50 protein-coding genes, 6 tRNA genes and 1 pseudogene (1 of these 57 running past the window's edge) are annotated in these 50199 nt (G+C 44.0%); 18 read left to right on the top strand and 39 right to left on the bottom strand.

Going from position 1 to position 50199, the window contains the following annotated elements; translation table 11 throughout:
- The 19 genes from C3420_RS02495 to C3420_RS02405 form a co-directional block, all read right to left on the bottom strand.
- A partial coding sequence (locus C3420_RS02495) for a GTP-binding protein (RefSeq protein WP_228146067.1) occupies window positions 1–220 on the bottom strand: 220 nt, incomplete at its 3' end.
- Window positions 221–371: 151 nt separating this feature from the next.
- Window positions 372–446, bottom strand: a tRNA-Thr gene (locus tag C3420_RS02490).
- Between the two features lie 17 nt (window positions 447–463).
- Window positions 464–539: transfer RNA gene (locus C3420_RS02485), tRNA-Gly, on the bottom strand.
- A 38-nt stretch (window positions 540–577) separates the two neighbouring features.
- Window positions 578–661, bottom strand: a tRNA-Tyr gene (locus C3420_RS02480).
- A gap of 56 nt (window positions 662–717) precedes the next feature.
- Window positions 718–793, bottom strand: a tRNA-Thr gene (locus tag C3420_RS02475).
- A gap of 98 nt (window positions 794–891) precedes the next feature.
- On the bottom strand, window positions 892–2385 hold the full coding sequence (gene trpE, locus C3420_RS02470) for an anthranilate synthase component I (RefSeq protein WP_004813574.1): 1494 nt from the start codon (window positions 2383–2385) through the stop codon (window positions 892–894).
- Window positions 2386–2493: 108 nt separating this feature from the next.
- The gene (locus C3420_RS02465) at window positions 2494–3162 is read right to left on the bottom strand and encodes a phosphoglycolate phosphatase (RefSeq protein ID WP_103800161.1); all 669 of its coding nucleotides are present in this window, start codon (window positions 3160–3162) and stop codon (window positions 2494–2496) included.
- Between the two features lie 82 nt (window positions 3163–3244).
- The gene (locus C3420_RS02460) at window positions 3245–3898 is read right to left on the bottom strand and encodes an FHA domain-containing protein (RefSeq protein WP_048882242.1); all 654 of its coding nucleotides are present in this window, start codon (window positions 3896–3898) and stop codon (window positions 3245–3247) included.
- 64 nt (window positions 3899–3962) lie between these two features.
- Window positions 3963–6215, bottom strand: coding sequence for a type II secretion system secretin GspD (gene gspD, locus C3420_RS02455; protein ID WP_103800162.1), 2253 nt, complete (start codon window positions 6213–6215; stop codon window positions 3963–3965).
- 38 nt (window positions 6216–6253) lie between these two features.
- The gene (locus C3420_RS02450; RefSeq protein ID WP_103800163.1) at window positions 6254–7120 is read right to left on the bottom strand and encodes a type II secretion system protein N; all 867 of its coding nucleotides are present in this window, start codon (window positions 7118–7120) and stop codon (window positions 6254–6256) included.
- On the bottom strand, window positions 7120–7863 hold the full coding sequence (gspN, locus tag C3420_RS02445; protein WP_004890585.1) for a type II secretion system protein N: 744 nt from the start codon (window positions 7861–7863) through the stop codon (window positions 7120–7122). The genes C3420_RS02450 and gspN overlap by 1 nt, the downstream gene beginning before the upstream one ends.
- A 184-nt stretch (window positions 7864–8047) precedes the next feature.
- The gene (locus C3420_RS02440) at window positions 8048–8374 is read right to left on the bottom strand and encodes an H-NS family nucleoid-associated regulatory protein (protein WP_026056799.1); all 327 of its coding nucleotides are present in this window, start codon (window positions 8372–8374) and stop codon (window positions 8048–8050) included.
- 142 nt (window positions 8375–8516) lie between these two features.
- Window positions 8517–8945 carry an acyl-CoA thioesterase gene (locus C3420_RS02435; protein ID WP_071320837.1) on the bottom strand — a complete coding sequence of 143 codons (429 nt, stop codon included), beginning with the start codon at window positions 8943–8945 and terminating at the stop codon, window positions 8517–8519.
- Window positions 8946–8955: 10 nt separating this feature from the next.
- Window positions 8956–10149, bottom strand: coding sequence for a heme biosynthesis HemY N-terminal domain-containing protein (locus C3420_RS02430; RefSeq protein WP_103800164.1), 1194 nt, complete (start codon window positions 10147–10149; stop codon window positions 8956–8958).
- 6 nt (window positions 10150–10155) lie between these two features.
- Window positions 10156–10983 carry a hypothetical protein gene (locus C3420_RS02425; RefSeq protein ID WP_103800165.1) on the bottom strand — a complete coding sequence of 276 codons (828 nt, stop codon included), beginning with the start codon at window positions 10981–10983 and terminating at the stop codon, window positions 10156–10158.
- A complete protein-coding gene (locus C3420_RS02420) occupies window positions 10980–11759 on the bottom strand; it encodes a uroporphyrinogen-III synthase (RefSeq protein ID WP_103800166.1) in 780 nt (259 codons plus the stop codon). Before C3420_RS02420 ends, C3420_RS02425 begins: the two co-directional genes overlap by 4 nt.
- Window positions 11760–11764: 5 nt before the next feature.
- Window positions 11765–12685, bottom strand: coding sequence for a hydroxymethylbilane synthase (gene hemC / locus C3420_RS02415; RefSeq protein WP_103800167.1), 921 nt, complete (start codon window positions 12683–12685; stop codon window positions 11765–11767).
- Window positions 12686–12791: 106 nt separating this feature from the next.
- Window positions 12792–13532, bottom strand: a complete 741-nt coding sequence (locus C3420_RS02410) for a LytR/AlgR family response regulator transcription factor (RefSeq protein ID WP_004890599.1) — start codon at window positions 13530–13532, stop codon at window positions 12792–12794.
- Window positions 13533–13588: 56 nt separating this feature from the next.
- Complete coding sequence (locus C3420_RS02405; RefSeq protein ID WP_103800168.1) at window positions 13589–14743, bottom strand: sensor histidine kinase; 1155 nt, start codon at window positions 14741–14743, stop codon at window positions 13589–13591.
- Here C3420_RS02405 and argH point away from each other — a divergent pair.
- Window positions 14734–16164 carry an argininosuccinate lyase gene (argH, locus tag C3420_RS02400; protein WP_171294433.1) on the top strand — a complete coding sequence of 477 codons (1431 nt, stop codon included), beginning with the start codon at window positions 14734–14736 and terminating at the stop codon, window positions 16162–16164. The genes C3420_RS02405 and argH overlap by 10 nt on opposite strands.
- Window positions 16165–16193: 29 nt before the next feature.
- Entirely contained in the window at window positions 16194–16466 is a 273-nt protein-coding gene (locus C3420_RS02395) for an oxidative damage protection protein (protein WP_004813605.1), read from the top strand.
- A gap of 914 nt (window positions 16467–17380) precedes the next feature.
- Here the strand turns inward: C3420_RS02395 and pgsA are convergent.
- From pgsA to uvrC, 3 genes are all read right to left on the bottom strand, one after another.
- A complete protein-coding gene (gene pgsA / locus C3420_RS02385; RefSeq protein WP_008302472.1) occupies window positions 17381–17968 on the bottom strand; it encodes a CDP-diacylglycerol--glycerol-3-phosphate 3-phosphatidyltransferase in 588 nt (195 codons plus the stop codon).
- Between the two features lie 107 nt (window positions 17969–18075).
- A complete protein-coding gene (locus C3420_RS02380; protein WP_004813608.1) occupies window positions 18076–18870 on the bottom strand; it encodes an acyl-CoA thioesterase in 795 nt (264 codons plus the stop codon).
- Window positions 18871–18986: 116 nt separating this feature from the next.
- Window positions 18987–20786 (bottom strand): excinuclease ABC subunit UvrC, encoded by a 1800-nt coding sequence (gene uvrC / locus C3420_RS02375; protein WP_004890610.1) that lies wholly within the window; start codon window positions 20784–20786, stop codon window positions 18987–18989.
- 225 nt (window positions 20787–21011) lie between these two features.
- Here uvrC and C3420_RS02370 point away from each other — a divergent pair, with 225 nt between their 5' ends.
- Window positions 21012–22061 (top strand): AAA family ATPase, encoded by a 1050-nt coding sequence (locus C3420_RS02370; protein ID WP_103800169.1) that lies wholly within the window; start codon window positions 21012–21014, stop codon window positions 22059–22061.
- Window positions 22062–22082: 21 nt separating this feature from the next.
- Here the strand turns inward: C3420_RS02370 and C3420_RS02365 are convergent, their stop codons facing one another.
- Both C3420_RS02365 and C3420_RS02360 read right to left on the bottom strand, forming a co-directional pair.
- Window positions 22083–22499 carry a PH domain-containing protein gene (locus tag C3420_RS02365; protein WP_004813613.1) on the bottom strand — a complete coding sequence of 139 codons (417 nt, stop codon included), beginning with the start codon at window positions 22497–22499 and terminating at the stop codon, window positions 22083–22085.
- A 132-nt stretch (window positions 22500–22631) separates the two neighbouring features.
- Window positions 22632–23693 (bottom strand): diguanylate cyclase domain-containing protein, encoded by a 1062-nt coding sequence (locus C3420_RS02360; RefSeq protein WP_103800170.1) that lies wholly within the window; start codon window positions 23691–23693, stop codon window positions 22632–22634.
- A 514-nt stretch (window positions 23694–24207) separates the two neighbouring features.
- Between C3420_RS02360 and fadB the strand changes: the two genes are divergently transcribed.
- The 5 genes from fadB to C3420_RS02335 all read left to right on the top strand — a co-directional run bounded on the left by fadB (window position 24208) and on the right by C3420_RS02335 (window position 30159).
- Window positions 24208–26361, top strand: coding sequence for a fatty acid oxidation complex subunit alpha FadB (fadB, locus tag C3420_RS02355; RefSeq protein ID WP_103800171.1), 2154 nt, complete (start codon window positions 24208–24210; stop codon window positions 26359–26361).
- Window positions 26362–26373: 12 nt separating this feature from the next.
- On the top strand, window positions 26374–27546 hold the full coding sequence (gene fadA / locus C3420_RS02350; RefSeq protein WP_004813618.1) for an acetyl-CoA C-acyltransferase FadA: 1173 nt from the start codon (window positions 26374–26376) through the stop codon (window positions 27544–27546).
- 152 nt (window positions 27547–27698) lie between these two features.
- A complete protein-coding gene (locus C3420_RS02345) occupies window positions 27699–28400 on the top strand; it encodes a hypothetical protein (protein ID WP_048882229.1) in 702 nt (233 codons plus the stop codon).
- A 39-nt stretch (window positions 28401–28439) separates the two neighbouring features.
- The gene (locus C3420_RS02340; RefSeq protein ID WP_171294432.1) at window positions 28440–29549 is read left to right on the top strand and encodes an ImmA/IrrE family metallo-endopeptidase; all 1110 of its coding nucleotides are present in this window, start codon (window positions 28440–28442) and stop codon (window positions 29547–29549) included.
- 154 nt (window positions 29550–29703) lie between these two features.
- Entirely contained in the window at window positions 29704–30159 is a 456-nt protein-coding gene (locus C3420_RS02335) for a hypothetical protein (RefSeq protein ID WP_103800173.1), read from the top strand.
- A 114-nt stretch (window positions 30160–30273) separates the two neighbouring features.
- Here C3420_RS02335 and tehB read toward each other — a convergent pair whose 3' ends face one another.
- The 7 genes from tehB to C3420_RS02300 form a co-directional block, all read right to left on the bottom strand.
- Window positions 30274–31146 (bottom strand): SAM-dependent methyltransferase TehB, encoded by an 873-nt coding sequence (gene tehB, locus C3420_RS02330; protein ID WP_103800174.1) that lies wholly within the window; start codon window positions 31144–31146, stop codon window positions 30274–30276.
- A 120-nt stretch (window positions 31147–31266) separates the two neighbouring features.
- Entirely contained in the window at window positions 31267–32016 is a 750-nt protein-coding gene (locus C3420_RS02325; protein WP_103800175.1) for a hypothetical protein, read from the bottom strand.
- A gap of 174 nt (window positions 32017–32190) precedes the next feature.
- The gene (locus tag C3420_RS02320) at window positions 32191–32694 is read right to left on the bottom strand and encodes a hypothetical protein (protein WP_004813633.1); all 504 of its coding nucleotides are present in this window, start codon (window positions 32692–32694) and stop codon (window positions 32191–32193) included.
- A gap of 248 nt (window positions 32695–32942) precedes the next feature.
- The gene (locus tag C3420_RS02315; RefSeq protein ID WP_103800176.1) at window positions 32943–33449 is read right to left on the bottom strand and encodes a hypothetical protein; all 507 of its coding nucleotides are present in this window, start codon (window positions 33447–33449) and stop codon (window positions 32943–32945) included.
- Between the two features lie 289 nt (window positions 33450–33738).
- Window positions 33739–33814, bottom strand: a tRNA-Phe gene (locus tag C3420_RS02310).
- 135 nt (window positions 33815–33949) lie between these two features.
- Window positions 33950–34025 (bottom strand) — tRNA-Phe (locus C3420_RS02305).
- A 193-nt stretch (window positions 34026–34218) separates the two neighbouring features.
- Entirely contained in the window at window positions 34219–34596 is a 378-nt protein-coding gene (locus tag C3420_RS02300; RefSeq protein WP_103800177.1) for a GNAT family N-acetyltransferase, read from the bottom strand.
- A 96-nt stretch (window positions 34597–34692) separates the two neighbouring features.
- On the opposite strand from C3420_RS02300, the gene hisB reads away from it, so the two are divergent.
- The 7 genes from hisB (at window position 34693) to C3420_RS02265 (ending at window position 40466) form a co-directional block, all read left to right on the top strand.
- Complete coding sequence (hisB, locus tag C3420_RS02295) at window positions 34693–35286, top strand: imidazoleglycerol-phosphate dehydratase HisB (RefSeq protein ID WP_004813636.1); 594 nt, start codon at window positions 34693–34695, stop codon at window positions 35284–35286.
- Window positions 35286–35903, top strand: a complete 618-nt coding sequence (hisH, locus tag C3420_RS02290) for an imidazole glycerol phosphate synthase subunit HisH (protein ID WP_103800178.1) — start codon at window positions 35286–35288, stop codon at window positions 35901–35903. The genes hisB and hisH overlap by 1 nt, the downstream gene beginning before the upstream one ends.
- Before the next feature lie 133 nt (window positions 35904–36036).
- Window positions 36037–36546, top strand: coding sequence for a DUF805 domain-containing protein (locus tag C3420_RS02285; RefSeq protein ID WP_103800179.1), 510 nt, complete (start codon window positions 36037–36039; stop codon window positions 36544–36546).
- 151 nt (window positions 36547–36697) lie between these two features.
- A complete protein-coding gene (locus C3420_RS02280; RefSeq protein WP_103800180.1) occupies window positions 36698–37324 on the top strand; it encodes a 3'-5' exonuclease in 627 nt (208 codons plus the stop codon).
- Window positions 37325–37777: 453 nt separating this feature from the next.
- Window positions 37778–38548, top strand: a complete 771-nt coding sequence (locus tag C3420_RS02275) for a hypothetical protein (protein ID WP_103800181.1) — start codon at window positions 37778–37780, stop codon at window positions 38546–38548.
- Between the two features lie 196 nt (window positions 38549–38744).
- A complete protein-coding gene (hisA, locus tag C3420_RS02270) occupies window positions 38745–39467 on the top strand; it encodes a 1-(5-phosphoribosyl)-5-[(5-phosphoribosylamino)methylideneamino]imidazole-4-carboxamide isomerase (RefSeq protein ID WP_004890660.1) in 723 nt (240 codons plus the stop codon).
- A 72-nt stretch (window positions 39468–39539) separates the two neighbouring features.
- The gene (locus C3420_RS02265; protein WP_103800182.1) at window positions 39540–40466 is read left to right on the top strand and encodes a DMT family transporter; all 927 of its coding nucleotides are present in this window, start codon (window positions 39540–39542) and stop codon (window positions 40464–40466) included.
- A gap of 79 nt (window positions 40467–40545) precedes the next feature.
- Here C3420_RS02265 and C3420_RS02260 read toward each other — a convergent pair.
- The 4 genes and pseudogenes from C3420_RS02260 to C3420_RS02245 form a co-directional block, all read right to left on the bottom strand.
- Window positions 40546–40893, bottom strand: a pseudogene (locus C3420_RS02260) (FAD-dependent oxidoreductase); the annotation flags it as partial.
- Between the two features lie 93 nt (window positions 40894–40986).
- Window positions 40987–41379 (bottom strand): DUF4870 family protein, encoded by a 393-nt coding sequence (locus C3420_RS02255; RefSeq protein WP_005220665.1) that lies wholly within the window; start codon window positions 41377–41379, stop codon window positions 40987–40989.
- A 25-nt stretch (window positions 41380–41404) separates the two neighbouring features.
- On the bottom strand, window positions 41405–42031 hold the full coding sequence (locus C3420_RS02250) for a DUF1294 domain-containing protein (protein ID WP_103800184.1): 627 nt from the start codon (window positions 42029–42031) through the stop codon (window positions 41405–41407).
- A gap of 17 nt (window positions 42032–42048) precedes the next feature.
- The gene (locus C3420_RS02245) at window positions 42049–42996 is read right to left on the bottom strand and encodes a homoserine kinase (protein WP_103800185.1); all 948 of its coding nucleotides are present in this window, start codon (window positions 42994–42996) and stop codon (window positions 42049–42051) included.
- A 113-nt stretch (window positions 42997–43109) separates the two neighbouring features.
- Here C3420_RS02245 and hisF point away from each other — a divergent pair, with 113 nt between their 5' ends.
- Window positions 43110–43868: an imidazole glycerol phosphate synthase subunit HisF gene (gene hisF, locus C3420_RS02240; RefSeq protein WP_004813648.1), complete on the top strand. Its 759-nt coding sequence runs from the start codon at window positions 43110–43112 to the stop codon at window positions 43866–43868.
- Window positions 43869–44210: 342 nt separating this feature from the next.
- Here hisF and C3420_RS02235 read toward each other — a convergent pair whose 3' ends face one another.
- Window positions 44211–44816, bottom strand: coding sequence for a sterol desaturase family protein (locus tag C3420_RS02235; RefSeq protein ID WP_103800186.1), 606 nt, complete (start codon window positions 44814–44816; stop codon window positions 44211–44213).
- Window positions 44817–44918: 102 nt separating this feature from the next.
- Here C3420_RS02235 and C3420_RS02230 point away from each other — a divergent pair, with 102 nt between their 5' ends.
- Window positions 44919–45986: an AraC family transcriptional regulator gene (locus tag C3420_RS02230; RefSeq protein WP_103800187.1), complete on the top strand. Its 1068-nt coding sequence runs from the start codon at window positions 44919–44921 to the stop codon at window positions 45984–45986.
- Between the two features lie 131 nt (window positions 45987–46117).
- Here C3420_RS02230 and C3420_RS02225 read toward each other — a convergent pair whose 3' ends face one another.
- A complete protein-coding gene (locus C3420_RS02225; protein WP_004813651.1) occupies window positions 46118–46363 on the bottom strand; it encodes a hypothetical protein in 246 nt (81 codons plus the stop codon).
- An 80-nt stretch (window positions 46364–46443) separates the two neighbouring features.
- Window positions 46444–47562: a DNA/RNA non-specific endonuclease gene (locus C3420_RS02220; RefSeq protein WP_103800188.1), complete on the bottom strand. Its 1119-nt coding sequence runs from the start codon at window positions 47560–47562 to the stop codon at window positions 46444–46446.
- A 267-nt stretch (window positions 47563–47829) separates the two neighbouring features.
- On the opposite strand from C3420_RS02220, the gene C3420_RS02215 reads away from it, so the two are divergent.
- The gene (locus C3420_RS02215) at window positions 47830–48291 is read left to right on the top strand and encodes a hypothetical protein (protein ID WP_103800189.1); all 462 of its coding nucleotides are present in this window, start codon (window positions 47830–47832) and stop codon (window positions 48289–48291) included.
- A 65-nt stretch (window positions 48292–48356) separates the two neighbouring features.
- Here the strand turns inward: C3420_RS02215 and C3420_RS02210 are convergent, their stop codons facing one another.
- Window positions 48357–50199, bottom strand: partial view of a potassium transporter Kup gene (locus tag C3420_RS02210; protein ID WP_048882208.1) — the 3' portion only. 38 nt of this gene lie beyond the right edge of the window; the window shows 1843 of its 1881 coding nt (coding positions 39–1881); the start codon falls outside the window, past its right edge; the stop codon is at window positions 48357–48359.

Raw genomic sequence — 50199 nt, 5'->3', positions numbered from 1 at the left:
TTGGAGAATCGTATTCTACGTGAGAAGTGTTAATGGTAATACCACGTGCTTTTTCTTCTGGTGCAGAGTCAATTGCAGCGTAGTCTTTCGCTTCACCACCGAATTTCTTCGCACATACAGTTGCAATTGCAGCTGTTAAAGTTGTTTTACCATGGTCAACGTGACCAATTGTGCCCACGTTAACGTGTGGCTTATTACGTTCAAACTTAGCCTTAGCCATGTTCATCTTCCTCGTTTACGTCGAACACAATTCTGAGTAAAACTCAGCTCCGACATATCGCCTAAAAAAATCAAACGCCCAATACTTGAAAAGCAGACTAAATAGCCTGCTTTTGGAATCTTTTGCAACAATGTTGCGATAAACTGTAATCTGGAGCTCTTATCGAGATTTGAACTCGAGACCTCTCCCTTACCAAGGGAGTGCTCTACCACTGAGCTATAAGAGCAAATATTAGTACTTCAATGGAGCGGGAGACGAGGGTCGAACTCGCGACATGTAGCTTGGAAGGCTACCGCTCTACCAACTGAGCTACTCCCGCACGATGTTGGTACAAACCACTTATTGAAGTCTTAAAATTGGTGGTGAGGGAAGGATTCGAACCTTCGAAACTTTCGTAGCGGAGTTACAGTCCGCCCCCTTTGACCGCTCGGGAACCTCACCATTTTTTACACTTACATCAGTGCTGTTCTTTACTCTACACTAGAAACTCTCTAAGATGGTGCCGGCACACGGATTCGAACTGTGGACCTACTGATTACAAGTCAGTTGCTCTACCAACTGAGCTATGCCGGCGTTTCTTAGTGTTTCGTACGTTTCGTATCGGAACGGTGTGCAGTTTAGCAAAACTCAGAAACCATGCAAGTGTTTTTTTCAAAAAAAACGTCAAAAACTCATAAAATCAAACCATTTGATGATAATTCAACCGCTTTGATCACTGCGCGAGCTTTTATTTGGGTTTCATTCCACTCAGATTCAGGATTTGAGTCAGCAACCAGCCCTGCTCCGGCCTGAACATAGACCTTATTTTCACGAATGACACAGGTACGAATCGCAATCGACATGTCCATTTCGCCGTGCCAGCCTAAATAACCAACAGCACCACCGAAAATTCCACGTTTTACCGGCTCAACTTCGTCAATAATTTCCATGGCACGAATTTTTGGTGCACCAGAAAGCGTGCCTGCCGGGAATGTTGCTTTAAAAACATCCAATGCATCTACATCATCACGCACTTCACCTTGTACATTCGAGACAATGTGCATGACATGCGAATAACGTTCGATCACCATTTGATCAGTCACTTGCACTTTACCGATTTTTGACACCCGACCAACATCATTTCGGCCCAGATCAATCAGCATTAAATGCTCGGCAATCTCTTTTTCATCAGAAAGCAGATCTTTTTCTAATGCCAGATCTTCTTCTTTGGTCTTGCCACGCGGACGAGTCCCTGCCAGGGGACGCACAGTAGCAATCCCATTTTCCAAACGAGATAAAATCTCAGGTGAAGAACCTACAATATGGAATGGTGTCTTGTTTTCTAAGGTCTGCCCTTGCACCAAGAACAGGTAGGGTGATGGGTTAAGGTGGCGTAACGCACGATAGACCTGTAGAGGCTCTCCATCAAAATCAGAGACCATACGGTGACCGGGTACTACCTGCATCACATCACCAGCACGGATGTACTCTTTCACTTTTTCAATAGAAGCAAGGAAGTTGTCATGCCCGGTTAATGACTCAAAATGCGGTGGAGTATGTTTTTCTGCTTTCAGACTGATTGGTGTTGCCAGAATATTTTCCAATTCATTTAATTTTTCATGTGCTTTTTCATATGCATTAGCATCATTCGTATCGGCATGCACAATCAAAAACAAGGTATCTTTGAGGTTATCAAATACGATCACTGTTTTAGACAGCATCATCCAGATATCTGGCAAACCTACTGGATCGGCTTCAGGGACATTATTCAGCTTTGGCTCGATATAACGTACCGAGTCATAGCCAAAGTAACCGACCAGACCACCAGTAAAACTTGGTAAAGCAGGTAAGTCTGCTTGAGTCGGCACTTTAAACTGCGCCTGAAAGTCGCGAATGTATTGGAAGGGGTCTGAACAGTGCTGCTTTGCAATCGAGCCATCGGCATGTTGTACCGTCAGTTCACCTGCGTTACAGGAGAACACGGTAGATTCACCCAAACCGATGATTGAATAACGCGCCCAGTTCTCCCCCCCCTCAACCGATTCAAACAGATAAGCCTGTTGATGCTGTTTAAGGCGAGCAAAAATAGAAAGGGGCGTATCAGTATCGGCCAAGCGCTGACGGTAAACGGGAATCAGGTTATAGCCTTGCGCAGCAAGTTGCTGGAATTGTGCTTGAGTGGTCATTCGGTTTTTCTCTTTAAATTAGGGTTACTCAGTGTGTAAATAGAATTGGACTGAGCGACGCCATCGAAAAACCTTAGAACTATTCATTTTAATTCCCTAATACCCTAATTAAGCCAGCAGTTCACGTAGATCATCCACAATCTCCTGAGGATGGCTGTCTGCTATATTCTCACCATGATTATAGCCATAGCTGACTACAATACAATCTATACCGGCACGGCGTGCAGCTTCGACATCGTTCACCGAGTCGCCAATCATCAGCACCTGCTCTTTGCTGACAGCATAATGCTCGACACAATGCAGCAATTGACGCGGATCCGGCTTACGTTCGGTAAAACGGTCACCACCAATAGTGTCATCAAAATACTTCGCCATATCCAAAATATCTAAAATACTGCGTGCAGGCTGTTCGGGCTTATTGGTCACACAAATGAGCTTTTTACCTTGTGCTTTACCCCATTGTAGAAATTCAATAATGCCCGGAAATGGTACGGTATCGACACATGGATCAGCATTGTAGACTTCCAGGAAAGTATTTAGTAATTCCTGATGCTGTGCTGGATCCAAACTTCCAGTCAGGTGCAGTAGTACGCTTTCACAAAACTTCGAAGTACCCTTTCCAATCCAGACTCGTACCTGTTCTTCAGTCACAAAAGGCAATTGCAGCACATTTAAGCTCATATTCATGGCACGATACAGGTCAGAAGCAGAATCCACCAAGGTGCCATCCAGATCAAATAAAATCAGCTCACGTTTATCCAGTTGTGCTACAGACATTTCCACCCTCTTTATGTTTATTCATCACGCAGCCACAAAAAAGGCATGCGATTGCATGCCTTAATTGTAACCAATACTTGGCTTATTTAAAGAATAGCCAGGCCATAATTGCTAAAATCACAATAACAATTAAAGAAATCAAACCGACTGAAGCATTTTTTTGCTGTTCCTTCGCTTCTTCTACACGAGAAACCGGTTGCTCAACAGGAATTGGTGTTGGTTCAGGTTTAACCGCAGATAAATCTATACCTTCAGGAATTGGCGCCGGTTTTGGAATACCTACATTGGTTGGCATACCATCACGAGTCAACTGGACTTCAGCATCACGCTCTTTTAGCTCTGGCATACCCTGCTCATTCATCTGATGAGCAGCAGTCTTCTCAGCAGCCTCTTCAATAATACGTTCAGCTGTCTGTTCTAGTTCAGGTTCGACGATGACTTCTTGTGCTGGCTCAAGCACAGAGAATTTTAGGCTGGCAAACTGTACAATATCACCCTGTTTCAGCAATGCTTCTGAATCAATGCGCATATCATTGACAAAAGTACCATTTGAAGAACCCAGGTCTTGTACCCACAGTGCATTTTCCTTCAGCAAGAAGGCAGCATGCTTACGCGAGATTTCTGCAGCCTGCAACACAATATCTGCTGCCTGATGACGACCCACCAGCATGTCACGGTCAATGCTAATTTCCTGTCCTGTCAGATCGCCAGTAATGGCTTGAATTTTCCAAGTCATAACATCCACTTCTCTTTTATTCTGTTACGTTGATCATAACATGCTGTTTGCAACCACCGCACCTCTAGCTTTTCGGACGCAACGTCGTGGTTGTCACTGTATTTCGGGTTTTTTCTACATTTTGTACTGGTTGCACAGATTGCTGTTGCACTACAGGTTCAATTGCAACTGGCGTAGTGACTACTGCCACCGGCTGTGAGGCTACAGGTGCAGTTGGTACAGTTTGGTAATTCGACCCTAGGGGTGTTTTAGAAACAGGGAGACGTTGTTGATATACATCATCCAGGTTTTCTGGCAGTTTGGCAAAATTACCATCCGAATCTAGCGCCAATTGCAAGCTATACAGCTGACTATAGCGCTGCTGGGAAATCTTATGCACTTCATTTTTATCCCCCACAATCGTTGGGTGAATAAAAATCAGCAGGTTACGCTTCTGATTGGATTTACCTTCCGAGCGGAATAAACGCCCCAAACCAGGGATTGCACCCAAACCCGGTACCGCCTGACGACCGTAGCTGGTGTTATCTGAAATCAGACCACCGAGCACAATGGTTTGACCATGTTCGGCCAGAATTGAAGTTTTGATCGCACGTTTACTGGTGACCAGATCTGATGCCTGCCCCTTATCACGTGCAACTGCAGAAACTTCCTGCTCGACTTCCAGACGTACGGTTCCATTTTCACCAATATGCGGAATGACTTTTAGTGTCACACCCACATCTTTACGCTCAATGGTGGTGTAGGGGTTGGCAACACCTGCCGCACCCGTAGAAACTGAACCTGTTACAAATGGAACGTTTTCACCCACTACGATATAGGCTTCTTCATTGTCCATGGTCACAATCGATGGCGTAGACAATAGATTCGACTTCGTGGTTTCTTTGAGTGCCTGAATCAGTGCACCATAGAGCTTTCGGGAACCATCACTGCCTTCACGATAATCACCTATCACGAGTGAGGTCCCTGTACCAATTGCCCTGCCTGCCCCTGCCGCACCACCGGTCAGATAGCCGGCAGCAATATTTTTCAGGCTGGCACCAAAGTTATCAAAGTTAATCAGACCAATACCGCTACTTAGATCACCAAGTGCCCACTGCACACCCAGCTGGTCAGCATCCGTACCTTCCACTTCCAGAATCGCAGCTTCAATTAACACCTGCTGACGACGCGTATCCAGCTGATTAATCGCCGACTCGATTTCGCGCATCAGTTGTGGATCAGCCTTCACTACCAATGAATTCTGGGTCGCATCAGCAATAATACTGACACCATTGGCATTAAAACTGGTAATTCCTTGCTGGTTATTTCCTAATCCTGAATTTAACTGAATCCCGGAAGTGGAAGCTTCCTGAGACATATTGGATGCAGAGCTGTTATTGCCCAATGTATTCAGCGAAGTTCCTGCGGAGCTGTTCTCTGAAGAAGAGCTCGAACGCCCCTGAGCCTGCCCAGAAACCAGTCCTTGTAAAATTTCAGCCAGGTTTTTGGCACTGGCATATTTCAGGCGAAAGACTTTTAGCCCCCCTAAACGATCCGCTGCAGGCACATCCAGCGTTTCAATAATCTGGCGAATACGCTTACGGGTTGCAGTATCGCCTTTGATGATAATCCGATTGGTCCGCTGATCTGCCATGACCCGCACACGTGAGCCTTTGAGATCCTTGGCAGCACCTGTAGCTGTCATGGACTCAATCAGGCCAATCATCTCCTCAGCCTGACTCGACTGTAAGGTAATCGCTTCCAGATCATTCTGACCGGTACCATCCAGATTACGCACAATGGTTTCCAGCTGGTAAATATTGCTAGCGCGATCGGAAACAATCAGAGCATTGGTTCCTGGCACAGCCGCTAAATGGGCGAACTGTGGCATTAGTGGGCGTAGTGCTGGAATCAGGTCATTCGGATTGGTATTTTCCAGCCAGATTACCCGGGTCACAATCTGGTCACCAGTCGCACGGTTACGGGCATCATACGGAATACCGGAGTTCTTGACGTTATTGTCTGGCACCAGTTTGATGGTATTCCCGGACGGGATCGCCACGACACCATTAACATTCAAGACCCCAAGAAACAGATCATAGACTTCAGCCCGGTTTAATGCCCGGTTTGAAATGACTGTGACATTGCCGCGCACCCTTGGATCAACGGCAAAATTTTTCCCCGTAATATCGGCTACTTCATTAATAAAAGCAGCCAGGTCTGCATCACGCAGATTGATTTTCCAGGTCTGCGCATAAGTTGCGGTACTGACCATAGCCACCAGAGGTGCGGCAACACAAAGCGCCCATGCTGATCGATTATTATTAAATAAAGCCATAAACCTAAATGCTTCCCAACCCTATATGTGATGACACATCACTTTAAATCCTGTTGAATGGTCATCACCTGATCACCACGTTTAATTTCAAGTTTTACCTGGCCCTGCTGTCGTGCCTGTTCCAGTAACTGCACTTCAGATTGTCCTGCAGTGACGGTTTGACCATTCAGGGATACAATCCGGTCGCCGGGTCTGAGACCGAGACGGTTACGCAGCACTGCCGGAGTTCGCGAAGTGACTTCATAACCCCCTTCACCTGCAGAAACTCCCATATTTTCCAGATACTGTTCGCGGTTTTCATTCATCTGCTGAATCGCGTGACCAATCTCATTCTGCGGTGAAGCAGGCTCATTTGTTGGCTGATTCGCTGATCCACCCCAATTTGAGGATGACGATGAACGCCCACTTTTCTGCTCATTACTCTGCCAAGGCTGATTTAAGCCATTTTCCAAGCCCTTAAAGAAAACTTCCTTACTCGCACCATTTTGCTGACGAATAATCACCCGATCCCAGTACACTTCAGCCAGCTCATAGCCGCTATTACCCAAGCTCTCGCCAACACGATAGCGATCGACCTGATCATTCAGCTTCAATACTGCTGAAGACAAATAGCTTGGACTGGCAACCATCACCCCTTGTAACAGAATATTGGAGACTTCCGCACTTGCCGCACTTTGTCCAGTTTCCTGAAATAAGGCGAAAGAGCTGATATTCGGAATCCGTGACTGCTGTGAGCCCAACTCTACACGTTCTACTTGCAGGGCTTGAGGCGGTGCAACGACCAGCCAGAATAGGGCTGCCAGTTTCCAGCACAGATACAGAATCAGTAAAACTAAAAGTGCGGGTGCTGCTTTATTAAACGACTGTAGATCCAGCTGTTTAAATTTATCTATATTGATGGCCATCAGTTTAGGCCTCCCATCAACGGCTGACGGGTGCTGATGACATAAGTGTCCAGTCCAGCTTTACCTTCATAGGAAGGAACATTCAGTAACATACGCTGTGTCAGTTGCACATTCAGCATCAGATCGGGATCAAGTTCAATATTCAGCATTTTCTGATCACGACTATCGCGAACATCCAGCAATAATTTACCTGACTCATCTGCCAGCTTCCCGGCAAGAACAGGAACACTCATCCGCTCTTGACGCTGTGCAAAGGTATAGATCAATTCTCCCCCGGTCCAATTCAACTGACCACTCACATCACTAAAGCCATTTTGTTTCTTATATTTAAAATCGAGCTGCTTAAATTGAATTGCATTGGTTGGCCATTGCCAGTCTGCCAGATTTTTCAAGGTTTCTGGTGCGACCTGTCCTTCCAGATTCCTGGCGACTAGCGTTTTGGTCAGACCGTAAGCCATTACACCGGCAAGTTTAGTATTGCCGCTATGTACTTCCACATTTGCCCCGAGACGCAATAATAACAAATCCAATGGACGGACCTGCCAGTTGAGGCTGCCACGCAATTGACCTTTTTTCCAGTCAGCACTCCCCTGCCAAATATTGCCACTGACGTTATGCAGTACCTGATTATTTTTATAAAATTTTGAAATCAGCCAGGCAGCCGGCACCTGCAAAACCACAAAAATAAAAAAGGCGACTATGGCAAGAATTAACCATTTGAAAGTTTTCGGTTTACTGCTCATCCCACCCCAACCAATCCATCAATTTCAGTTCCTGGTTATGATTCTTTTCTTAATATAAGTACATTATGCATACTTTTTTCACCACGCCAATTGATGGGCATAAAAAAACCAAGCAATGATGCTTGGTTAAAGATATATAGATCATTTCCATGACTGACCTATGACAACATTCACAGTCAAATCTTTAGATCAGAAAATCTTCCAGCTTGGCACCTTGTTCCAGTTCTGCAACCAGCCAGCGTGGCTGTTTACCACGACCTGTCCAAGTTTCTTCCGGATTTGCTTTACTGCGGTAACGTGGTTCTACAGTCTTGCGAGATGATTTCTTGCGCTTAGAGGCACCGAACTCGAGCAACTGCTCAATGCTCATACCTACTTTTTCTGCAATGCTTAATACCTGATTATAAGCATCTTCGATTTCCTGGTCTTTTTTAGACGCAATTAATGCTTCAGCTTCAGCTTGTAAACGCTTCAACTCTTCAACTGATAAATTCGTAATGTCTGGCATCACTCTCTCCATAAAAATAATATTATTCGTTTTATAAATAACTTTTTCATAATATTTAGATTAAATAAAATATTCAATAAAAAAATTTGAACGGATAACAACAAATAATAAAATTAATTACAAAATTAAATAATTTTCTCGTATTTTAAACTGTATGTTCAACCGTATTTTCTAGATTTCTTATTATTTCCTGTACATCTTCAGGAATTGGCATTTTTTGCATGCTATTTTTATTTATACAAACCAGAACCGCTTCAGAAATTGCCACTACACTTTGCTGCTGCTCACTCCATAATAAATAACTCATACGAAATGAGGTAGTGCCTATATCTTCAATACGCACACCGATTTTAAGTTGATCCGGATAAACCACAGGCTTTAAATAGCGACATTGATTCGTAGCCACAACAGTTAATAATGGACCAACTAGTATATTTAATCGATCCAGATAAGCCAGTCGGGCACTTTCAATATAACGATAATACACCGCATTATTAACATGACCAAAGGCATCCATATCACCCCAAGCCACGCGTTGCTCAAAAATCACTGGATACTGCGCAAGTGATTCCATATATTATCCCCTATATTCTTGTATCAATAAAATTGGCATTTGATTCAAACACCTGATTCAGTTGTTGTTGTAACTCATCCTGCCCCTGCAAGGCAGATTTAATGCGCAGATAACTCATACGCACATCATCTGGATAGAGTGCAAGCAGTTGCTGGGCTTCCTCTACTCGACCCGCAGCTTGCAGTACATGCCATTTGGCAAATGTTAAGACCGGCACTGCTGTATATTTTTCTTCCCATAATGAAATTTGCTGGTTAATAACTTCATAATCAGGATTTTGTCGAAGTAATTGTTGCTGAAACCATAAATAAAATACGTCCTGATTAAATTGCTGTTCCAATAAATGCACTGCTAGCGCTTCATGCTCGGCACTCATTTCAGGCATTTTAAATAACAACTTCAGCCACAATAGTTTGACGGTATAGTCACGTGTAAATATTTCTTCGCTTAAGTCGATATAGCGCTGTTGCAAGTATTTTAAATCTTCCTGATCCGCCTGTTCAAAAGCCAGTAATAATTGTTCTAGCCAAAGTGTTTTAGTATTTTGCTCTAAATGACCATATTGAGTTGATCTTAAATACAACCAAGGAAAATTTAAGGCAAATTGCCCCCATAATTTGGTTAATCTCTGCTCATAAGCTGATTTAACTTTAAACAGCCAAGGGGATAATTCATGCTGATTTAAGAATTCAAGATGGGTTAATGCCTGCTGACCATCCTGTTGCGATAAGTACACTTCAATACGCTGTAATTCAGCCAGTTCAAATGCCATTGGATTGGACTGATTTAAAGATTTCAAAGCCTCATCAAAATCCTGCTGCCCCCAAGACAAACGTGCATGAATAATATCTTTTAATAATCCAGACTGGGCAAAAGACTGCTGAATAAAATCACGTTGATCCTGTGAGGCATTGAGCAGCCACACCACTGCCAGTTGTTCATAAGGATGTAAATGATGAAAACTGAAAACGCGCTGTTTTTTGCGCTGCTCGCGATTCAGATAACGCGTAACCGCATACCACAGCATATGCATGACAAAGCTGATCGTAACCAGTAGCGCTGCCAGTATCCATAGACTGGTCTGTACCTGCCAGTTACGCCAGTACAGATAGACATACCCTGGTCCGTGACCGTAACTGAGTAGACTTAAAGCCGCAATACCGAGCAGACTGACAAATAAATAGGCAAGCAGAATCTGTTTCATAAGCGATCAGCTCATTAAGGTACGGGCATTCAGAGGAGGAACCGGTGTCAGCGGTATGGTGCGGATCTGTTCCAGCTGTTTAACCCATTGCTGGCTTTTGGCATCCGGTAATTGTTTGAGGACTTCAGCCACGGCACCAAGCGATTGTTGGAAAGGAATTTGTTGACTTTGCTGTAGCACGTTTTCTGCCATCAATAGACGTAATTGCGCCTCTTTCAACACTAGTCCTCGCTGCATTAACACCGTACTTGGCTGCTGCACAGCTTCAATTTGAATCAGATTGCGCCAGAAGGAACCAGACTCTGCCGGTGTGGCACTGTGCTGGACTTTTAACTCCTTAGCAATTTCAGCATCCATTTGATTAAGTAAATCCCGGATTTTATTCTGCTGTACCAGACGACTATTGATGAACTGTTGCAACATTACCTGATCTTTACTGAGTACACGCTCCAAACCGTCTAATAAAGCCGGTGCAAGCGTATAATTCGGCAAATCCAGTTGCAGCTGACTGAGTTTTTCCAATGCTGTGCTGTATTGCTGCTGCTGCAAAGCGAACTCAATCAGGCTGAGTTGCTGACGAACCAGTTCGGCATCATGCGATTCAGGTGCAGTAGCTATCTGTGAGTTGGATACAGCTGTTGCATCCTGGCGCTGTTCAGTTACCTGGCGTTTAAGTGCAACCACCTTGTCATTCAAACTGGCATTTTGCTGCTGCAATAGAGTAAAGCTGGAGCTGAGTTCTGTATGGGCCTGGCGCAAACTGAACAGGTCATAACTGATTTTGACCATCCAGGCGAATGCCACAATGAACAGCACGATTAAAATTTTCTTCATGAGTTCCCCAGTACTCGCTTCATCTCCCGTACGATCACATCGCTGCTCAGGTTCTCGAGTTGTATATACTCAAATGCTGCAGCATGATGTTGACGGTATTCCCCTAAAATAGCGGCCAAACGTGGGCCTAAAACTAAATAAATTCCCTTGCTGATCAGGGAGATGTCCTGCTGCATTAGCTGCACCCAGTTTAACCAGCTGGCTTCACTACTCATCAGAACCACATAATGACGATTGCCCTGCAATCGAGGCAAAAGCGCAGCTATGGTCTGTTGTGACTGAACCGGACACTGACGTTGATACAGTACAAAATTTAGTACCTCAACACCCTGCTGACGCAAATGCTCCATCATAAATAATCGACCGCCCTCACCTCGCCAAAAGGCTACAACAGCATCTTTTTCAAGACTCTCCAAAATCGGTAATTGTAGCATTCCTTCAGAGGTTTCAATCTCAGGCACATGACTTTGAATGCCATATTGTAGCAATGTCTGTTCAGTGCTGCGCCCTACAGCAATCCACTGTATATGGGCCAATGTAGCCAGTTCAATGCCTGCCTGCGCCAGATATTGCATGCCAATTTGCACCGCAGTCGGACTCACCACCACAATGACTTGAGCACGATTCAACTGCTGATACAAGCTATCCAATTCTGCTGAATAAGGCTGTGCAACCAATTCCAGCAAAGGTAGCTCTACCACAGGAATTTGTGCTGCCTGTAACTGCTGTGTGAGTCGGACAGCACGATCCTGAGGGCGAGTATTGATAAACAGCATGAATCTTATGAATATAGTGCTTTAAGCAAATCACCCGCACCTTGGGCCAGTAAATTCTGTGCCAGAATCACACCGAGCTGCTCTGCCTGATTTACATCACCCTGTAATTCTGCTTTTAATAAGGTGGCACCATCCACGCTACCCACACGGCCTTCAATAGCAATTTTACCATCCTGTAAAGTTGCATAACCTGCAATCGGCACCTGACAACCGCCTTCCAGATAGGCATTAAATGCGCGTTCAGCACGAACACAGGCATCAGTCTCCGCATGTAAGAGTGGCAGGATCAGGTCAAGTACAGCCTGATCACGATCACGACATTCAAGACCAAGCGCACCCTGTCCCACAGCTGGTAAACTGACCGCAGGCTTAAGCGTATGACGAATACGATCTGCCAATCCCAGACGTTTTAAACCGGCACTGGCAAGAATAATAGCATCGTAATTGCCTGCATCGAGTTTCGACAGCCGTGTGCCGACATTACCTCGCAGATCAATGATCTCAAGGTCCGGACGTGCCTTTAAAATCTGGCTCTTACGACGCAGACTGGATGTGCCTACTTTAGCACCCTGTGGCAGCTCGTCAAAGCTGGTATAGCTATTAGAGACAAAAGCATCCAATGGATCTTCACGTTCGCAGATCACCGCAAGACTTAAACCTTCAGGCAGTGCCATGGGTACATCTTTCATGGAATGCACGGCCAAGTCTGCACGACCATCCAGTAATGCAGCCTCAAGTTCTTTAACAAACAGGCCCTTGCCACCAATTTTTGCCAATGGGGTATCAAGAATTTTATCACCCTGTGTCACAAACGTGACCAACTCGACCTGAAGGTCGGCATGCAGCTCCTGCAGACGTGCACGGATATGCTCCGCTTGCCATAGTGCAAGAGGACTTTGTCGAGTTGCAATTTTTAGGGTCTTCATAAATTTCAAATACAGTGAATGAGAACAATAGTCTAAACTTAACCTGATCACTTTAAAATGCAAGTGAATTTATGCAAGTTTCAACTGCAACCCGATCCCATACGCTTCAGAGCTTATGAATGCGTTCACGTAAAAATGGTAAATGGCGCCGACTTACTGCAAGTCTTTCATCCAGCTCACGGCAACGCACCTGATACTGCCCCGAACTGACCACTTCCAGCCCATCCAGATAGTTTACAGACACCAGCGCATTGCGGTGAATCCTGATAAAATTCTGGCCAAATTCCTGTTCCAAGTCCTTTAATGTTTCATCGATCAGGACACTGCCATTTTTATGCCGTACCGTGACATATTTCTGATCAGCCAGGAAATAGTAAATATTTTCCACAGGGACAAGCTCCACCCCGCGATAAGTCTTTGCCGCAATCTGATGGCGGCTGATATTGAGTTCTTCCATATTTTCTTTTTGTTTTAGTTGGCTCATCTGAGCTTGGGTAAGTTTGGTTAAATGCTCGAATACCTGTGCTAACTCCTGTTGCATCACTGGTTTGAGCAAGTAGCCTTCTGCATTCGACTTGAATGCATCAAGCGCATGGTGGTCATAGGCCGTACAAAAAACAATTGCCGGCATTGGGTCAAGCTGGCGCAGATGTTGTGCGCAACGCAGACCGTCCATTTCGGGCATTTGAATATCTAATAGAATGACATCGGGCTCGTGCTGATGGGCCAGATCAAGGGCTTGCTGACCATGGGTTGCGGTTGCAACCACAGTATGGCCGAGCTGGCTGACCAGGCGTGCCAAACGCTCTATGGCAAGAGGCTCATCATCACAGATCAGGATGTCCATTTATCCTCCTTCAGTTAACGGCATGTCATTGTTGTTAAGTTAACTGTATTTTATTGTTATTTATATTGATATTGCACAACCGTCGTAAAAATTCCCTTGCCGGCATAGGTTCTAAAGGTTACTGTCGGGCCATAATAGGCCTTCAAACGCTGTCGAACATTTTCAATTGCAATACCATTTCCCCGCTTTAATGCTGCATGATCCTGTGAATATGGGTTTGTTATAATAATATTAATTTGATTTTGCAGGATTTCAATCAATACGCTTATCGTACTCTTTGTTAGAATTTTTTCAACTCCATGGAAAATACTATTTTCTAATAGGGGTTGTAAAGTCAGTAATGGAATTTGGACGTATGAGTATAAGTCTTTGTTTTCTAATTTCCATTCAACCTGCAAACGATCACCGAGTCGGATTTGCTCAATCTCCAGATAACGTTGGCACAAATCGATTTCTTCTTGCAAGCTGACCAGCTTTAATTCCTGAAAGCTGGCACGAAACAGTCGGGACAGATTAAGCAGCATATGTTCCGCTTTATCAGGATCAATGCTGATCAGGCTGATAGCACTATTTAAACTATTAAATAAAAAATGTGGTTGAATCCGGGCCTGCATGGCCTGAATCCGTGAATTTAACTCGCTATGGCGTTGACGTGTCCATTGCTCCCTTAAGTAAAGATAACGAAAACAGAAAGTTCCGAGCAAAATTCCAAAACTCAGGTGCATTCCGACCTGCTTAAAAGCAATTTCAGATGTAAGATCATGCAGATGAAAATTTATCCCAAAATGTATCAGAATGTTTAAACTAACTGTCGTTACCAGCACGATAGCCTGTAAGAACAAGAATCCGGTAATCAATGCAGATTTGATCCCCATACGATCAAAATACTGGTGAAACAGTTCTACACAAGCCGCAAATGATAGCAACACCCAGTTAATATAGAGGATGTATTGCAGCAAGTGCATAAAATTGAGCGCTTGCCAAGACTGGGCTTCTGCCAGACTCAGTACCAAAGCCAAAACATTACCGCCAACAAACAGTTCCAGCAGATAACGCCAATTGCCAATCTGGCCAAAAAAATAAGAAGATTGTTGCTGCCCCATCGGATCTGTAACAGATTGAGCAGATGGGACTTCGGCAACAGCCGTTGAATTTGCTATACTCTTTTTCGTTCTACTGCTTTTAATCTTATTGAGCCGACATGACCACATCTTCTAATTCCTCAAATCCATCACAAGCCCAGACTTCGGGTATGTGGGGCGGTCGTTTCTCTGAAGCGACTGATGCTTTTGTTGCTGAATTTACAGCATCTGTACAATTTGACCAACGTTTTTATAAACAAGATATTGCGGGTTCAATTGCGCATGCAACCATGCTTGCAAAAGTGGGCGTGCTGACTGAACAAGAACGTGATGACATCATTGAAGGCCTGACTGCGATTAAGGCAGATATTGAAGCAGGTAATTTCGAGTGGCGCATTGACCTTGAAGATGTGCACATGAACATTGAGTCACGTCTGACTCAGCGTATCGGCATTACAGGTAAAAAATTACATACTGGCCGTAGCCGTAATGACCAGGTGGCAACAGACATCCGCCTTTATGTCCGTGATGAAATTGATGCCATCCTAAAATTATTAGAGAAATTACAAAAAGGCATTTTGAGCTTGGCGGCGAAAAATACCAATACCATCATGCCAGGTTTTACTCACCTGCAAACGGCACAACCTGTGACTTTTGGTCACCACTTGATGGCCTGGTTTGAAATGCTGGTCCGTGACTCTGAACGCCTAATTGACTGCCGTAAACGCGTTAACCGTATGCCATTGGGTTCTGCTGCTTTAGCAGGCACCACTTATCCAATCGACCGTACTTATACAGCTGAACTGCTAGGTTTTGAAGCAGTAGCTGAAAACTCATTAGATGCTGTTTCTGATCGTGACTTCGGTATTGAATTCAATGCAGCTGCATCTTTAATTATGATGCACTTGTCACGCATGTCTGAAGAAATGATTCTTTGGACATCTGCACAGTTTAAATTCGTAAACATTCCAGACCGTTTCTGTACCGGCTCTTCAATCATGCCACAAAAGAAAAACCCGGATGTTCCTGAGCTAATCCGTGGTAAGACTGGCCGTGTCTATGGTGACCTGATGAGCTTGTTGACGCTAATGAAAGGTCAGCCATTAGCCTACAATAAAGACAATCAGGAAGACAAAGAACCATTATTTGATGCGATCGATACCGTTCGTGGTTCATTGATGGCATTTGCAGATATGATTCCTGCACTGGTTCCAAATATCGAAATCATGCGTGAGGCAGCGCTTCGTGGTTTCTCGACTGCAACTGACCTTGCAGATTACCTGGTGAAAAATGGCGTTGCTTTCCGTGATGCACATGAGATTGTGGGTAAAGCCGTTGCACTTGGTGTTCAGGAAGGTAAAGACTTGTCTGAACTCACCCTTGAACAGCTACAGCAATTCTCTGACCTGATCCAGGCAGATGTATTTGAAAAAGCGTTAACTTTAGAAGCATCTGTAAATGCGCGTAACCACATTGGTGGTACTGCACCTGTACAAGTCGCAGCAGCAATCGAACGCGCTTATGCACGTCTGGAAAAACTTTACACTTAATTGCGCTATCTTAAATTCGGAGTATTGATATGTCTCGACAAGTATTTTGCCGTAAGTATCAAAAAGAAATGGAAGGCTTAGACTTTGCACCATTCCCAGGTGCAAAGGGTCAGGAACTGTTTGATACTGTATCTAAACAGGCTTGGCAGGAATGGCTGAAGCATCAAACTACGCTGATCAATGAAAAGCGTTTAAACGTGTTTGAAGCGGATGCGAAAAAGTTCCTTGAAGAACAACGTGAGAAGTTTTTCAATAATGATGAATCATTGGAAAAAGCTGAAGGGCTAAAGCCTGAGGCGTGATCAAGCGGAGCACTGCTCTGCCACGCCGCAAGACAAGCAGCTATGCTGCGCGTAGGCTTTAATCTAAAAGAATCCCCAACTTGGGGATTCTTTTTTATGCACTGCTCTAAAAATTACGCAAGACAAGCGAAGCGCGTAGTTTCAAATGTCAAGAAGGAGTCTAAGAAGACTCCTTTTTTATGCACTATACCGCCACGCCGCAAGACAAGCAGCTTATTATGTATAGGCTTCAATCTAAAAAAATCTCCATCATTAGACAGACTTTTTATACGACGCTCAACATGATGAAAGACAGGAACCGCCCTCTCAAGTGAAATCCGAAAAAGGTTTTCTTAAAGCATTTTTTAATTTTCTCACCCACCTTTCTCTTGATTGCAGAAATGTACCGTAAATAAGCAAATAAAATCCCTAGAATTCCCTTCATCTAGTTATCTATTTTCTAATCAATAGATCATATCCTGCCTCTTTTCCTAAACTTCTCAGAACAACAGCTTGCGTCAGTTTTAAGATCAATTTTTTTCAATACTATTTATTTTATAGATTAAATTTATTGTAAATATGAAGTTTTACTAATCAATTAAGTTTAAAAATGCTGAATTTAATTATCTTATTTAAAGAATTTAATTATGAGTCTTATTAGATTTAAGCCCTTCATTCATTTCAAAATAATAGATTGTAAACGGCAGATACATGCCACTATAGAAATGCAACATTACACTACAAGAATGTACATGAATTAAAAAATGGATTTCCTATAATAGCAATTAAGAGGATGGCAACATCTTTGTATAATAGCGATAAATATCCCCGATTTCATCCCAGTTCTTCCCCCAAAGGCTGGGTATTTTTTTGCCTGAGAATTACCATCGACCATAAAAAAAGCCCCAGTGACTGGGGCTTGATTCAATATTCGATTAAGGCTGTTTCAGATAGGGCCAGGCCGCTTTCAGGTAGATAAACATCGACCATAAGGTGAGCACAACTGCAGTATAGAGCAATGCATAAGCCAGCATATCTAGCGGCTGCCAGTTAAGCAGAAATACGGTAATTGCGATCATCTGGAAAGCGGTCTTGTATTTGCCGACTGTAGACACCGCCACACTGGTTCGCGCACCCAGTTCAGCCATCCATTCACGTAAAGCTGATACCGTAATTTCCCGCGAGATAATCACAATTGCAGCAAAGGCCATGGAGATCGAAGGTTGCCATTGGACGAGTACAATCAGTGCAGCTGCAACCATCAGCTTGTCTGCCACCGGATCCAGGAATCGACCAAAAGCCGAAGTCTGGTTCAATGTTCTCGCCAGATAGCCATCAAACCAGTCCGTTACCGCCGCAACCACAAAAATTGCAGTCAACAGCATATGACGCGTCATATCCGGATTGCTTTCATCAATCCCCATCGCCGGCGGCCAATAGGCCACCAATAGAAAGACTGGAATCAGGACAATACGTGCCAAGGTCAAGATGTTTGGAATATTCAGGATACGACCTGTAGTCATAGACACCGCCAATTGTTCCCCTCATGTACGATGAAAATGCACACTTTTATTGAGGTTTGATCCATCGTTAATAGGCTTCACTTTATACGAATTGGCCAGCAGTGTCACTAGGCAAACACTGTCACTGTCTGTCTGGCAATCGCAATCAGGCGATTTTCAGCATCCCACAGATAGGCATGTTCTGTCGCGTAGCCATCTGCTGCATGATCAGTAAATACTTTATATTTAAACCAATCATTCAACTGATGTTGTACTGGATGCACATAGGTCACCGTCCAGTTGAGGCTGCTGGCTGGTGCAATCTGCTTAAACATCGGCAATACACCGGGTGGCCAGATATCAAAAATTGCCATCAGGTCAGCAACTTCAAATTTGCGGTTTGCATGTCTTTCCGGATCAAAACGGCACCATCCGCCAAAATCAGGATGATCACTCCCCGTGCATGGCAAATTCACTTCAGCCCAACGAACCTCAAACTGCTGGTAACATTCCGGCATACCTACGTTTGGAGGAATGCTAAACAGGCTTTCTGGAGCTGGATAATCCGGAGCAGATGCCTCCTGATGTACTTGAATAGTCGAGTCACGTGCTACACCAAAACTGGCTAACAAGATACTCTGCACTGCATCATCCTGCCACAGGCGAACTTCAACCGTAGTGACGGATTTACCCTCACGCAGAATTTCTGCAGTTAACCTGACTGGCCGTTGCTGGACCGGCCCCACAAAAGTTACGCTGGTGCTTAAAAGATGTTTCGCCGGGTCATTAATGCTCAGCACCGCTTTTTGCATCATCATCGCCGCAGCCAGACCACCATACAGGGTCCGTCCTTGTAACCATCCTGCTGGAAGATCAACCCATTCCTCAACAGCAATCGCTGCATACACCTGTTCCAGTGTCATTGTGCATCCCTGTGGTTCATTTTAGTTCTGATATCATTCAATAAATTTGAATTGATGTGAATGCTCAATGACTTCTCCGTCACTGAGCACTTTGGCAAATGATTTAATTTGGATTTTTATTCATGCAGTACTTTATAAATAGTACGAGCCATGACTTCACCTAAGCCTGGTACTAACATCAAGTCTTTCTCTGAAGCCTTCAGCACACCTTGAATGCCGCCGAAATGGGTCAGCAGGTCACGACGGCGTTTTGGGCCCAGACCGGGAATCACTTCCAGAACTGAAGAGCCTCGTTTCTTGTCGCGTTTGGCACGGTGTTTGGTGATTGCAAAGCGGTGTGCTTCATCCCGTACCTGTTGAATCAGATGCAGGGCTTTATGATCTTCGGGAAGTTGAATCTTGGTGCCATCAGTAAAATGTAAAGTTTCTAAGCCTGGTTTACGTCCCTCACCTTTGGATACACCCACCATAAAAGCGTCCAGACCAAGATCCTGCATGACTTCCATTGCCATATGCAGCTGTCCCTTACCCCCATCAATCAGTAACAAGTCGGGCAACATGTGCTTTTTATAACGTCGGGTCAACGCCTGACGCATTGCAGCATAGTCATCGCCTTCGGTAATGTCGTTAATCGAGAACTGGCGATAATCCCGCTTACGCGCACCGCCACTATCAAACACCACACAGGATGCGACCGTTTCCTCCCCCATGGTATGTGAGATATCAAAACACTCAATCCGGTCCACAGGATGTCCCACCACCTGCTCCAGCTGATGGAAACGCTCATTCAGTTCAAAGTGATTCGCCAGTTTCGATTTAATCCCTTGCAACACATTCATTTGTGCCAGTTCCAGCCATTCGGCACGGGTTTCGCGGACCTTGGATTTAATCTGGATTTTTTTATCAAAATGCTGGGCCAATGCCTGTTCCAGCTCGTTACGATCAGTCACTTCTACATTGACGATCAGTTCTGCTGGAATTTCATCCGCAACCTGGAAATAGAAGTTGGCAATAAAATCACTCAGCATCTGACTGAGATCATCACCCTGGATATCCGGGAAATAGCTTTTACCCCCCAGCATTTTACCATTACGCACATGCATAATCTGTACGCAGGTCACGCCGGCCTGATGGGCAATCGCCAGAATGTCGGCTTCACCTTTGACCTTGTAGATCGCCTGATTAGCTTGAACATCACGTAACAGAGCCATACGGTCCCGATAAAATACAGCCTTTTCAAATTCTAGCTGTTCGGCAGCAGCTTCCATTTTAGCAATCAGCTGCTGATTCAGCTCCTTGGTATCGCCTTGCAAGAAGCGAATCGAGTTGTTGACATCTTCCTGATAGTCTTCAGGTGAAATCAGTCCAACACAGGGGCCTGAGCAACGCTTGATCTGGTATTGCAGGCAGGGACGCTTACGCTGTGCAAAATAGCTGTTTTCACACTGGCGCACATTAAACAGTTTCTGTAAAACGATCAGGGTATCCTTGGCATTGTAAGCACTTGGATAAGGTCCAAAAAACTTGCCCGGTTGATGCTTGCCCTTGCCTCGACCTGCTGCAATCCGTGGATAAGGTTTATCACTAGATACAAAGATATAGACATAGGATTTATCATCGCGCAGCATGATGTTATATGGCGGACGATGCAGCTTGATCAGATTCTGCTCTAACAGTAACGCTTCGGTTTCAGAACGCACCACCAAAGTCTGAATATCATAAATCCGCGCCACCAATGCTTGGGTTTTCGGATGTTCAAGGGTCTTGACGAAATAACTGGATACGCGGTTTTTCAGGTTTTTTGCCTTGCCCACATACAGCAATTCGCCATCCTTGCCATACATCCGGTATACCCCCGGAAGCGTGGTCATATTCGCCAGGATTTTTTCAATATGGGGACGCGCGTTCTCGTTCACCTGCAACCTATTTTTCATATGCAATATGCAGATAATGTGATGCTTATTGCCTGATTTTCAAGCGCGGTGACAAAATTACCATCAAGCCTGCCCACAAGCGAAGTTTATAAGTATGCAATCCCGGTTAATTTATAGGCTCACCGTTATACTGTGATTGCTAAAAGCTATAAATTTCAACTGATATCTTTGTTATGCTCGACGGGTTCGTTTTTGAGATTCCCCAAGATGACCACGCAGCATTCCGGTTTCCATATCGTCCAGCCTGGCACCTCCACGCATAGCGCTTCGGAACGTGACCGCCTGATTGGCAAGCCACGCTTTCACTTTGAACCCAAGGCGGTCATGGACCTGCTCCGGGAACGGATTATTGGGCAGGATGCTGCGCTGAATGAAATCGAAAAGATGCTACATGTGGTCAAGGCTGATTTTTCCAGACCGGATCGTCCCCTGTCCGTGACCTTGATGCTTGGCCCAACCGGAGTAGGTAAAACCGAGACCGTGCGCCTGATCGCCGAGGCTATCTATGGACGTCCAGATGCGTTTTGCCGTATCGACATGAATACGCTGGCGCAAGAACATTATGCCGCAGCGCTAACAGGTGCGCCTCCGGGTTATGTCGGCTCAAAAGAAGGTCATAGCCTGTTCGATGAAACTGCGATTGCAGGTAGTCATACCCGCCCGGGCATTATGCTATTTGATGAATTAGAAAAGGCTTCAATCGAAGTCATTCGAGGTTTAATGAACGTGCTGGATACAGGTCGTTTAACCCTCACAGCAGGCACCAAAACCATCGATTTTCGGAATTGTATGATCTTTATGACCAGTAATGTTGGCGCGCAAGCTGCCCAGCAATATTTGGAAAAACTCAGTTATTTGCCGCAGCAGGTTCAGAATCTGTGCCTGAAAAAAGTACCGACACAGCGCATTATTGAAAAGGTCATGCAGCGTAAGTTTGATCCTGAATTTTTGAACAGGATTGATCGTACCCTGCATTATCAGGCTGTACAAAATGATGCTCTGCCACGACTGGTTGAGATTGAGCTGGAAAAACTTAATCAGCGACTACAGCATCAGAAGCGAAGTGTGATCCTAACCGATACAGCCAAGGCCTATTTCTATCAAGGGCATGATATTCGCTATGGCGCACGTCATCTGGGTCGCAAGATGCGTATCGAACTAGAACCAGTTTTAGCGGTATATTTTTTAAATCAGCCTGAACAGTCTACGCTGAAGCTAGATTGTATAGAAGGCAATTTGGTGATTCAGCCTGAATAGCTTTGACCACAGAATGAGCGCTTAAGATGCCTGCTGGTTCTGTACCGCATTAATAAATGCCATCTGGTCTTTGGGTGAGATCAGCACAAATTTATTGGTTCCATCTTCACGATAATCCACGCGTAAACGCTTCAGGGACAAAGCGGGCGCAACAGATGAATAGTCAGTTGGAGTGACCGCCTGAATAGCAGCTACGGGAATCTGCCAGCTAAACCACATACTTTTGACGATCAATTGATCAGCAGTAAGCTGATATCGGGTATTCAGCACAGGCCACCAGATCATTACAATCGTCAGTATATACACCGCAGTATGCAATGGATATTGCTGCATGGTGCCTTTGGCTGACATTACCAGCAGTAACTGCACCAATAGCCCGGTCATACACACCAGAAAGGCCACCAGCCACCAGTCTTTTTTGGAACGAAATACCTGCATGTGTGCTCCCCCATTCTTAAAGCTATTGTAAATCTAAAAATAGGATCTACCAGCAAAATTACTTAACTCATCAGATATTTTAAAAGTGATACAGCATGAAATAGCAATCATGAATTGCCGTATTGATTGCTGTTATTTCCCTTTCATTTTGTATTGTTTCTTGACCGCATACATCTTGTCATCGGCACAGCGGATCAGGCTGGCGCTATCCAGATAGCCGCTATTGGCATCTGCCTGATGAATCCCGACACTAAGACTGACCGGCATTGTCAGTTGGCTCAAGGTTTGCTCTACGCGTGGAATAAAGCTTTGCAAGGCATCTGCCTCGGTACAGTTCGGCAATACCACTAGAAACTCATCACCGCCATAGCGGAAACAGTAGTCTTCATCCCGGGCAATCTGCTTTAAGGTACTCGCTACTGCCTGTATCACCTGATCACCATAGAGATGGCCATATTGGTCGTTTAACAGTTTAAAGTCGTTGATATCAATAAATACCACGGTCACAGGTGCATGCTGTTGCCGTGCACGATAAAGTAACTCATTCAACATCGAAGTCAGGCTACGCACATTATAAAGCCCTGTCAGTGGATCCAGCCGGGACAGGGTTTCCATTTCCTGTGCATGCGCACCAAGTGCCATGGCATATTCCTGCAGTTTGTGATGGGAGCTATTCACTTCTTTGACCAGGCTCCAGATATAGGTTTCAACCACCAAGGTAATATCAAAGGTATACAGTTTTTCCAGGGTGTCCTGCACCTGCCGCGCCAGGGCTGCATCCGCTACATACTGTTCCACTAATTTAAAGATGCCTAATTTAATCTGATGCAAGGCAGCCAGATACAGACGCGGCCCTACCCCAATACGTTTATGCACCAATCCGATACGCAAGCGGTTATTGACATAAACACTGTCATAGCAGCCAGAAAACAGATCCAGAATATATTGATGCTGGGCGACCTTGAGGCGTTTAAGCGTATCGACATCACCAATCAGATTATTAATTTCGGGTACAGAGGTTTGATAGTCATAAAATTCGGCCACAGTGTCCTGCAAGCCTGGCTCTATCAGTTCACGCACGGTCGCCAGTACTGCCAGTGCTTCTTCGGTCAGTCCAAGTAATTGCTTGCGTCGCTGGATGTCGGGCAATGAAATCTGCATCTGCTGCATCAGCGTCTGATCTGTCAATTTCATGCAGTGATCTTCTTATTATTGTTCTAGGTTTTTACTTATTTTCACCCATTCTAAGCCCGGTCGATTCACAATCCCAGCCAGCTTATCGGCAAACTACCACCTCACAACCAAACTGCAACAAAGCTGGACTTGGAGCGCGATTTTAATCAGGCTGCAAAACAGCAACAAAGAAATTCTCTGCCCTAAATTGACTTTTTTGACAGTAAAACGATTTTTTCAAAGACTTGAAAAGCCTTGCTATCACCCAATATAAATGGAGTTCTCATTAAAAAATTGTGAACTGAAACAAAATCTTCAGTTCATTGTGCTTGATAAGAGCCATACTGGAACGCATAACAGCCAAAACAGTTCAGGCAAAAATAGATGACCCTTGCGTCACGGCTTGATACAACTTGTTATGTTCTTTTTGGATATAGTTATCGTAAGATTGGCGAAGCATAAATATGCGCAGGAATCGCGCATAGGCTCTTCACAACATCAACTTAGAAGTCCTCCAAAATAAAGGAGATCAGGCATGATCCACGCTGGCAATGCCATTACCGTCCAAATGCTTTCGGACGGAATTGCAGAATTCCGCTTTGACTTACAAGGTGAGTCGGTCAACAAATTTAACCGTGCAACAATTGAAGATTTTAAAGCTGCAATTGACGCGGTAAAAGCAAACGCTGACATCAAAGGTTTAATCGTCACTTCAGCGAAGTCAACCTTCATCGTAGGTGCAGATATTACTGAGTTCGGTGCGAACTTCGCGCAAGGCGAACAGGCAATTGTAGAATGGGCACTGCCTGTTCATGACATCTTCAACTCTTTTGAAGATTTAGACATTCCTAAAGTTGCTGCAATCAATGGTCAAGCATTGGGTGGCGGTTTTGAAATGTGTCTGGTGTGTGACTACCGTGTGATGTCAGAAGCAGCTGCTGTTGGCCTGCCTGAAATCAAACTGGGGATCTTCCCGGGCTTCGGTGGTACTGTTCGTTTAAGCCGTGTGATCGGTATCGACAATGCAGTTGAATGGATGGCAATGGCCAATCCGAAGAAACCTGCTGCTGCACTGAAAGACGGTGCTGTTGATGCAGTGGTTGCTGCGGACAAACTGCAAGACGCTGCAATTGATCTGGTTAAACAAGCGATTGCGGGTCGTCTAGACTGGAAAGCAAAACGCCAGGAAAAACTAGATCCTGTTAAGTTGAACATGCTTGAGCAAATGATGGCGTTCAATACAGCCAAAGGTGCGGTTCTTGCAAAAGCAAATCCTGCTCAGTACCCGGCACCAAAATTGATGCTTGATTCACTACAGGCAGGTGCAAGCCTTCCACGTAATGAAGCATTAAAAGCAGAAGCACAAGGCTTTGCCAAAGCTGCAGTAACACCGCAAGCAGGTGCGTTGATTGGTCTATTCATCAACGACCAGGTAGTGAAGAAAACTTCCAAGAAATATGAGAAAGGTGCACACCCTGTGAACCAAGCGGCTGTATTAGGCGCAGGTATCATGGGTGGTGGTATTGCTTACCAAGCGGCAAGCAAAGGCACACCAATCATTATGAAAGACATTGGTAATCCACAACTTGCTTTAGGTATGAAAGAAGCAAACGGCTTACTGACCAAACAAGTTGAACGCAAGAAAATGAAGCCTGCACAAATGGGTGAAACTCTTGCGCGCATCCGCCCAACTTTAAGCTATGACGAGTTTAAAGAAGTGGACATCGTGATTGAAGCGGTGACTGAAAATCCAAAAGTGAAAGGTATCGTTCTGAAAGAGACCGAAGCGAAAGTTCGTGAAAACACGATCATTGCTTCGAATACGTCTACGATTTCAATCACGCGTCTGGCTGAAAACCTGGAGCGTCCTGAAAACTTCGTGGGTATGCACTTCTTTAACCCAGTGCACATGATGCCATTGGTAGAAGTGATCCGCGGTGCGAAGACTTCTGACGAAGCGATTGCAACTACAGTCGTTCTGGCTCAGAAAATGGGTAAAACACCGATCGTTGTGAATGACTGCCCGGGCTTCTTAGTGAACCGCGTATTGTTCCCTTATTTTGGTGCGTTTGACCTTCTACTGAAAGATGGTGCTGACTTCCAGCAAATCGACAAAGTGATGGAAAAATTCGGCTGGCCTATGGGTCCTGCTTACTTAATGGACGTTGTGGGTATCGATACTGGTGTTCACGGTGCAGAAGTCATGGCGGAAGGTTTCCCTGACCGTATGAAGCCTGACTACAAAGGTTCAATCCAGGTGATGTACGAAAACAAACGTCTTGGTCAAAAGAATGACGTTGGTTTCTACAAATACGAATTGGACCGTAAAGGCAAGAAAGCCAAAGTGGTTGATCCAACTGCATACGATCTTGTGGCTTCTGTTGCAACTACGGAAAAACGCGAATTTGATGCTCAAGAAATCATTGACCGTATGATGCTTGCTTTCTGTAATGAAACTGTTCGTTGCCTGCAAGACAACATCGTAGCAACACCTGCTGAAGCAGATATGGCGATGATCATGGGTGTAGGTTTCCCTCCATTCCGTGGCGGTCCATGCCGTTATATCGACCAGACTGGTGTAGCTGAATACGTTGCACTTTGCGACAAGTACGCACACTTAGGTAAAGCTTATGAAGCGCCACAAATGTTGCGTGACATGGCTGCTAACAACAAAAAATTCTACGGTTAAGGAGCAACGTGAATGGCTACTTTAAATCCACGTGACGTTGTCATCGTTGATGGCGTACGTTCAGCAATGGGTAAAACCAAAAATGGTATGTTCCGCAATGTACGTGCAGACAGCCTTTCTGCTGAACTTGTACGTGCGCTTGTTGCTCGTAACCAGTTCGATGTCAACGAAGTTGAAGACGTAATCTGGGGCTGTGTAAACCAGACTCTAGAACAAGGTATGAATATCGGTCGTAACATCGCGTTACTGGCAGATCTTCCTAAGACTGTTGCAGGTCAAACGGTTAACCGTCTATGCGGTTCATCGATGCAGGCAATCCATACTGCTGCGGCTCAAATCATGACCGGCCAAGGTGATGTGTTCATCATTGGTGGTGTTGAGCATATGGGTCACGTGGGTATGATGCACGGCATCGACCTGAACCCAGAAGCATCTAAGCACTATGCAAAAGCGTCGAACATGATGGGCTTAACCGCTGAAATGTTAGGTCGTATGAATGGCATTACTCGTGAAGAACAAGATGCGTTTGGTGTTGAATCTCACCGCCGTGCTTGGGCTGCGACTCAGGAAGGTCGTTTCAAGAACGAAATCATCGGTATTGAAGGTCATGATGCCAACGGTTTTAAACAGCTTTGCGACATCGACGAAGTAATTCGTCCTGATGCAAACCTTGAAGCGTTCAAAGCATTGCGTCCAGTATTCGATCCGAAAGGCGGTTCTGTGACTGCTGCGACTTCTTCAGCGTTGTCTGACGGTGCGTCTGCAATGTTATTGATGTCTGCTGAACGTGCGCAAGCTTTAGGTCTTAAACCACGTGCTGTAATTCGCTCTATGGCGGTTGCAGGCTGTGATGCTGCGATCATGGGCTTTGGTCCGGTTCCGGCAACGCAAAAAGCGTTAAAACGCGCTGGTCTTGCGATTTCTGATATTCAAACATTTGAATTGAACGAGGCATTTGCTGCACAAGGTCTTTCTGTTCTTAAAGGCTTAGGCATTTATGATAAGCAAGACATCGTGAATCATAACGGTGGCGCGATTGCATTGGGTCACCCATTGGGTTGTTCTGGTGCGCGTATCACAACAACGTTGTTGAACGTGATGGAACAGCAAGATACGCAAATCGGCCTTGCGACGATGTGTATCGGTCTTGGTCAAGGTATCGCAACTGTGATCGAACGTGTTTAATTCTTAAATACGTGACCAAAAGAAACCCCGCAAAAGCGGGGTTTTTTATGAAATAATCTGATACAAATTTAGAATAAAAACTCTAATATGTATACTTTTTAAGTCATCATTTGATGTTATATTTTGTATACAAATTTTCTTAGAGTATCTGTATGCAACGTACATTTAATAGCTTGGATTGGAATGAGTTAAACCAAGTCCCTTGTGAAATTTTATGGGGAACTAATGCCAGTAGTAAACTCATTGAGCTTGGACTTAATATTACGAGTGAATTACAACTTGCCTTTAAATTAGCAAACAGTGGATACGCACTTCGTAAAAAAAAGAATCCAGGTCGTGCTATGGGACGTTGGGGTGATATCTGTGAACATGCAGATACTATTTTAGAACCTTTGGGTTGGTTTTTGATTCGCAAGAATGGGCAACCTTGTCTTGTTAACTCTGAGAAAAACCTACAATTAATATTTATGTCACCAAATGATGAGGCTTTTGGCAATGAATTAAATGTCATCACATCAAAATGTCATAAAGGTCATGCGACTGAGCTAAAATTATTAGCGAATAAATCCCATTATGCGGACTCGAATTTTTTTAGAACTTTCATTGTTTATTACCAACCAAGCAATTTAATTGACACTGAAAATAGTAGTTTTCTGCCATTCGAGATCGCATATGCTACTGGCATCTATAAGGTATCTCCTGTAGGTGAAAAAACTAAGTGCTTCCCTATTAATCATACATTAAGATTAATTATGTCTGACTCTCCAGATGCTCCTGAAGCATATGAAGCACCAATTCCGGATGAGAATAATCCGATTACCGAAGATGACTTCGGAGACTTACAAGCTATTTAACGTTTACGAGTTAAATAATTTGCTTTAATGAGAATTTGTATGTACCAACTTGACCGTATTAAAGCCGCGCAAAATTTGCGCGGTTTCAGTCATTCAAAAACAGCTGAAGCCCTAGATATTCCATTAGCCACTTTTAAAAAGTACTTAAGTGGAGAAAGAACATTACCTCATGATTTTTGGACAAAGGCTTCTCAACTTTTTAACGTCCCTCTCTCTTATTTTGAAGTTAAAAACTCAACAAATTTTAATATGTCTGAAGTTAATTTTAGGGCTAGAGCAAGAATTAAAGCTTCCTATTCAAATGCTATAGTTGAATATATCTCTTTAGCGGAATCTATAAGTCTATATTTTGCAAGAAATATTAAAAATCTTCCTGTTTTTAATATCTTAGATGACTACAATTTAGATCCTGATAGTGATGATTCTCCAGAAATAACAGCCTTGCGCGTAAGAAGTGAATGGGGATTAGGTGTACAACCTATCAATAATATAATCTCACTATTAGAGATTAAAGGCATCAAAGTTTTTTCTCTTCCTTTGAATGTTCGAGAAGTAGATGCTTTATCTATTTCATTAGATGGGCAGCCATTTGTTTTGCTAGATACATTTAAATCTGCTGAGAGGACTAGATTTGATGCTGCTCATGAGTTAGCTCATATTTTTCTGCATATTTATGATACACAAAATCCAAATGATGATATCGATTACAAAAAGCGAGAAAGTGAAGCCGATCGTTTTGCTTCCTGTTTTTTGATGCCTGATGAAAGCTTTCTTTCTTTAGCTCCAAAGGAAATGAGTATTACCAATATGCTTAAGTATAAAAGCTACTGGAGAGTATCTCTTCAAGCGATTAACTATAAATCCCATAAATTAAATCTTCTTACAGATTGGGTATATAGAAGTAATTGCATGAAAATTAATTCCTTAGGTTATCACAAAAATGAACCATACCCGACTCATCATGATCACTCTATTCTGTATTTAAAATTACTTAAATTATTAGATGCTAAGGGAGGATTTTCAGTGAATTCTATGCTGAATGAAATCGGAATATCTCGAGAAGACTTTAATAATTTAACTTTTAATTCCCTTGATTCTTTCACCGAATATAAAGACTCACAGAAACCAAAATTGAGAATCGTACAATAAAAGCTCTTCGGAGCTTTTTTGCTTTCTTATTTAATGTTATCCCTTTGTAAAATTAGTGTATTTTTCAAACATTAAAATATTAATTATGAATTACTTAAATTCTTGTAAGTGTATGATCAATCCTCTTTTTTTCTATTTCCTTAAAAGGGTTTATATGAACATGCTTAAAACAATGATCGCGACTGCAATCGTAGCGACTTCTGCATCTGCAATGGCAACTGAAGCTCAAGTTGCGCCAGCAACTGTTGTAACCAAAACAACCCAAACTGTTGCCAAAGAAGCTGCTGCACCTGTACAAGCGAAAGTTGAAGCGGCTCAAGCGACTGCAACGAATGCAAAACAAGCAGCAGAAACAAAAGTTGAATCAGTAAAAACTGAAAATGCGGTAAAAGCAGATACAGCAAAAGCAGCAGCTGAAGAAAAAGTTGCAGCAGTAAAAACAGAAGCTGTCGTAAAAACTACAGAAGCAAAAGAAACTGCAATGGCTAACGCAGCAGAAGTAAAAACTGAAGCAGCTCAACAAGTAGAAGCTGCAAAAGCTGCACCTGCTGAAGCAGCAGTAAAAGCTGAGAAAAAAGGCTGGTTCTCTTGGTTTAAAAAAGCAGCTTAATCCTGCAATTTAAACTGCAAAGGGATGTCATCTGACATCCCTTTTTATTATCGTCTATTTTTAAATACGGCCTGCGACTAAGTAATCAGCCTGTATTTTCAAATATTAAAAAAATTAAGCTGAGACCTTCTGCGCCAGCATCGTGGCAAAATGTTGTTTGATGCGGTTACCCTGCTCATCCCTGCGATATAGCTCACCAACATCCTCATTGTATTTAATCAGCTTCCAGTCTTTATAAAAGGCTCTTAATTCACCTTGCTTAAAGGCAAAAGGAAAATCTGGCTGGGCTGGAATGTCATCAGTATCCATGGCACAGACAATCAGGTTATAGCCATTAATTTTGGTCGCCTGCTGCATTTGAGTAATCAGTGCTGGAACGGTTTTAGCTTGCAGGAACATCATCACCACAGTGCAGCAGATAAAATCATAACTGCCAGAAATGCTTGGATCTGCATTCAAATCCCGCTGTGCAATATGAATCTGCTGAATATCTTCAGCATCAACAATTTTCTGAAATTTTTCCAGACTCTGGGATTTCACATCCCAAGCATCGACCTCATAGCCCATCTGGTTTAAATACAGCGAATTCCGTCCTTCTCCGCAGCCGACATCCAGTGCGCGACCACCGCTTAAATAAGGCGTTGCTGCCAGGATCTCGGAATGTGTTGGGGAAATCGCGTATTTCTTATGAAAATAATCCTGTGGTATACAGTAAAACTTTAGCTGACATTCTACATCTGCACTGGCAGAGACAATTTTGTGCCATACCTCAGGCTCAATAAGTGGCGGTTGCTGCTCTGGAGTAAACACATGCTCGGATTGTACCTCGCCTGCTTGGTCCAGCATGGCAAAATTTACCTTACCTTTTAAGACGGTCAGTTTGGCCCAAGTACCCGCCTTGGTATTATGCGGACGCTGAAAGCCCTGAGGAATCTGTTCCTGTGTCCAGATTGGCATTTCCTTATAACAAACTAAGTCCTGAGTCATGCAGCATTGCTCCTGTTCTCGCACCATTTTATTCAACTGATAATTTCCTGTTTATCTATAGCATGCTTCTGTTTTTGGCACCATGCTCAGGATGATTTATAGCTAAATGACGCTTTCAGGCTACAAAGCTTCTTCGACAATTTTCTGATTTTTGGTCTTAATTTGCTGCATCTGTTTATTCAGGTTTTCAATATCTTTATACAATGCGATAAAGGGCTGCACCGCTTTTTCATCATGGAACATAAACATGCGGTTGCGTTTTTCCCATTTATATTTCTTGAGCAAGGCAAATAGCTGATCAGCCTTGGCCAGACTCTGCTTTTCAATTGCAAAGATGGCATAGGCATCACTTTCCTGCTGGGTTGCTTTCAGGTTCTGTGCCAACTGCTGACGATAACGCTGCTTGATATCGAGCCGCTTGACCTGTTCAATCTGGCTTTCTTCACGGCGCTGAATGGTCTGCTCATAGTTCTGCACAATCTGATGCACCTGCTTGAGCATGGTCTCAGTTTCTTTATAACCTTGAGCCTGATCTTTCTCCAGACGATCAATATCCAGAAAATGCTCCCAGTTCGCTGCTTTCAGATCTCGCAAATACTGATTACGTTCTTCAGCGCGGTCTCGCATCTGTCCCAGTACATATTCCGCCATGACCGCATAATCACCATCCAGACGGTCTTCTTCAATGTCTAACTGAATCGGCTTGCTCCAGTCCTGTGCCTGTTCAAAGATTTCAGCTGTCTTTTCATTCAGAACAGTTTCATATTCGATCAGCTCGGCTTCTTCCTGCTGTTGCGCAGTGTATTGATAAAATAGCCATGCAAAGACAACAAGTGTCGCACCAGCCAGGACCATAAAGACACGCGGCATGCACATGCTCCCCTGCTGCAAGTTATGTATAGGTTTCCTTTTAACCAATATGCTGATTTTTTAGACACAAATCAATTGTTCTATACAAAAACTCTATGCAGGGACATAGTTCATCCTACGAGGAAATTTCATTAAAATTCCTGTTTAAGCCAGCTCTGAATCGTTTAATCCTGCCTAGCAACCGTTGGTAGCACACCATTCATTAATCAGCGTTCGGTCAATATTATTCGGATTGAACTGCTCCCGAGCCGCCTGAACTGAAGTGGCATCGCGGTTAATACCAAATGGCACCAGCATCAGATAAATACCGTCACGTGGATCAGGAGAACGCAAACCATCGGCAATGGCCTGCACATACTGTTGCAGCCCTGGTGGCAGGTTATCCAGTCGTGCCGGATTGGTGGTAGGTAGAATCTCGATATCACCCGCGAAGTCAGCATTAACCGTATAGTCTTGCAGTTCACGTTCAATCTTCATCATTCGCATCTTTAAGGCCTGTTTCTGGCTGGATTGTTCTTGCAAGGGAAGCATGAACTCGGTTTCTTCACGCAGTTCACGATCGGCCATCACAGTCAGTGTCGGCAAGGTGACGGAATCTGGTGCAGCATGTGCATTAACCAGACGCAGTGCAGTAAACAGACTCAGTAACATCAGAAAAGTTGTGTCGAGGGGACGCATAAGGAAAACCTCCGCATCGTCATTTCAGTGGGAGAAACCTTATTCTTGCTTGAACTTATGTAAAGGTGCTGAGTATTACTGTGAGCGTCGATAGACGGTTAATACCGTATGATTACTGGTGTTCGATGTAAACGGTTTTTATGCAGATTGCTTTTGCATAAAAGATAAATCTCTCGCAAATTCCAGATATAAAAAATCCCCGACTAACGAGGATTCAAAGACTTAAGATTAGATTACTTGCTTTGAGCTTAAGGAATAGCAGGGGAAAGTTTATTGAAATAATCCTGCATACCGAGTTTGATCGTACTCGGATTAATTTGCAGTTGAAAACGATATTCAGCAGATTGACTATTGCTACGATCAATCCCCAGCGGCTGTAGCATGATATTTAAACCCTGAGTTGGATCACTGGATTGCAGGCCTTGGGCAATACTCATGACATATTGCTGCAGCATTGGAGAAACCGAATTAAAGTCAGGCTGGTTCTGCGGCTGAAAATCCAGATTTTCGATCACCTGTGCATTCAGTACAAAATTCTGGGCTTCCTTGGAACTGCGCATCACCTGATGCTGTAAGGCACGCTGAGTCTTTTCTTCCTGAACAAAAGGAACATAACCAGTTTCATTACTCAGTTCAGGTTCCGCCATTACGGTTAAGGTCGGCAGCGTTACCGCTACTTTGTCATCGTCGGCTAGTGCTCCCATGCTGAATGCGCCCAGCATGATTCCAAATATAGACATTTTCATAATATTCATTGTCTCGCCTCCCCCTTATTTTCTATCACCCAAGTTGCATAACTGCAGATGTCATGAACTATTTTTAATATTCTTATCTATTAGATTACATGGATTATTTGGACAACTCATGCCTGCTCGGATGAATGGCATCTCAGGAAAATGATCTCGAAACCTAAAAGCGTATGACGCTCACAGTTTCAAAGCCGAGTAATCAAGAAAGATTATTTTCTGTTGAATGACAAAATGACAAAATGACAAAATGACAAACGAAAAAAAACCTCAAACATGGTTTGAGGTTTTTTGAATATGGTGGCGAGACCCAGGATCGAACTGGGGACACACGGATTTTCAATCCGTTGCTCTACCTACTGAGCTATCACGCCGATGCGGTGTATTAAGCCGTATCTGTACACATTAGTCAATCGAAATTAGAAAAAAAATGATTGAATGTGTAAAATTTGACCCAAAAAAAATCCCTGATGGGATCAGGGATTGAAAACTTTAAATCGTTTTGAATATGGTGGCGAGACCCAGGATCGAACTGGGGACACACGGATTTTCAATCCGTTGCTCTACCTACTGAGCTATCACGCCGATGACGCGTATTAAACCGTTTCAGCCCAATGCCGTCAAGCATGAAAAGTATAATTTTTATCAATCGTCTACTTTTGCAGCAGATTTAATTATCACTTGCTTAATTTTTAATTAAAACGGCCTAAATTATTCATTTTCGGTCAAAAATTTGCATAAAAAAGCAGCCCTAAGGCTGCCTTGATACCGGAAAAGTTTAAATTTTTTCGATATGTGCCAGACAGCGATGAATCGCGCCACAGCCAGGTTCAAACACCTTCACACCTTTTTCTTCTTCCATTCGGCAGGCTTCACTAACCAGCCTTTTTGCAACTCCACGTCCACGATTAGCCGGATGTACAACGACATACTCCAGCAGGCGGGTTGCGCCTTGACCCGTGCACCAGATCGCACCAATAATACGGGTATTAAATTCTGCAGTATAAAGTACGGTATACTGTTTCAAGTTTTGCTCTAGTTGTTCCATGGCATCGGCCCCATCACTAAACTCCGGGCTGGTATCATACAGTCGCTCAAGCTGGCTGCGCACTTCATCATTTTCCAAAGAAGTATAGGCATGTACGGTTATAGGCATTGATAAACCCTCCTGAGCAATCTAATATGCGGTGACGTCGTCACGGCGAAAATATTTTCTACATCAATCATTTTGACGTATTTGAGGAACGTGTCTATGACAGATCGTATCAGTGAAGTGGTAAGAAATACCAACGAAACCAAAATTCGAGTTCGCTTGAATCTCGATGGGTCTGGTCAAGGCACTTTAAATACTGGTATTCCATTTTTAGATCATATGATTGATCAAATCAAGCGACATGGTCTGTTTGATATTGATATTCATTGTGACGGCGACCTGGAAATTGACGATCACCATACTGTAGAAGACTGTGGTATTACCCTGGGTCAAGCCTTTGCACAAGCATTGGGTGACAAGAAAGGTTTACGCCGTTATGGTCACTTCTATGCCCCGCTTGATGAGTCTTTGAGCCGTGTCGTGGTTGATCTGTCTGGTCGTCCGGGTCTGTTTATGGATATTCCATTTACCCGTGCCATGATTGGCCGTTTTGATGTAGACCTGTTCTCTGAATTCTTCCAGGGCTTTGTAAATCACTCGCTGATGACTTTACATATTGACAACCTAAAAGGTAAAAACAGTCACCATCAGATTGAAAGCGTATTTAAGGCGTTTGCCCGTGCATTGCGTATGGCATGTGAAGTTGATCCACGTGCTGCCAATACTGTTGCTTCAACCAAAGGTACCCTGTAATGACCCGTATTGCCCTTCTTGACTATGGCATGGGAAATCTTCACTCCGCTGCCAAAGCATTAGAACATGTCGGTGCTAAAGTAGATGTGACCAATGATCCCAAGCTGATTGCTCAGGCAGACAAGATTGTTTTCCCGGGTGTAGGCGCAATGCGTGACTGTATGCACGGTATGCATGAAGCGGGTATTGATGATGTGGTACGTCATGCGGTGTTCAATAAGCCGGTACTGGCAATTTGTGTCGGTATGCAGGCGCTGATGCAACGTTCTGAAGAAAATGGCGGTGCAGATGCACTGGGTATTTTTGAAGGTGAAGTGAAACGCTTCCCGGATATGGAAGGTTTAAAAGTACCGCATATGGGCTGGAACCAGGTACATCAGGCTGATCCAGGTCATCCAATGTGGAAAGACATTGAACAGGATGCACGTTTCTATTTCGTACACAGCTTCTATGTAGAGCCAAAAGATCCAAGCATCGTGGCTGCGACATGCAACTATGGACTGGAATTCTGTACGGCACTGCATAAAGAAAATCTGTTTGCGACCCAGTTCCACCCGGAAAAAAGCCATACCGCAGGTTTACAACTGCTGAAAAACTTCGTGGAATGGAATATCTAATCCTCTCCATGCTTAAAAAACCCGCTTAAAGCGGGTTTTTTATTGCTCAATATTTAATCTTTTATTTTTTAATAAATTACTATATCATTCATTTACTTATAAAAATCTTAATGATAAAAACAAGGAAATAACAATGAGTAATTTAAATGATTCTGCTTTAAATGCAGGGGGACGTTTTGGGCGTCGTTCATATCTGGCCTGGAATATGCTAATGGGCTTTTGTTTAATGCTTGTCGGTATTTTAGCTGCTGTCATTCTACCAGGCGGAAATCCATTTCTGAGTCCAGATGGCTCCTTGCCTATGCTATCACTGGTAGTCATGGGATTAATTTATATTGCAGTAATTTATTTCAGTATCATCTTTTTAATTCGTCGCCTGCATGACCGAAACCATAGCGGCTGGCTGTCTTTGCTGATGCTGGTACCTATCGCCAATATTTTATTTGCCTTGTATGCTCTGTTTGCTCCGGGTAACCGCAATCACAACCAGTTTGGACACCCCCGTACCACACGTGGCTGGGAAAATGTACTGGCGATTCTTTATATTCTACTGATTGTTTTGGGGATTGTAGCGGCCATGGCGGTTCCGTCTTATCAGGACTATGTCAATCGTGCAAAACAGGCAACTTTGCAACAGCAATAAGTTTAATCCAGTCAACTCAATTCAGAAGCCAGATCTAAAAATAGGTCTGGCTTTTCATCTTGATTTAAAAATAATTTTCTTAAAAGCGCTTTAGACTGAATTGAAAAAGTCTTAAGCTGCATCTTCATACACGGACCCACACAGACTCGTCATGGATGCCCTTCATTCTCCAATTTTACCCACCAAAGAAGAGATCGCCACACTTCCAAGATTTCAAAATATCTCCTTTGAAAAAATTATTGTAATTCAGAATCTTCAACAGGCAGAAGTAATACGTGAAGAACTTGAACAGGTACAAGTCTTTGGCTTTGACTCAGAATCCAAGCCCATATTTAAAGCCGGTGAACAGTCTACAGGACCGCATTTGATTCAGTTAGCTACCCGAGAAAGGGCGTATTTATTTCAAATGAATACGGAACTATGGCATTTTTTACAGCCGATATTTGCCAATCCCAATCAGATGAAAGCTGGCTTTGGCTTAAAAAATGACAAACATCTGTTCCGTAAAAAAGGTATTGAATTAAATGGGGTACTGGAACTCTCCAAATGCTTTGGCAGTTTTGGGTTCAAACAGGCTGTTGGGGTCAGAAATGCGATGACACTCCTGTTCCAGGTCAATTTCCCAAAGTCCAAAAAGATCAGTACCTCTAACTGGGCAGCACGGAAACTCAGCCAGGCTCAAATTGAATACGCGGCTGCGGATGCTTATGCCTGTATTTTAATTCTAGAAGAACTTTGGCAACAGAAACTCCTAAGCCGTGAATTGAAACTTTCCTAAAGAAAACCATCATTGCTTCTGGATGTTTCTTAACACTGTTACTTGAGAAATTAAGCGCCGACCGATTGTAAGATTATGTAAACCATATGACGCACCAAAATTCAGCAAAAGAATAATCACTTTTTCTAAAAATCTGAGTAAATTACTCAACTTTTTTACTATTCTTTCAATTGAACATTAAGCTAAACGATAGAAATGCACAAAAATAACACTATCCCTCCTTTAAAAGCACCAAAATAACCAATATAAATCATTGTTTTTAATTACATTTTTTCACAATATATAAAATTAATATCAATCCTTTGATAAACATGAATTTTCCATAACATTTTCCTGACTTATGGTCAAAATTATGGTTTTAGGCTCTATAAATTTGGCAGATTTTTGCTAAAACATGATGTGCATAACAATTCTCCATCGTTAAGTAGTTCAAATTTCTAGAGGGTAAAAATCATGGCAAGTTTATTGGGTGGCGGTAAGTTCAATGGGGTATTCACATTGGCAGTGCAAGGTATTAGCAAAGCTGTAGGCTTCCTGACTAAGGCGGTTATTACCTTAGTTGATGAAGTGGTTGAAACAGTCAGTACTCTGACGGCACCTTTGACGGACGCACTGACACAATTACCTGTAGTTGGCGATACGCTAAAAACTGTCTTGGATACCAGTACAGGACTTTTAGCAGATGTGAGTCAAGGCGTACATGCCGTATCAGACCAGCTATTACAGGGAGATTTAGCTAGTGGTATAGATACACTGCTAAATGGAACTACAGACCTGGTTGGTCAAACTTTAGATGGCGTCTCAGATATCTTAGATAGCGTTTTAGATACTACGGCGCCGCTGACCGCCCCACTGCTTTCTTTGCCAGTCATCGGTGATGTGGTTGCATCAGTCGGGCAGACTACTTCTAACCTGAGTGGACTGATTTCAGAAACGGGTGATTATGTCGCTGGCATTCAGCCACTAGATCTGGTGAATGATGTACTCAGTAATCCGGTAGCGAGTGTGGGCGGTGTCCTGCAAGATGTCTCAGGCACTGTCGATGCACTGCTGGATGACCTTGCCCCGATTACTGATACTGCAGCAGATCTGCCAGTTATCGGCAGTATCGTCACAACGGTAGGCGCCACAACAGGTGCAGTCAATGACGGACTTTATGACCTAGGTACTCAGCTTGGTAAAGTAGGTCCACTGGATCTGGAACTTCAACTCGCATATGTTTAATTGAATTTCATCCATGCTGAATGATCAGCCTGATCAGATATAAAAATAACAATGAGCTGTACTCACTCACTCCAACCTGTCCATGACAGGTTTTTTTCATATGCGAGATTCAGTATTTAGATTTAGAAATCCGCCGTTTATTTGTTAAGATGGCAGCCATTCAAATTCAATCGACGATTAGGCCAGGAGCGAAAGCATGCTGATCATCCCTGCAATTGACCTGAAAGATGGCAAATGTGTCCGTTTAAAACAAGGTCGTATGGAAGACGATACTGTATTTTCTGATGATCCAGTGGCTACTGCGCAGCATTGGGTAAATGAAGGTGCGCGTCGTCTCCATCTGGTTGATCTGAACGGTGCTTTTGCAGGTACCCCAATTCATAAGCCAGTCGTAGAAGCGATTGCTAAAGCACAACCAAACTTACCGATTCAAATCGGTGGTGGTATTCGTTCACTGGAAACCATTGAGCATTATCTAGATGCAGGTGTGTCTTATGTAATCATTGGTACAAAAGCAGTGAAAGAGCCTGAGTTTGTTGAAGAAGCATGTAAACAGTTCGCTGGTCATATCATTGTTGGCATTGACGCCATGAATGGCATGGTCGCAACGGATGGTTGGGCCAATGTGACTGACGTGAAAGCGACTGATCTGGCTAAACGTTTTGCAGATGCAGGTGTGTCCAGCATTGTCTATACCGACATCGCACGTGACGGCATGATGCAAGGTGTGAACATTGAGCAAACTGTGAACTTGGCAACTTACTCAGGTCTTCCAGTGATTGCTTCTGGTGGTGTCACTAATATCGATGACGTTCATGGCTTAAAAGGCCAACCAGGCATTCTTGGCGCAATTACTGGTCGTGCGATCTATGAAGGCACTTTAAATCTTCGTGAAGCACAAGCGGTTTTAGACGCTTAATCTGAAAGATTGATGTTGCTGTAAAAGAGGTCTTCGGGCCTCTTTTCGTTTTTATCTGAATACTGATCTCCCATGTCTACCTTATCCTCTGAATCCTCAATATGGAAAGCGAAGCTCCCTCAGCTTTCTCTGATTTTAATTACCATCATTTGGGGTACAACCTTTGTAGTGGTGAAATACGGACTGACCTTTGCCAGTCCCGTGCTATTTGTGGCCTTGCGTTTTATGGCTGCTACTATTGCCGTGACACTCATTTCCTGGAAATATCTCAAAGGCATGTCCGCTTTTGAAGTTTTTGCTGGTGCGGTCATCGGATTGCTCATTGCACTGGGCTATGGTACGCAAACAGTTGGACTACAAAAAATTAGCAGTAGTGAATCGGCTTTTTTAACCGCACTGTATGTGCCTCTTGTGCCTATCTTGCTATGGCTGCTGTTTCGTAAAAAACCACATGTCATGACATGGATTGGGGCAGCCCTCGCCTTTTTAGGTCTGGTCTTCTTAACAGGAAATGGCTTTGGTGCGATTCAACTGAGTTTTGGACAGCTACTGACGATTTTGGGTTCGATTGCAATTGCACTTGAAATCATCTTTATCAGTTACTTTGCACCGAAGGTAAATACGCGCCGCGTGACCGTGTTACAGCTGATTTTCGCATCACTGTTCTGCTTTATTATGGCAGCAATGCTCGGCGAACCTCAGCTACCGGAGTTCCATCCTCACCTTGCCATAATTTTAGTTGGCCTCGGTATAGCCAGCGCAGTGATTCAACTCGTCATGAACTGGGCACAGGAAATGGTTGATCCTTCTCAAGCTGCCATTATCTATGCAGGTGAACCGATCTGGGCCAGTCTGTTTGGCCGACTCGCTGGAGAACGTTTACCTGCTCTGGCTTTATTGGGCGGATTAATGGTGGTACTGGGTGTAATTGCCAGTGAATGGAAACCGAAGTTTTTAAGAACAGAAAAAAGAGAAGAGTTGAAGGAAGATCTTTCTTAATTTTCCCTCACCCTAACCCTTTATGAATCTACCTAAATCCCCCTTTAAAAAGGGGGATTTTTTATATCTATATTGAATTTTAAAAAGATACCATTTTGCCCGGATTGACCAAAGCATCTAAACCATAAGCCATTTTCGCCATTGGAATTACCACTGGTGCAAGTACTCGACCAAATAGGATATCTTGATGCTGGATACTGGTTAACATATTAAAGTCATTGGCTTTGCCACAGAAGTCATCTGCAATCGCTTTACCAATACGCACAGTTTTCGCCACGCCATGACCACTCCAACCTTGTACCGCATAGATTGGAAATTTATCACCAAACTTGCGGCTGTCGGCTGCACCATTCATGGTCAGATCAGTCGTACCACTCCAGACAAAATCCAGTTCGACCTGTTTTAACTGCGGGAAGACATGCTGAATAGTGCCTACCTGATTCGGATATTCTGCTGCCAAAAATCATAGAGCTATAAAAAAGAGCAGCGATATGCTGCTCTTTCCAGATCCCAATTTGATTTATCGATACATCGGCAGATTATCATTCAAACGCATAATCCCGCGAATTGCACGATACACAATCCAGATCCAGGCCAAGCCAATCACAATCAGGCAGAAAGTGGTGGCACCAAATGCGACGCCTGCAAACAGATCCGGATCTTCACCGGTAAAGAACAGGAAGAAAAATGGAACAAAGGCAACGATATTCCAGATCAGATACCACCAGAAGGTGCGGATCTGCCAGGTAAAATGGCTCTCGAAAATTGTGCCGCGAACCGAACTGCGTTTCACATAGTTAATTACCAGCGCAATGACAGCAAGCAGGCCACCGGTAAAGATCGCCACAATATAAAGAATATATAGAATAAGAGTCAGTGTGCGGTTAGGGTCCTTGTCAATCGAATAGTTCATACCCTCTCCTTTTTATCAATTTCCCTTAAATATTTAAGCCGTTTAAAGGGGAAATAAGCCATAGAATCAAAATGATGTTAAAGGCTATGGTACAAAAATAAATCTGACGGAATGGTTGTTTTTGTGTTTTATGTCTCAGTTTTTGTTGGGCCAGCCAAGCTGCCGGCCAACCTCCAAGAAAAGCCACCAGATGTAGCGCATTTTCAGGAATACGGCGATTGCCCAATTGGGCTGCTTCCTTGTCTTGGGCGTAGAGCCAGTAACTCAATACATTCATTAAACTGATCAGCAACACTACCATCCCGCTCAACAGGCCACTGAAACTGAGTACCACAAGCACCAGAATATATCCCACACAGAGGATTTGCATCGGCTGCAATTTTTCTTTTTTATTCTTTATGACTGTTTTCTGTTTAGCCATCAACGCCTTGATTTGGGCAGCTTTGAGATAAGTCACCTGCTGCGCACGATAACGGCCTTGATCATCCAGAATCACGGCATAATCCAAGGCACAACCCACAATCGGGCGCGGACCAGGGCGCGCAAAATCCTTAATGTGCAGAAACACACGTTCCTTGCCAGCATCATTCGGCTGAATAAAACCATAGCCTTTTTCATCAAACCATTCCACCAAACGCCCTTGATCACGCATATTGTTGTTCCTGTTGGTTAAGCGGTAACAAACTTAAGTCGTTCGATCAACATATTACGCATTTCTTCCGGATTCTTTTGCAGGATATCGTTTCCGGTACGGCCTTGAGCCGCATTTTTCTGTGCCACTTGTAAACGCATCATCCAGAAACGACCGGCTGCCATCGCCAGGTAAAGCTGCAGACAGGCTTTTTCATCCTCAGTCAAGGGACGGATACTTTCATAAGCCTTTAGAAAAGCAACTGCACGTTCTTCATTCAAGGTCACTGCGGGATAATCTGTGCAGAAGTCATTTAAGGTAATGGCAATATCAAACAGCAGCTCATCTTTATTCAATTCATAAAAATCCAGAATGCCATTGAGCTGATCTCCCTCAAACAGGGTATTGTCACGGAACAGATCTGAGTGAATAAAGCCACGTGGGCGATCAGTATAAACGGCTGTCAATGCTTCATACAGGCCGAGCAACTTACCTAACAGGACTTTATCAGCAGCATTCAGGGTCGGCTTGATCTCCTGTGCCACGGCGTACCAGTAGGCATGATCACGCACGAATTCGCGTTCCAGTTTGAAATCTTTTAGTGCTACATGCATTTTTGCCTGCGCAATGGCAATGGCTTCGGCCTGAGCCTTGGTCGCTGGCATAGGATGTTCGCCCAGCATCCGTGGCGCGATCTGGGCTGGCTTTCCTTTAATGCTATGAATGGCCTTGCCTGAATGCGATAATGGTACAGGCACAGCCACCCCTGCCTGTCCCAAATGCTCAAGTACGGGAACCAGTTCACCAGCAGCCTGTTCATCCATGTCCTCGAACACAGTCAATACATATTGCTGGTCTTCACAGACCAGAAAGTAGTTGGTGTTCTGGATACCTCCTTGAATGGGAATCAGATCAATCGCCTTGAGACCATAAGGCGCTGCAAAATCCTGAACTTCCTTTAAAGTCAAAGTGGTATAAACCGACATAGAAAACCTGCGAAAAAACTTACATATTTTTGCTAGAATACCGTTTCCATCTGCCAAGGTGTAGCGCTTGCGTGGGTGAGTTTCATAATCGGCTGTAATAATTGGAAAAATTTATGCTAGCTAAACGTATTATTCCTTGCCTCGACGTTGATAATGGTCGTGTGGTCAAGGGTGTTCAGTTCCTTGATATTCGTGATGCGGGCGACCCGGTCGAAGTGGCGCGTCGCTATAATGAACAAGGTGCCGATGAAATTACTTTCCTTGATATTACCGCTACACATCATGGACGTGACACGACTTATCGTACTGTAGAGCGTATGGCCGAATCTGTATTCGTACCGTTAACTGTAGGTGGTGGTGTCCGTAAAGTTGAAGATATCCGTTTACTGTTAAATGCTGGCGCGGATAAAGTCAGCATTAACTCAGCAGCTATTTATAATCCTGAATTCGTCCAGGAGGCTTCTCAGCGTTTTGGTGCACAATGTATCGTGGTGGCTATTGATGCCAAGAAAACCGGCGAGAATAAATGGGAAATCTTTACTCACGGTGGCCGCAAGGAAACGGGTATTGATGCGATTGAATGGGCCGTGAAAATGGCGGACTACGGCGCCGGTGAACTGTTAGTGACCTCAATGGATGCTGATGGCACCAAAGCGGGCTATGACCTGGCACTCATGCGTACCATTAATGACCGTGTTAACATTCCAACAATTGCTTCTGGTGGTGTCGGCAACCTGCAACATCTGGCCGACGGGATTTTAAAAGGGGGCGCAGATGCTGTACTTGCAGCCTCAATCTTCCACTTCGGCCAGCATACTATTCCAGAAGCAAAAGCCTATCTAGCAGCGCAAGGCATTGAAATGCGTCTTTAAAAATTTTTAGAGACAAGATCTGAAAAAGGCATGTTAATCATGCCTTTTTTATTACTTGAAAATTTAAGCACATGAATTATGGACAAAAAAAAGGAGTCTTGCGACTCCCTATAAAACCAAGAATAGACTACAGCGCTTGGTGTCAATATAACCAGTAAAATCTAACCATAACTCAAGTATTCATAACAACCTGTCAGCGTTAGGCTATATCGCTGACAGGTGTAAATATAGGTCAAAAAACACCCCGAATATTGACAATTTAAGCAGGATTTATTGACAAATCACGACAACAATAGCGTGCAAATGCATTTTATTTCCTTATCTAAAACTTCTAGGTTTCTTTTAAGGATTTAAGGCTCTATTTTTCTCAACCCATTTGGCTGGAAAGATCTGCTGAATACTGCTGCTCAGGGCTTGAGAAACCGGTTTAGGTAAATAGATGCCGAGTGGATTTTGTTCCTGTAATTCAGGCGATGAAATCATCCGTGTCCCCATAACGTAGTCGAACCATGGCCGGGTTACACACCAGTTGGCATCCTGATTACTATTCATATGATGGTCATAATGCCAGGGAATTTTTCGCTTGGCCCATTCTGGTTCCAGATGTGCCCGACGATGCACATAATAATAATTGCAGGCACTATAAAGCACTGCGAGCGACATTCCTTTTGAAACCGGATAAAAGACCAGGCCAAATACACTGGCAACAACAACCAGAGATCCAATTTCATTACGGGTACGCCAGTTCTGCCAGCCTTCTACATAGCCATGATCAGAGAATGCCGTCTTACGCACTTCCCGATGATGCTCCCAGTGTGAACGCATGCTCTGCGGTACTGGACTGTAGCGAGCCTGCCCTTTGCGAGGTATACCATGCAGAATATATTTATGCGCAAACCATTCAAAACCATTGGCAATTACCAGTCCTACCAGAAAACCTTTTAGCATTGTCTGTCCCTCCTTTTTATTTACTATAGGTGAGCTAAAAGGCTAGATATTGACCACAAAATTCAATATGATTGACAAAACACGACAAAAAAGAATTAAAAAATGCACAGCATACAGGACGATGCAGGCACGGTTTATGGAGGTCTGGGACATTTGTTGCTGGAGTTCTATCTATCCAAACAACTCCCCATTCCAGAAAAACTACTCGCTATACAGGACGTTGAACGCTTTGAATTTGTCATCTGGCGTGAGTTGCTCATGCAATTACAGCAAAAGTTGCAGACTCCTGCCTTAGGCCTGGAAATTGCTAATTTCGTACAACCCCGACATCTGGGCATTATTGCCTATCTGGCGCTGTCCTGTGAAACCTTGGGCGAAGCCATGATGCGCTATCATGACTATCATCGTCTGGTCTATGACGGCAGTCCTTTAGAAGTCCGTGTCGAAAATGACTACCTGTCAATTGCCTGGGTCGATGTTCCTCTAAATCTGGCGACTCAATTGACAGATGAAGTCGCCATGGCATTGATGCTGAAATTTGTACGTTCGCTGATGGCTACCGATGATATTCACTTACATGAAGTTCATTTCCGTCAGCCGACCAACAAGTATCTCAATCTGTATGAACAGTACTTCCGTTGCAAGGTCCGTTTTGATCAGCCAAAGAGTGTGATTTTTATGCATGTTTCTGAACTGGCAAAACCACTACGTCAAGGTGACCAGACGCTACAGAAGCTGTTAAAACAACAGGCAGAAGCCTTATTGGAAAAACTGCCGAATACTTCACAGATAGATCATCGGATTCAGCAGGCGATCCTGACCGGACTGCAAAAAAACATGTTTCAGATTGAGCATATTGCCCGTCAGTTACACTGGTCGGTTCGGCAGTTGCAGCGTCATTTGCAAAAACAGGGCAAGACCTATCAGCAGCGAATGCAGGAAATCCGTTTTATGCTAGCCCAGCAATATTTGACCGATGAAAATCTAAGCCTGCACGAGATTTCCCTGTTATTGGGTTATTCAGAACAAAGTGCCTTCCAGCGTGCCTTTAAGCAGTGGACCCGCCAGACGCCGCAACAGTGGCGCTCAGACTATCTGAAAAACAAAACACAGGAGAAATTTTTAGATTATCCGATGCAGGCCAATCTCAATACCCAATATCAAATTTAGATTTTTGAATAAAAATAATAAAGATAATTCGAGAGAAATAAACTTTTAAACCTGAATAAAAAAAGCTCATAGTTATCCTGAGCTTTTTCTGTTTCGCATGGAAGAGTCATGAAATTTTAAAAAATGACCCATTATAAAAATGGATTATCAATTTCCTGAGCGTCATCACGCTGGATCTTGTCAGGCAGATCCGGAGTATTTTCCAGTTGCTGCACCACATCATTGAGCAGCGCCTGCAAGGCCTTGGCTGCTTTCAGCCCGGCCTGATCCTTGGTTAACTGCAAGTTTCCATAGAGGCTGACACAGTCCACATCATTTTCAATGGTCAGGTCATGAATCGCATGTGATTCGGTGCCATTTTCATAAGGTTTAAACATTTTTTTCTGTCGCTTCCTTGTTGTTTTTTAATTGTACCGGACAAATTTATGCTACCTGAATCCTGTCTGGCACAACAGAATTATTTCAAAAGCTGCAAAATGAACTGTAGCACTGCTTCCAGCAACTGTTTGATCAATGCACCTTGCGGATCATTATTGTCTGCTGCGTCACTAGTAGAACCCTCAGGTGGTGAAGTATTCCCGCTCACAGACGTACGACCTCCACCAGAACGTTTGAATTCCTCTTGTAATGCTTCCAGGTCACTCTTGGATACATCTTCGGCACACTGGCTTTCTGCATCCCAGCTTGCATAGGTGATAGGCTTATTGGCCTTCACCTCGCTGGCTTTCAAAGGCAGCTTATAGGTATTACGTTTCTGTTCTTCAGTCAGTTGCGGGAAAATGTTGATATTAACCAGTTCTTCCAAGGCACAGACGCTGATGATCTGGACTTTTGGTGCCGGATTTTTCAGGTTGTTATCCACATAATACACCCCGGCTGCACCAGTTTTCGGCATATATACCGCTTTATAGGTCGCATTCGGTACGATTACGCCTCTGCCAATCGTCTCCAGCTTTTTCGCGCTATAAACCGGCCCCGTAACCACGTAGACATCCTGTTTCTGTTTGGTCACCACCGCACGAGTGGCTTCTTCCAGTTCACGCCACGCTTGCTGATTGTTCTTCGGGGCTTGCGGTACCATATTGGCTAAGGAGAAACTGTCAAACTGTGCCTGCTTGGTTGGCATATCGGCATTTGGTGCCATATGTCCACGGTCATAGCCAGTACCGCGGTAATCTGCCAGAGTGGCACGATGCGCCGAACTGACACGTTCTTCCTCATGGAAGCTGTCTTCACGCGGAATCTTTTGACTCAGGCGAGATGGCGTCAATAGTTCTGCCACCCATAATGGTGTTTTAGAGACACCAGAGTACATGACATTAAAGCCGTTAAAGCACAGTGCATAGCTGTTCTTTTTTAAGCTGTCCTTCATTAAATAAGGTGGCACATCCCGGTAAAACTGATCCAGACAGGCAGAATTTGATGGTGAAGACAGCGATACCCACTGGCTGATTTTTTCCTGACCAAAGGCAATCGCAAAACTACCCGATGCCACCACACCCAGGATAATTTTTACAGTATTTTCGTTAAGGAACTGAAAGACAGGATTTTTTTTGGTACGTTGCTTCTTGGCCATGATTACAGCTACTTTAGAACATTTACAGCGGGTTTTGCCGAGCTTAACAAGCCCTGTAAACCGTGTATATCATGACATTTCTAATCGCTTAACAAATAAGCAATATGTAAATAAAAATCCATTAAATATGTAACAGCCTGTCGGTTTTTTACGAATACTTGAACTAGATTTCAACCCATTTATGTAGCTTTCCTTGCTGCCCAGTCTTTAATTATGCAATTGTAAGCACTTCTAATTCTTCCAAGAAATATACGAAGGAGCATTGTGATGTTATCGCTGAAGAAAAACTCCCATACTTGCAAAACTCATTATTCAAAATTACTGGCTCTAGGTGTACTTACCAGTGTAATGAGCCTTAGTGCATTGGCTGAACCACGGGTACAGCCGGGCGAAACATTAGAAAGCCTGTCCAAGGCACGAATTAGCACCACTGTAAACGGTCAGAATGCTTCTCTGGAAAATCTGGTCAATTCTGGTCAGATTCGTTTAGTGCAGCCAAGTCAGGCACCTACTATGCAAAGTAATCCGTCGTCTGGCATGCAATCTGGTCAGCCGGGCATGTCTCAGGCTCCGGGTATGATGCGTCATTCTCAAGATCCTGCCATGATGCGACAAGGTGCAACTCCAGACATGCAGCAGCCCAACGATCCCCGTACTCTGCCTGAGATGCAGCAAGATTCCCCGATGACACCAGCAGGCTCTACTGCTCCAGGTGTAACTACTCCATAACGGGTCTGAAACAGATATTAAAAAACCAGAGCTGAACTCTGGTTTTTTCATTTTAAATATTGTTGCTAGATTTCGATCTGGCTACCAAGTTCCACCACCCGGTTAGTTGGAATCTGATAAAAATCACTCACCGGACTGGTATTCCGTTGCATTGAGATAAACAGTTTTTCACGCCATGGTGACATGCCTTCTCCGATCGCATGAATCACCCGGTCACGAGAGATAAAGAAACTGATCTGCATCAGATCATAGTCAAAGCCCCATTCCGTGTAGGCTTGCTTGACCGCCCGTGGAATATCAGGCTGATCCTTGAAACCGAAGTAGGCATAAATCCGGTAAAAATGCTCATTCAGCTTTTCAACTTCTACCCGATCTTCCTCTCCCACAAAGGGAATATCCCGGGTAATCACCGTAACCATAATATTACGTTGATGCAGTACTTTGTTATGCTTGATGTTATGCAGCATGGCATGTGGCACGACATCCGGAGTTCCGGTCAGGAAAATGGCATCACCCGGCACAAACTGGGTCCCGCCACCGGTAGACACACTCTTGATAAATAGCTCAATTGGCAAAGTATTTTGCTGCATACGTTTGAGTAACAGTTCGCGGCCATCTTTCCAGGTCATGAGTATCGTAAACAGTACGGCACCCAGCATAATTGGCACCCAGCCACCAGAATAAATTTTCAGTGAAGTAGATGCGACAAAAATCAGATCGAGCGCCAGAAAAGGAGCCGCGAATAATACTACTTTCCAGATTGGCCAGCGCCAGAAACCATAAGCCAAAATGGAGATCAATATCGTGCCACAGAGCATGGTCATGGTTACTGCCACCCCATAGGCGCTGGCAAGTCTCGCACTGTTCTCAAATAACAAAATCAGAATCACGACCGAAATAAACAGCATCCAGTTAATAAATGGCAGATAAATCTGACCACGTTCTTCAGCTGAAGTGTGTTTCACGCTCAAACGTGGTAAATAACGTAGCTGAATTGCCTGATTGACCATCGAGAATACTCCGGTAATCACGGCTTGTGAGGCAATGACCGCAGCAGCCGTTGCCAGACCAATCATTGGATACAGGCTCCATTCTGGCAGCAGCATATAGAATGGATTAGCCAAAGCTTCTGGACTGCGTAGCAGAAGCGCACCCTGCCCTGCATAATTGAGTAACAGACATGGCAAGACAATAATGAACCAGGCCAGACGAATTGGCAGGCGACCAAAATGTCCCATATCTGCATAAATCGCTTCGCCTCCGGTCATGGTCAGAATCACTGCGCCCATGGTCAGGAAAGCCACATAAGGTTGATCTACCACAAAATGATAAGCCCAATAAGGGTTGATCATATGCAGGACCGTCGGCGTCTGGATGATGCTCCATAAACCAAAGCCACCAATCGACAGGAACCACAGTAAAGTCAGTGGACCAAAAAATTTACCCATGGTCCCGGTACCATGACGCTGTACCAGAAACAGGCCGGCAATGATTCCGATGGATAAGGGCTCCAGCCATTTATTAAACACTGGCGTAGCAATACTCAATCCTTCAATGGCAGAGAGTACAGAAATCGCAGGTGTAATAATCCCGTCACCAAAGAACAATGAAGCACCAATAAAGCCTAAAGCAATCAGGTAAATCTTTTTCTTATCCGAGATTAGTGTGGTTCGCAGGTTGAGGGCCAGCAGTGACATGATGCCGCCCTCCCCATTGTTGTCAGCACGCATGATGATAGTGACGTATTTAAAACTCACCGTCAGCATGATGCACCAGAAGATCAGGGAGAGAATGCCCAGTACCGAGGCTTCGCTGATGGCAAGATGCGAGGTTAGGAAACATTGGCGTAGTGCATAAAGAGGACTGGTACCAATATCACCAAAAACGACCCCAAGCGCAGCCAGCGTA

Origin of the sequence: Acinetobacter sp. ACNIH3, from assembly GCF_002918965.1 — a bacterium.
In the GTDB taxonomy this organism is placed as follows: Bacteria; Pseudomonadota; Gammaproteobacteria; order Pseudomonadales; family Moraxellaceae; genus Acinetobacter; species Acinetobacter schindleri.
This window is presented reverse-complemented; position numbering and strand designations above follow the sequence as displayed.

Coding starts and splice junctions, on each gene's coding strand:
- C3420_RS02325 (WP_103800175.1), bottom strand. CDS start 32,016: ATGCCGCGTGTCTTTATGGTCCTGGCTGGTGCGACACTTGTTGTCTTT.
- hisH (WP_103800178.1), top strand. CDS start 35,286: ATGACCCGTATTGCCCTTCTTGACTATGGCATGGGAAATCTTCACTCC.
- C3420_RS02370 (WP_103800169.1), top strand. CDS start 21,012: ATGACCACGCAGCATTCCGGTTTCCATATCGTCCAGCCTGGCACCTCC.
- gspN (WP_004890585.1), bottom strand. CDS start 7,863: ATGAGCAGTAAACCGAAAACTTTCAAATGGTTAATTCTTGCCATAGTC.
- C3420_RS02315 (WP_103800176.1), bottom strand. CDS start 33,449: ATGAATATTATGAAAATGTCTATATTTGGAATCATGCTGGGCGCATTC.
- C3420_RS02265 (WP_103800182.1), top strand. CDS start 39,540: ATGTCTACCTTATCCTCTGAATCCTCAATATGGAAAGCGAAGCTCCCT.
- tehB (WP_103800174.1), bottom strand. CDS start 31,146: ATGACTCAGGACTTAGTTTGTTATAAGGAAATGCCAATCTGGACACAG.
- hisB (WP_004813636.1), top strand. CDS start 34,693: ATGACAGATCGTATCAGTGAAGTGGTAAGAAATACCAACGAAACCAAA.
- C3420_RS02320 (WP_004813633.1), bottom strand. CDS start 32,694: ATGCGTCCCCTCGACACAACTTTTCTGATGTTACTGAGTCTGTTTACT.
- hisF (WP_004813648.1), top strand. CDS start 43,110: ATGCTAGCTAAACGTATTATTCCTTGCCTCGACGTTGATAATGGTCGT.
- C3420_RS02230 (WP_103800187.1), top strand. CDS start 44,919: ATGCACAGCATACAGGACGATGCAGGCACGGTTTATGGAGGTCTGGGA.
- fadB (WP_103800171.1), top strand. CDS start 24,208: ATGATCCACGCTGGCAATGCCATTACCGTCCAAATGCTTTCGGACGGA.
- C3420_RS02285 (WP_103800179.1), top strand. CDS start 36,037: ATGAGTAATTTAAATGATTCTGCTTTAAATGCAGGGGGACGTTTTGGG.
- C3420_RS02365 (WP_004813613.1), bottom strand. CDS start 22,499: ATGCAGGTATTTCGTTCCAAAAAAGACTGGTGGCTGGTGGCCTTTCTG.
- fadA (WP_004813618.1), top strand. CDS start 26,374: ATGGCTACTTTAAATCCACGTGACGTTGTCATCGTTGATGGCGTACGT.
- C3420_RS02405 (WP_103800168.1), bottom strand. CDS start 14,743: ATGTGGTCATGTCGGCTCAATAAGATTAAAAGCAGTAGAACGAAAAAG.
- gspD (WP_103800162.1), bottom strand. CDS start 6,215: ATGGCTTTATTTAATAATAATCGATCAGCATGGGCGCTTTGTGTTGCC.
- C3420_RS02395 (WP_004813605.1), top strand. CDS start 16,194: ATGTCTCGACAAGTATTTTGCCGTAAGTATCAAAAAGAAATGGAAGGC.
- C3420_RS02360 (WP_103800170.1), bottom strand. CDS start 23,693: ATGAAATTGACAGATCAGACGCTGATGCAGCAGATGCAGATTTCATTG.
- C3420_RS02300 (WP_103800177.1), bottom strand. CDS start 34,596: ATGCCTATAACCGTACATGCCTATACTTCTTTGGAAAATGATGAAGTG.
- C3420_RS02380 (WP_004813608.1), bottom strand. CDS start 18,870: ATGACACTGGAACAGGTGTATGCAGCGATTGCTGTTGAGGAATGGGTT.
- C3420_RS02335 (WP_103800173.1), top strand. CDS start 29,704: ATGAACATGCTTAAAACAATGATCGCGACTGCAATCGTAGCGACTTCT.
- C3420_RS02215 (WP_103800189.1), top strand. CDS start 47,830: ATGTTATCGCTGAAGAAAAACTCCCATACTTGCAAAACTCATTATTCA.
- C3420_RS02465 (WP_103800161.1), bottom strand. CDS start 3,162: ATGTCTGTAGCACAACTGGATAAACGTGAGCTGATTTTATTTGATCTG.
- argH (WP_171294433.1), top strand. CDS start 14,734: ATGACCACATCTTCTAATTCCTCAAATCCATCACAAGCCCAGACTTCG.
- C3420_RS02450 (WP_103800163.1), bottom strand. CDS start 7,120: ATGGCCATCAATATAGATAAATTTAAACAGCTGGATCTACAGTCGTTT.
- hemC (WP_103800167.1), bottom strand. CDS start 12,685: ATGAAGACCCTAAAAATTGCAACTCGACAAAGTCCTCTTGCACTATGG.
- C3420_RS02340 (WP_171294432.1), top strand. CDS start 28,440: ATGTACCAACTTGACCGTATTAAAGCCGCGCAAAATTTGCGCGGTTTC.
- C3420_RS02410 (WP_004890599.1), bottom strand. CDS start 13,532: ATGGACATCCTGATCTGTGATGATGAGCCTCTTGCCATAGAGCGTTTG.
- C3420_RS02255 (WP_005220665.1), bottom strand. CDS start 41,379: ATGAACTATTCGATTGACAAGGACCCTAACCGCACACTGACTCTTATT.
- C3420_RS02275 (WP_103800181.1), top strand. CDS start 37,778: ATGGCAAGTTTATTGGGTGGCGGTAAGTTCAATGGGGTATTCACATTG.
- C3420_RS02280 (WP_103800180.1), top strand. CDS start 36,698: ATGGATGCCCTTCATTCTCCAATTTTACCCACCAAAGAAGAGATCGCC.
- C3420_RS02430 (WP_103800164.1), bottom strand. CDS start 10,149: ATGAAACAGATTCTGCTTGCCTATTTATTTGTCAGTCTGCTCGGTATT.
- C3420_RS02420 (WP_103800166.1), bottom strand. CDS start 11,759: ATGCTGTTTATCAATACTCGCCCTCAGGATCGTGCTGTCCGACTCACA.
- pgsA (WP_008302472.1), bottom strand. CDS start 17,968: ATGACTACAGGTCGTATCCTGAATATTCCAAACATCTTGACCTTGGCA.
- C3420_RS02345 (WP_048882229.1), top strand. CDS start 27,699: ATGCAACGTACATTTAATAGCTTGGATTGGAATGAGTTAAACCAAGTC.
- C3420_RS02245 (WP_103800185.1), bottom strand. CDS start 42,996: ATGTCGGTTTATACCACTTTGACTTTAAAGGAAGTTCAGGATTTTGCA.
- C3420_RS02425 (WP_103800165.1), bottom strand. CDS start 10,983: ATGAAGAAAATTTTAATCGTGCTGTTCATTGTGGCATTCGCCTGGATG.
- C3420_RS02235 (WP_103800186.1), bottom strand. CDS start 44,816: ATGCTAAAAGGTTTTCTGGTAGGACTGGTAATTGCCAATGGTTTTGAA.
- C3420_RS02250 (WP_103800184.1), bottom strand. CDS start 42,031: ATGCGTGATCAAGGGCGTTTGGTGGAATGGTTTGATGAAAAAGGCTAT.
- C3420_RS02220 (WP_103800188.1), bottom strand. CDS start 47,562: ATGGCCAAGAAGCAACGTACCAAAAAAAATCCTGTCTTTCAGTTCCTT.
- trpE (WP_004813574.1), bottom strand. CDS start 2,385: ATGACCACTCAAGCACAATTCCAGCAACTTGCTGCGCAAGGCTATAAC.
- hisA (WP_004890660.1), top strand. CDS start 38,745: ATGCTGATCATCCCTGCAATTGACCTGAAAGATGGCAAATGTGTCCGT.
- C3420_RS02460 (WP_048882242.1), bottom strand. CDS start 3,898: ATGACTTGGAAAATTCAAGCCATTACTGGCGATCTGACAGGACAGGAA.
- C3420_RS02225 (WP_004813651.1), bottom strand. CDS start 46,363: ATGTTTAAACCTTATGAAAATGGCACCGAATCACATGCGATTCATGAC.
- C3420_RS02435 (WP_071320837.1), bottom strand. CDS start 8,945: ATGGAATCACTTGCGCAGTATCCAGTGATTTTTGAGCAACGCGTGGCT.